The organism is Janthinobacterium sp. EB271-G4-3-2 (assembly GCF_020858035.1).
Taxonomy (GTDB): Bacteria; Pseudomonadota; Gammaproteobacteria; order Burkholderiales; family Burkholderiaceae_D; genus Janthinobacterium; species Janthinobacterium aestuarii.
Window position 1 is genome coordinate 310,540 of the sequence record NZ_JACYMG010000006.1, and the last position, 56,414, is coordinate 366,953.

General features: G+C 61.9%; 56 protein-coding genes, 2 tRNA genes and 1 riboswitch (1 of these 59 running past the window's edge). Of the genes, 19 read left to right on the plus strand and 39 right to left on the minus strand.

The window, feature by feature from the left end:
* Positions 1-2: 2 nt before the first annotated feature.
* From IGS55_RS15405 to IGS55_RS15520, 24 genes are all read right to left on the minus strand, one after another.
* Positions 3-78 (minus strand) — tRNA-Gly (locus tag IGS55_RS15405).
* A 92-nt stretch (positions 79-170) separates the two neighbouring features.
* A tRNA-Gly gene (locus tag IGS55_RS15410) sits at positions 171-246 on the minus strand.
* A gap of 225 nt (positions 247-471) precedes the next feature.
* Complete coding sequence (gene pgsA, locus IGS55_RS15415) at positions 472-1,056, minus strand: CDP-diacylglycerol--glycerol-3-phosphate 3-phosphatidyltransferase (protein ID WP_230516366.1); 585 nt, start codon at positions 1,054-1,056, stop codon at positions 472-474.
* Positions 1,057-1,343: 287 nt separating this feature from the next.
* Entirely contained in the window at positions 1,344-3,236 is a 1,893-nt protein-coding gene (uvrC, locus tag IGS55_RS15420) for an excinuclease ABC subunit UvrC (RefSeq protein WP_230516367.1), read from the minus strand.
* 92 nt (positions 3,237-3,328) lie between these two features.
* Complete coding sequence (gene acpS / locus IGS55_RS15425) at positions 3,329-3,724, minus strand: holo-ACP synthase (protein WP_230516368.1); 396 nt, start codon at positions 3,722-3,724, stop codon at positions 3,329-3,331.
* A gap of 20 nt (positions 3,725-3,744) precedes the next feature.
* Positions 3,745-4,506 carry a pyridoxine 5'-phosphate synthase gene (gene pdxJ / locus IGS55_RS15430; RefSeq protein ID WP_230516369.1) on the minus strand — a complete coding sequence of 254 codons (762 nt, stop codon included), beginning with the start codon at positions 4,504-4,506 and terminating at the stop codon, positions 3,745-3,747.
* Positions 4,507-4,536: 30 nt separating this feature from the next.
* Positions 4,537-5,379 (minus strand): DNA repair protein RecO, encoded by an 843-nt coding sequence (gene recO, locus IGS55_RS15435; RefSeq protein ID WP_046683973.1) that lies wholly within the window; start codon positions 5,377-5,379, stop codon positions 4,537-4,539.
* A gap of 28 nt (positions 5,380-5,407) precedes the next feature.
* Positions 5,408-6,310, minus strand: coding sequence for a GTPase Era (gene era, locus IGS55_RS15440; protein ID WP_034749612.1), 903 nt, complete (start codon positions 6,308-6,310; stop codon positions 5,408-5,410).
* A 1-nt stretch (position 6,311) separates the two neighbouring features.
* Positions 6,312-7,127, minus strand: coding sequence for a ribonuclease III (rnc, locus tag IGS55_RS15445; protein ID WP_034749615.1), 816 nt, complete (start codon positions 7,125-7,127; stop codon positions 6,312-6,314).
* A gap of 74 nt (positions 7,128-7,201) precedes the next feature.
* The gene (gene lepB / locus IGS55_RS15450; protein ID WP_230516370.1) at positions 7,202-8,119 is read right to left on the minus strand and encodes a signal peptidase I; all 918 of its coding nucleotides are present in this window, start codon (positions 8,117-8,119) and stop codon (positions 7,202-7,204) included.
* Between the two features lie 3 nt (positions 8,120-8,122).
* Complete coding sequence (gene lepA / locus IGS55_RS15455) at positions 8,123-9,913, minus strand: translation elongation factor 4 (RefSeq protein ID WP_034749621.1); 1,791 nt, start codon at positions 9,911-9,913, stop codon at positions 8,123-8,125.
* A gap of 303 nt (positions 9,914-10,216) precedes the next feature.
* A complete protein-coding gene (locus tag IGS55_RS15460; protein ID WP_128142576.1) occupies positions 10,217-10,462 on the minus strand; it encodes a glutaredoxin family protein in 246 nt (81 codons plus the stop codon).
* A 54-nt stretch (positions 10,463-10,516) separates the two neighbouring features.
* The gene (locus tag IGS55_RS15465) at positions 10,517-12,013 is read right to left on the minus strand and encodes a DegQ family serine endoprotease (RefSeq protein ID WP_442908166.1); all 1,497 of its coding nucleotides are present in this window, start codon (positions 12,011-12,013) and stop codon (positions 10,517-10,519) included.
* A 233-nt stretch (positions 12,014-12,246) separates the two neighbouring features.
* Entirely contained in the window at positions 12,247-12,582 is a 336-nt protein-coding gene (locus IGS55_RS15470; RefSeq protein ID WP_230516371.1) for a sigma-E factor negative regulatory protein, read from the minus strand.
* A gap of 71 nt (positions 12,583-12,653) precedes the next feature.
* The gene (gene rpoE / locus IGS55_RS15475; protein WP_230516372.1) at positions 12,654-13,277 is read right to left on the minus strand and encodes an RNA polymerase sigma factor RpoE; all 624 of its coding nucleotides are present in this window, start codon (positions 13,275-13,277) and stop codon (positions 12,654-12,656) included.
* A gap of 66 nt (positions 13,278-13,343) precedes the next feature.
* Complete coding sequence (locus IGS55_RS15480; RefSeq protein ID WP_230516373.1) at positions 13,344-13,571, minus strand: hypothetical protein; 228 nt, start codon at positions 13,569-13,571, stop codon at positions 13,344-13,346.
* A gap of 435 nt (positions 13,572-14,006) precedes the next feature.
* A complete protein-coding gene (gene fabF, locus IGS55_RS15485) occupies positions 14,007-15,257 on the minus strand; it encodes a beta-ketoacyl-ACP synthase II (RefSeq protein ID WP_092714685.1) in 1,251 nt (416 codons plus the stop codon).
* A 29-nt stretch (positions 15,258-15,286) separates the two neighbouring features.
* Positions 15,287-15,526: an acyl carrier protein gene (gene acpP, locus IGS55_RS15490; RefSeq protein ID WP_008449912.1), complete on the minus strand. Its 240-nt coding sequence runs from the start codon at positions 15,524-15,526 to the stop codon at positions 15,287-15,289.
* Between the two features lie 178 nt (positions 15,527-15,704).
* The gene (gene fabG / locus IGS55_RS15495; RefSeq protein ID WP_230516374.1) at positions 15,705-16,448 is read right to left on the minus strand and encodes a 3-oxoacyl-ACP reductase FabG; all 744 of its coding nucleotides are present in this window, start codon (positions 16,446-16,448) and stop codon (positions 15,705-15,707) included.
* 49 nt (positions 16,449-16,497) lie between these two features.
* Positions 16,498-17,439: an ACP S-malonyltransferase gene (gene fabD / locus IGS55_RS15500; protein ID WP_230516375.1), complete on the minus strand. Its 942-nt coding sequence runs from the start codon at positions 17,437-17,439 to the stop codon at positions 16,498-16,500.
* Positions 17,440-17,471: 32 nt separating this feature from the next.
* The gene (locus tag IGS55_RS15505) at positions 17,472-18,470 is read right to left on the minus strand and encodes a beta-ketoacyl-ACP synthase III (protein WP_152251125.1); all 999 of its coding nucleotides are present in this window, start codon (positions 18,468-18,470) and stop codon (positions 17,472-17,474) included.
* A gap of 15 nt (positions 18,471-18,485) precedes the next feature.
* The gene (gene plsX / locus IGS55_RS15510) at positions 18,486-19,553 is read right to left on the minus strand and encodes a phosphate acyltransferase PlsX (protein ID WP_230516376.1); all 1,068 of its coding nucleotides are present in this window, start codon (positions 19,551-19,553) and stop codon (positions 18,486-18,488) included.
* A 210-nt stretch (positions 19,554-19,763) separates the two neighbouring features.
* On the minus strand, positions 19,764-19,946 hold the full coding sequence (gene rpmF / locus IGS55_RS15515; RefSeq protein ID WP_034749653.1) for a 50S ribosomal protein L32: 183 nt from the start codon (positions 19,944-19,946) through the stop codon (positions 19,764-19,766).
* Between the two features lie 312 nt (positions 19,947-20,258).
* Entirely contained in the window at positions 20,259-20,756 is a 498-nt protein-coding gene (locus tag IGS55_RS15520; protein ID WP_128143316.1) for a YceD family protein, read from the minus strand.
* Between the two features lie 222 nt (positions 20,757-20,978).
* On the opposite strand from IGS55_RS15520, the gene IGS55_RS15525 reads away from it, so the two are divergent.
* Both IGS55_RS15525 and IGS55_RS15530 read left to right on the plus strand, forming a co-directional pair.
* The gene (locus IGS55_RS15525) at positions 20,979-21,587 is read left to right on the plus strand and encodes a Maf-like protein (RefSeq protein ID WP_230516418.1); all 609 of its coding nucleotides are present in this window, start codon (positions 20,979-20,981) and stop codon (positions 21,585-21,587) included.
* A 55-nt stretch (positions 21,588-21,642) separates the two neighbouring features.
* The gene (locus IGS55_RS15530; RefSeq protein WP_230516377.1) at positions 21,643-22,392 is read left to right on the plus strand and encodes an SAM-dependent methyltransferase; all 750 of its coding nucleotides are present in this window, start codon (positions 21,643-21,645) and stop codon (positions 22,390-22,392) included.
* A 71-nt stretch (positions 22,393-22,463) separates the two neighbouring features.
* Here the strand turns inward: IGS55_RS15530 and IGS55_RS15535 are convergent, their stop codons facing one another.
* Complete coding sequence (locus IGS55_RS15535; RefSeq protein ID WP_034749665.1) at positions 22,464-23,381, minus strand: 23S rRNA (adenine(2030)-N(6))-methyltransferase RlmJ; 918 nt, start codon at positions 23,379-23,381, stop codon at positions 22,464-22,466.
* Between the two features lie 275 nt (positions 23,382-23,656).
* Here IGS55_RS15535 and IGS55_RS15540 point away from each other — a divergent pair, with 275 nt between their 5' ends.
* Positions 23,657-24,088: a thioredoxin family protein gene (locus IGS55_RS15540; RefSeq protein ID WP_139089829.1), complete on the plus strand. Its 432-nt coding sequence runs from the start codon at positions 23,657-23,659 to the stop codon at positions 24,086-24,088.
* A 3-nt stretch (positions 24,089-24,091) separates the two neighbouring features.
* On the opposite strand, the gene IGS55_RS15545 is transcribed toward IGS55_RS15540, so the two are convergent.
* Positions 24,092-26,365, minus strand: a complete 2,274-nt coding sequence (locus IGS55_RS15545) for a xanthine dehydrogenase family protein molybdopterin-binding subunit (RefSeq protein WP_230516378.1) — start codon at positions 26,363-26,365, stop codon at positions 24,092-24,094.
* Between the two features lie 10 nt (positions 26,366-26,375).
* On the minus strand, positions 26,376-29,501 hold the full coding sequence (locus IGS55_RS15550; protein ID WP_230516379.1) for an EAL domain-containing protein: 3,126 nt from the start codon (positions 29,499-29,501) through the stop codon (positions 26,376-26,378).
* Positions 29,502-29,763: 262 nt separating this feature from the next.
* Between IGS55_RS15550 and IGS55_RS15555 the strand changes: the two genes are divergently transcribed.
* Positions 29,764-30,270: a DUF1993 domain-containing protein gene (locus IGS55_RS15555; protein WP_230516380.1), complete on the plus strand. Its 507-nt coding sequence runs from the start codon at positions 29,764-29,766 to the stop codon at positions 30,268-30,270.
* 105 nt (positions 30,271-30,375) lie between these two features.
* On the opposite strand, the gene IGS55_RS15560 is transcribed toward IGS55_RS15555, so the two are convergent.
* Both IGS55_RS15560 and IGS55_RS15565 read right to left on the minus strand, forming a co-directional pair.
* Positions 30,376-30,570: a DUF1289 domain-containing protein gene (locus tag IGS55_RS15560; RefSeq protein ID WP_034749680.1), complete on the minus strand. Its 195-nt coding sequence runs from the start codon at positions 30,568-30,570 to the stop codon at positions 30,376-30,378.
* Positions 30,570-31,142, minus strand: a complete 573-nt coding sequence (locus IGS55_RS15565) for a DUF1415 domain-containing protein (protein ID WP_230516381.1) — start codon at positions 31,140-31,142, stop codon at positions 30,570-30,572. The genes IGS55_RS15560 and IGS55_RS15565 overlap by 1 nt, the downstream gene beginning before the upstream one ends.
* 327 nt (positions 31,143-31,469) lie before the next feature.
* Here IGS55_RS15565 and IGS55_RS15570 point away from each other — a divergent pair, with 327 nt between their 5' ends.
* The 7 genes from IGS55_RS15570 to IGS55_RS15600 all read left to right on the plus strand — a co-directional run bounded on the left by IGS55_RS15570 (position 31,470) and on the right by IGS55_RS15600 (position 38,126).
* Positions 31,470-32,879 (plus strand): transglycosylase SLT domain-containing protein, encoded by a 1,410-nt coding sequence (locus IGS55_RS15570; protein WP_230516382.1) that lies wholly within the window; start codon positions 31,470-31,472, stop codon positions 32,877-32,879.
* 102 nt (positions 32,880-32,981) lie between these two features.
* Positions 32,982-33,770 (plus strand): enoyl-ACP reductase FabI, encoded by a 789-nt coding sequence (fabI, locus tag IGS55_RS15575; RefSeq protein ID WP_230516383.1) that lies wholly within the window; start codon positions 32,982-32,984, stop codon positions 33,768-33,770.
* A gap of 72 nt (positions 33,771-33,842) precedes the next feature.
* A complete protein-coding gene (locus tag IGS55_RS15580) occupies positions 33,843-34,121 on the plus strand; it encodes a hypothetical protein (protein ID WP_230516384.1) in 279 nt (92 codons plus the stop codon).
* 5 nt (positions 34,122-34,126) lie between these two features.
* Positions 34,127-34,648: a helix-turn-helix transcriptional regulator gene (locus IGS55_RS15585; protein ID WP_230516385.1), complete on the plus strand. Its 522-nt coding sequence runs from the start codon at positions 34,127-34,129 to the stop codon at positions 34,646-34,648.
* 379 nt (positions 34,649-35,027) lie between these two features.
* Positions 35,028-36,434 carry a DEAD/DEAH box helicase gene (locus IGS55_RS15590; protein WP_035820280.1) on the plus strand — a complete coding sequence of 469 codons (1,407 nt, stop codon included), beginning with the start codon at positions 35,028-35,030 and terminating at the stop codon, positions 36,432-36,434.
* Positions 36,435-36,719: 285 nt separating this feature from the next.
* Positions 36,720-37,604, plus strand: coding sequence for a hypothetical protein (locus IGS55_RS15595; protein WP_230516386.1), 885 nt, complete (start codon positions 36,720-36,722; stop codon positions 37,602-37,604).
* A gap of 6 nt (positions 37,605-37,610) precedes the next feature.
* Positions 37,611-38,126: a hypothetical protein gene (locus IGS55_RS15600; RefSeq protein ID WP_230516387.1), complete on the plus strand. Its 516-nt coding sequence runs from the start codon at positions 37,611-37,613 to the stop codon at positions 38,124-38,126.
* 30 nt (positions 38,127-38,156) lie between these two features.
* Here the strand turns inward: IGS55_RS15600 and IGS55_RS15605 are convergent, their stop codons facing one another.
* The 4 genes from IGS55_RS15605 to IGS55_RS15620 all read right to left on the minus strand — a co-directional run bounded on the left by IGS55_RS15605 (position 38,157) and on the right by IGS55_RS15620 (position 39,748).
* Positions 38,157-38,615, minus strand: coding sequence for an acyl-CoA thioesterase (locus IGS55_RS15605; RefSeq protein WP_034750191.1), 459 nt, complete (start codon positions 38,613-38,615; stop codon positions 38,157-38,159).
* An 83-nt stretch (positions 38,616-38,698) separates the two neighbouring features.
* Positions 38,699-39,067, minus strand: a complete 369-nt coding sequence (locus IGS55_RS15610; protein WP_034749696.1) for a hypothetical protein — start codon at positions 39,065-39,067, stop codon at positions 38,699-38,701.
* Positions 39,068-39,196: 129 nt separating this feature from the next.
* Positions 39,197-39,334, minus strand: a complete 138-nt coding sequence (locus IGS55_RS15615; protein WP_162995739.1) for a hypothetical protein — start codon at positions 39,332-39,334, stop codon at positions 39,197-39,199.
* Between the two features lie 240 nt (positions 39,335-39,574).
* Positions 39,575-39,748, minus strand: a complete 174-nt coding sequence (locus IGS55_RS15620; RefSeq protein ID WP_200873002.1) for a hypothetical protein — start codon at positions 39,746-39,748, stop codon at positions 39,575-39,577.
* Positions 39,749-39,885: 137 nt separating this feature from the next.
* Here IGS55_RS15620 and IGS55_RS15625 point away from each other — a divergent pair, with 137 nt between their 5' ends.
* From IGS55_RS15625 to IGS55_RS15635, 3 genes are all read left to right on the plus strand, one after another.
* Positions 39,886-41,118, plus strand: a complete 1,233-nt coding sequence (locus IGS55_RS15625; RefSeq protein ID WP_230516388.1) for a glycosyltransferase — start codon at positions 39,886-39,888, stop codon at positions 41,116-41,118.
* A gap of 189 nt (positions 41,119-41,307) precedes the next feature.
* The gene (locus tag IGS55_RS15630) at positions 41,308-42,288 is read left to right on the plus strand and encodes an EDSAP-1 family PEP-CTERM protein (RefSeq protein ID WP_230516389.1); all 981 of its coding nucleotides are present in this window, start codon (positions 41,308-41,310) and stop codon (positions 42,286-42,288) included.
* 109 nt (positions 42,289-42,397) lie between these two features.
* Positions 42,398-43,390: an EDSAP-1 family PEP-CTERM protein gene (locus IGS55_RS15635; RefSeq protein WP_230516390.1), complete on the plus strand. Its 993-nt coding sequence runs from the start codon at positions 42,398-42,400 to the stop codon at positions 43,388-43,390.
* 34 nt (positions 43,391-43,424) lie between these two features.
* On the opposite strand, the gene IGS55_RS15640 is transcribed toward IGS55_RS15635, so the two are convergent.
* From IGS55_RS15640 to IGS55_RS15660, 5 genes are all read right to left on the minus strand, one after another.
* Positions 43,425-44,525, minus strand: a complete 1,101-nt coding sequence (locus IGS55_RS15640; protein WP_230516391.1) for a nitroreductase family protein — start codon at positions 44,523-44,525, stop codon at positions 43,425-43,427.
* On the minus strand, positions 44,526-45,395 hold the full coding sequence (locus IGS55_RS15645) for a ThiF family adenylyltransferase (RefSeq protein ID WP_230516392.1): 870 nt from the start codon (positions 45,393-45,395) through the stop codon (positions 44,526-44,528).
* Between the two features lie 82 nt (positions 45,396-45,477).
* Complete coding sequence (locus tag IGS55_RS15650; protein ID WP_230516393.1) at positions 45,478-47,052, minus strand: methyl-accepting chemotaxis protein; 1,575 nt, start codon at positions 47,050-47,052, stop codon at positions 45,478-45,480.
* Between the two features lie 123 nt (positions 47,053-47,175).
* Positions 47,176-47,373, minus strand: coding sequence for a hypothetical protein (locus IGS55_RS15655; protein ID WP_010399555.1), 198 nt, complete (start codon positions 47,371-47,373; stop codon positions 47,176-47,178).
* Between the two features lie 95 nt (positions 47,374-47,468).
* Positions 47,469-50,312: a M16 family metallopeptidase gene (locus tag IGS55_RS15660; RefSeq protein ID WP_230516394.1), complete on the minus strand. Its 2,844-nt coding sequence runs from the start codon at positions 50,310-50,312 to the stop codon at positions 47,469-47,471.
* Positions 50,313-50,497: 185 nt separating this feature from the next.
* A riboswitch (FMN riboswitch) is annotated at positions 50,498-50,767 on the plus strand.
* Between the two features lie 95 nt (positions 50,768-50,862).
* Here IGS55_RS15660 and ribB point away from each other — a divergent pair.
* Positions 50,863-51,510, plus strand: coding sequence for a 3,4-dihydroxy-2-butanone-4-phosphate synthase (gene ribB / locus IGS55_RS15665; protein WP_046683947.1), 648 nt, complete (start codon positions 50,863-50,865; stop codon positions 51,508-51,510).
* 4 nt (positions 51,511-51,514) lie between these two features.
* Here the strand turns inward: ribB and IGS55_RS15670 are convergent, their stop codons facing one another.
* On the minus strand, positions 51,515-52,867 hold the full coding sequence (locus IGS55_RS15670) for an MFS transporter (RefSeq protein WP_230516395.1): 1,353 nt from the start codon (positions 52,865-52,867) through the stop codon (positions 51,515-51,517).
* A 116-nt stretch (positions 52,868-52,983) separates the two neighbouring features.
* Here IGS55_RS15670 and IGS55_RS15675 point away from each other — a divergent pair, with 116 nt between their 5' ends.
* The 4 genes from IGS55_RS15675 to IGS55_RS15690 form a co-directional block, all read left to right on the plus strand.
* Entirely contained in the window at positions 52,984-53,850 is an 867-nt protein-coding gene (locus tag IGS55_RS15675; protein ID WP_230516396.1) for a LysR family transcriptional regulator, read from the plus strand.
* A gap of 61 nt (positions 53,851-53,911) precedes the next feature.
* The gene (locus IGS55_RS15680; protein ID WP_128142558.1) at positions 53,912-54,730 is read left to right on the plus strand and encodes an MlaE family ABC transporter permease; all 819 of its coding nucleotides are present in this window, start codon (positions 53,912-53,914) and stop codon (positions 54,728-54,730) included.
* Positions 54,731-54,782: 52 nt separating this feature from the next.
* Positions 54,783-55,793, plus strand: a complete 1,011-nt coding sequence (locus tag IGS55_RS15685) for an MlaD family protein (protein ID WP_034749726.1) — start codon at positions 54,783-54,785, stop codon at positions 55,791-55,793.
* Positions 55,790-56,414: the 5' portion of a hypothetical protein gene (locus tag IGS55_RS15690; protein WP_230516397.1), read on the plus strand. The gene runs 47 nt beyond the window's last position; the window shows 625 of its 672 coding nt (coding positions 1-625); the start codon lies at positions 55,790-55,792; the stop codon falls past the right edge of the window. The genes IGS55_RS15685 and IGS55_RS15690 overlap by 4 nt, the downstream gene beginning before the upstream one ends.

Genomic DNA, 56,414 nt, shown 5'->3' on the forward strand with positions numbered 1-56,414 from the left:
TCTGGAGCGGGAGAAGAGTCTCGAACTCTCGACCTCAACCTTGGCAAGGTTGCGCTCTACCAACTGAGCTACTCCCGCAGTGGACAACATTGTATCAGAAGCTCTACTACATCGCCAGTACTACTTTTTACCGCATTTGCTGTTTTTACCTATGACACGATCCAGAAAACTGGAGCGGGAGAAGAGTCTCGAACTCTCGACCTCAACCTTGGCAAGGTTGCGCTCTACCAACTGAGCTACTCCCGCGTCATCAACAACAGGCCAGCATTATAGAGGGATTACAGGGGCTGTCAACGGGCAATATCTGGTCTTTTGCAAAATATTCCGAAGAAAGCCGTCGATACCGGCTTGAGGTCCTCCGAATAACGTAGCGAGCAAGCTCAATATCGTGTTGAGTAGCGCAGCTGTACGAAGGTACAGCGAGCAACGGAGACGCGAGAGTGAGCTGCGCAGTAGCTAGGCGGAGTGGCCTCAGTGCAAGTTGCCCGCTTTTTCCTTGATGAGCGGCCATGCCAGGCGCAAGTAATAGAACATCGACCACACTGTCAGCACGCAGGCGATCCACAGCAGCTTCTCGCCCCACACGTGGGTATCGATCGCGCCAAAGATCACTTCGTGGTACAGCAGCAAGGGAATGGCCGTCATTTGCGCGGCCGTCTTGATCTTGCCGATCGAGCTGACGGCCACCGATTTCGATGCGCCGATCTGCGCCATCCATTCGCGCAGCGCGGAAATCGTGATTTCGCGGCCGATGATGATGAAGGCCAGCACGGCATTGACACGGTCCAGCTGCACCAGCACCAGCAAGGCGCCCGCCACCATCAGCTTGTCGGCCACGGGGTCGAGGAAGGCGCCGAAGGCCGAGGTCTGGTTCCAGCGCCGCGCGAGGAAACCATCGAACCAGTCGGTCACGGCCGCAACGATGAAGACCAGGGTGGCAACCAGGTTCTGGTCGCCATGCAGCAGCATCGACGGCGGCAAATAAAACACGCCGACGACGAGCGGTATCAGGGCCACGCGCAGCCAGGTCAAAAAGATGGGAATATTAAAAGGCATAAGAGAGCAATCGGCCGACGGGTAAATTGAACATGAAGAAAGCGTGAAGAAAGGCCACCTGAGTAACCCCCAATAAATTATGGTGATTTCTGACTTCCATAACCGGCGCCCTGTGGCGTTGCCCGCTGCTGGCAGTGCTCGCACTGCGTCGCAGCGGGCGCCTTGCATAGCATCCGGTTCTGTTCGTCATAAATTCACAATAATTTCCTGAGGATTACTTAGTCTACATGGCCCCGGGGTATTAGCCTAGTCCGCTTGCCGCGGCGCCGGACCTGGCCAATGATCCATCAATGTAATTGCTTGTAGATCTCTTCCGCCAGTTGCGTGGAAATCCCCTCCACCGACATCAGATCCTCGACACTGGCGTCGACGACGCCGCGCAAGCCGCCAAAGCGCGACAGCAGTTTCTGGCGGCGCTTGGCGCCGATGCCTTCGATCTCTTCCAGGCGCGACGTCTGGCGCGTCTTGGCCCGCTTGGCGCGCATGCCGGTAATGGCAAAGCGGTGCGCCTCGTCGCGGATTTGCGCGATCAGCATCAGGGCCGCCGATTCCTTGCCCAGTTCCTGCGCCGCGCGGCCATCGACGAACAGCAGGGTTTCCAGGCCCACCTTGCGCCCTTCTCCCTTGGCCACGCCGACAATCAAGCTGATATCGAGTCCCAGCTCGGCAAACACCTGGCGCGCCATCTCGATCTGTCCCTTGCCGCCGTCAATCAAGACCACGTCCGGCATCACGCCGTCGCCATTCGCCACCTTTTCGTAACGGCGCATGAGGACCTGGCGCATGGCCGCGTAATCGTCGCCGGGCGTGATGTCGTTGATGTTGTAGCGCCGGTATTCGCCATTCTGCATGGCGTGGTGGTGGAACACGACGCACGAGGCCTGCGTCGCCTCGCCCTGTGTGTGGCTGATGTCGAAACACTCGACGCGCAGGCTGTCGAGATCTTCCGTTTCCAGGCGCAGCGCTTCGGCCAGCGCGCGCGTGCGCGATTGCTGCGAACCCTGCTCGGACAACAGGCGCGCCAGCGAAATCTCGGCGCCCTTCTGTGCCATCTCCAGCCACTGGCGGCGTTGCCCCTGCGGCTGGAAGATCAGATTGATGCGGTGGCCGCACTGCTCCATCAGCGCCACCATCAGGGCCGGCTGGTCGAATTCGATATTCAGGATCAGGGTGCCGGGGATGAATTTTTCCGTGTAGTGCTGGGCCAGGAAGGCGGCCAGCACTTCCACCTCGATAGGTTCTTCGGCAATCGCCGCCGCATCGCTGAGCTGGCTGGGGAAATACGCGCGGTCGCCCAGGTGGCGTCCGCCGCGCACCATGGCCAGGTTGACGCAGGCGCGCCCGCCCTGCACCAGCACGGCGAGGATGTCGACATCGGCGTCGCCCGTCGTTTCCATGCTTTGCTGGTGCAGCACGCGCGACAGCGAAGCGATCTGGTTGCGCACCACCACGGCCTGCTCGAATTTCAATTCGGCGGCAAACGCATGCATCTTCGTTTCCAGGTCGGCCAGCACTTCGCTCTGGCGCCCGCGCAGGAAGCGCGCCGCGTTTTCCACGTCGTTCTTGTAATCTTCCTTGCTGATCAGGTCCACGCACGGCGCGCTGCAGCGGCCGATCTGGTGCAGCAGGCAGGGCCGCGTGCGGTTCGCGTAGACGCTGTCCTCGCAGGTGCGAATCAGGAATACCTTTTGCAGGATCTGCATCGATTCCTTGACGGCCCAGGAACTGGGGAACGGCCCGAAATACTGGTTTTTCTTGTCCACCGCGCCCCGGTAATACACCATGCGCGGCGCATCGCCATTCGTGATTTTCAAATACGGATACGATTTATCATCGCGGAACAGGATGTTGTAGCGCGGCTGCAGCGCCTTGATCAGATTGTTTTCCAGGATCAGGGCTTCCGCCTCGCTGTGCGTGACGGTCGTTTCCAGGCGCGCGATGCGCTCGACCATCATGGCGATGCGGGGGCTGGCCAGGTTCTTCTGGAAATAACTGGAGACACGCTTTTTCAGGTCGCGCGCCTTGCCGACGTACAGCACCTTGTCGGCGGCGTCGAAATAGCGGTACACGCCGGGCAGGTTCGGCAGCTTGGCGACGGTGGCCAGCACCTGCGCGCGCGGGTCGGGCGGCGTCTCCGCCACGGTGGATTGCAGGGTCGGTTCTGGGCTTGCTTCGGTCATTGCTGGCTCTTAAAGGGGTCAGACCCGCCGGGGGAATACGTCGCAGTGGGACGCATTCCGATCGAAAAGACTGACCCCGGCAGTCGTCTGCATTACGGCGCTTGCTCCACAATCACAAACGCCACGGCATACTCTTCTTCATCGCTGATCGTCACTTGCGCGCTCAGGCGGTTTTTCTCCATGAAGTCCGCCAGCACGCCGCTGCAGACGATCATCGGCTTGCCGCTCGGGTGGTTCAGCATCTGCGCGGCGGGCCAGGTCATCGGCATGCGCAAGCCCAGGCCGATGGCCTTGGAAAACGCCTCCTTGGCCGCGAAGCGGGTGGCGAGGAAGCGCACGCCGCGCACGGCACTCCTGGCGCTGCGGACGCGGAACTTTTCCAATTCCTGCGGTCCCAGTATCTTTTTCGCGAAACGCTCGCCGTGGCGCGCCAGGGCCGCCTCGATGCGGGGGATCTTGCAGATATCGGTGCCGATGCCGTAAATCATGCTGCCTCCTTTGTGCGCGCTTATGCTTTGCCGGCGAGGCGCGTTGCCACCATGATGGCCTTCATTTCGCGCACGGCGTTTTCCCAGCCGACAAACACGGCATGCGCGACGATGGCGTGGCCGATGTTCAGTTCCGCAATATCGGGAATGGCGGCGATCGCCTGCACGTTGGTGTAATGCAAGCCGTGGCCCGCGTTGACTTTCAAGCCGCGGCCCACGCCGAACAGCACGCCCGCCTTGATGCGCTCCAGCTCGGCCAATTGCTCGGCGCCCTCGGTATCGGCGTAGCGGCCCGTGTGCAACTCGATCACGGGTGCGCCCAATTCAGCTGCGGCGGCGATCTGCTGCTCGTCCGCATCGATGAACAGGCTCACGCGGATGCCCTCGCCTTGCAATTGTTGCACCGCCGCCCGCACTTCCTTGAAATAGCGCACCACGTCCAGGCCCCCTTCCGTCGTCACTTCCGTGCGCTTTTCCGGTACCAGGCAGACATCCGCCGGGCGGATGCGGCAGGCGAAATCGATCATTTCCTGCGTCACGGCCGCTTCCAGGTTCATGCGCGTGAGCAATTGCGGCGCGATGGCGATGACGTCCGCATCCTTGATGTGGCGGCGGTCTTCGCGCAAATGCAGGGTGATGGCGTCGGCACCCGCCTGCTCGGCCAGCAGGGCCGCGCGGATCGGGTCCGGATAGGCGGTGCCGCGCGCATTGCGCAGGGTGGCCACGTGGTCGATATTGACGCCCAGGTCGATGACGGGGCCGGAAGGCTGCAAAAAGCTCATATGATGGTGTCCGTAAAGTGCTGAAATCTATTACAGCTGCATTAAATCGATCAGTATCTGGCGCGTATTCAAGGTGGCGCCACCCAGTTGATGGGCCAGCAAAAAACGCATCAGCAGCTTGCTTTGCGCCTGCGTGGCCACGTCAAGATAATCTTCGCGCTCCATGTCGAGCAGGGTCTTGCCCGTGATCTTCGGCCAGGCGTCGGCGGCGCGCGCCGGGCGCGGTCCCCGTTCCGGATCGACCACGTACACCTGCCCCGCATCGACGGCCTGGCGCGTGCCCGTGCAGCGCGTCAGGTCGGCCGCCACGCCCGTTTCCTTGAGCAGGGCGCGCTCGAACTTGCGCAGCACGATGGGCGGCGGCTCATTGTGCGCCAGTTGATTCAAGGTGGCAACGTAGTGGTCGAACAGGACGGGATGCGGGTCGTCGCGCGCCAGCAGTTTCACGAGCAATTCGTTCAGATAAAAGCCGCACAGCAAGGCGGTCTTTTCCAGCGGCAACATGCCACCCACCCACTCGGCGCCCGTGAGGATGCGCAGTTCGGACTTGCCCGTCCAGCCCGCCTGCAGCGGCTGGAACGTCTGCAGCACGCCGCGCAACTGCGAATGGGGCCGCTTGGCGCCCTTGGCGACGAGCGCGATGCGGCCATATTCGCGCGTAAACACGTCGACGATGAGGCTGGTTTCTTTATGCGGATAGCTGTGCAGCACGAACGCTGGCTGGCCCGTGACCTTGCCGTCGCGCGCGGGCGGACGGCTGCGCCGGGGCGCGGCGGATGCGGGAGTTGCTGCCGGCGGCGCAATGGCCGCCGGCGCGGGGACAACGAGGGAGGCTGGCGCAGGATCGTGCAGCGCTGGCGTGGTGGTGCTCATGCGTGTGGCGTCGCCCCCGGGTTGCGGATTACTCGTAGCCGTAGGCGCGCAAGCCCGCCTCGTTGTCGGCCCAGCCCGACTTGACCTTGACCCAGATTTCCAGGTACACGGGGCCGCCGAACAGCTTTTCCATATCCAGGCGGGCCTGGGTGGAGACTTCCTTCAGGCGCGCGCCCTTGTTGCCGATAATCATGGACTTGTGCGTATCGCGTTCGACCAGGATGGCGGCGAACACACGGCGCAGATCGCCTTCCTGCTCGAATTTCTCGATCAGCACGGTGCTCGTGTACGGCAGTTCGTCGCCGACAAAGCGGAACAGCTTTTCGCGCACGATTTCCGAAGCGAGGAATTTTTCGCTGCGGTCCGTGATGTCGTCCGGGCCAAAGATCGGCTGGTTTTCCGGCAAGAAGCGTTTGATCTCGTTCTGCAAGCCTTCCAGCTGGAAGTGCAGCTTGGCCGAGACGGGCACGATGGCGGCGAAGTCGCGCATGGCGGCGATCTTTTGCGCGAACGGCAGCAGCACGGCCTTGTCTTTCACGCGGTCCGACTTGTTGATGACGAGGATGCACGGCACTTCCTTCGGCAGCAAGTCCATCACTTGCTGGTCGGCCGGGCCAAACGTGCCCGCCTCGATCACGTACAAAATCACGTCCGAGGAAATCAGGGTGTTCGTGACGGTCTTGTTCAGCGTCTTGTTCAGCGCGTTCGAATGGCGCGTCTGGAAGCCGGGCGTGTCGACGTAGATGAATTGCGCGTCCGGCACCGTCTGGATGCCCGTGATGCGGTGGCGCGTCGTTTGCGCCTTGCGCGAAGTGATGCTGACCTTCGCGCCGATCAGCACGTTCATCAGGGTCGATTTGCCCACGTTGGGGCGGCCCACGATGGCGATATAGCCGCAGCGGAAGTTGTCGGGCATTTTGGTGGCTGTCATGCTAGTGTCGATTCTGTTTAGTGTGAGCGGCGATCGCCGGGGCAGCCGGGGCTTGCGCGTCGTCGCTCTGGATGGTGGCAATGCCGGCCAGCTTGAGCTGGGCGGCGCGCGGTTTGGGCTTGCGGCTGGCGGCAGGCGACTTCAACAGCGCCTGCTCGGCCACGTCCAGCGCCAGTTTGGCGGCGGCTTGCTCACCGGCGCGGCGGCTTCCGCCACGGCCGTAGACCTGGATGTTCAATTTCGGCACCAGGCATTCGATCTCGAATTCCTGGCTGTGGGCGGCGCCGTGGGTAGCGACCACGTTGTACTGTGGCAGCGAAATTTTCTTGCTTTGCAAAAACTCCTGCAGCAGGGTCTTGGCATCCTTGCCCAGGGTTTGCGGATCGACCGAGTCGAGGATGGGAATGTAGAACGCGCGGATCACCGTGCTGGCCGCATCGAAACCCGTGTCGAGGAAGATGGCGCCCAGCAAAGCTTCCAGGGTGTCGGCAAGGATCGATGGACGGCGGAAACCGCCCGATTTCAGCTCGCCTTCGCCCAGACGCAAGAATTGCGACAATTCCAGCTTTTGCGCGATTTCATACAGCGACTGCTGCTTGACCAGGTTGGCGCGCAGGCGCGACAGATCACCCTCGTCGATGGACTTGAAACGTTCGTACAGGATGGAAGCGACCACGCAGTTGAGGATGGAGTCGCCGAGGAATTCCAGCCGCTCGTTATGCAAACTGCTGTGGCTACGATGCGTCAAGGCTTGCTGCAACAGGCCAGCATCCTGGAACGTATAGCCTAAACGGGTTTGCAATAGCTGAAGATTCATTGTTGTTTCTGTGTCATCTGAGTAATTCGGCTGGCCGCCGCGCGGGGAATCGGCGCGGCAGCCATAGGGGCGGCCTAGTGTATGCCGCCCACACGTTTCGGATTGCTGAAGTTCATCCACACGAGGAAAGCCTTGCCGACGATGTTCTCGTTCGGCACGAAGCCCCAGTAGCGGCTGTCCGCGCTATTGTCGCGGTTGTCGCCCATCATGAAGTAATTGCCTTGTGGCACTACACACGTAAAACCGTCTTCGTTGTAGTCGCACGCATCCTTGTGCGGGAAATCCTTCACTTCGCGCAAGTTCAACGTAGGAGCGGGCTCGTCGTTGAGGATGCGGTGGCTGACGCCCGTCAGATTTTCTTCCAGCTGCTTGTGGTAGACCGTGCTTTCATCGTCCAGGTAGTCGTCCAGCGGCGTGTACGCCACTTCCTTGCCGTTGACCGTCAAGCGCTTGTTTTCATAGGTGATTTTATCACCGGGCACACCGATCACACGCTTGATATAGTCTTGCGACATATCTTTCGGATACTTGAACACCATCACGTCGCCGCGCTGCGGATCGTTGACTTCAATGATGCGCTTGTTGACGATCGGCAAACGAATACCATAGGTGAACTTGTTCACCAGGATCAGATCGCCCACCAGCAAGGTCGGCACCATCGAGCTCGACGGGATCTTGAATGGCTCGTACAGGAACGAGCGCAAGCAGAACACGAGCGCGATGACGGGGAAGAAGCTGCCCGAATACTCGACCCAGGTCGGCTGGCGCAACAGGGCCGCCTCGATGCTCGCGCGGCTGCCGCCCGCATCGGACTTGATGCCCTCGGCGGCCAGCTTGGACTGGCGCCCATCAAATTCAGCCAGGGCACGGTCGGCCGCCTTGCGGCGCTGCTTGGACAGATAAAACACATCGAGGCACCAGACCAGGCCCGTCAACACCATCAGCACGAACAGGATTAAAGCGAAATTTCCTAAAATCACTTGCAGGTTCATTGATTAACCATCCACTTGTAAAATTGCCAGGAATGCTTCTTGCGGAATCTCCACGGAACCCACTTGCTTCATGCGTTTCTTGCCCGCTTTTTGTTTTTCCAGCAATTTTTTCTTGCGGCTGATGTCGCCGCCATAGCACTTGGCCAACACGTTCTTGCGCAAGGCTTTCACGTTCTCGCGCGAAATGATGTTCGCGCCGATGGTCGCTTGAATCGCCACGTCGAACATCTGGCGCGGGATCAGTTCGCGCATCTTGGCAGCCACCTGGCGGCCACGGTACTGGCTGTTCGAACGGTGAACGATGATGGCCAGCGCATCGACTTTTTCGCTGTTGATCAGCATGTCGACCTTGACCACGTCGGCCGCGCGGTATTCCTTGAACTCGTAATCCATCGAGGCATAGCCGCGCGACGTCGATTTCAGGCGGTCGAAGAAGTCCAGCACGATCTCGGCCATCGGCATTTCATACACGAGCTTGACCTGACGGCCGTGGTAGCTCATATCCATCTGGATACCGCGCTTGCCGATACACAAGGTGATCACGGAGCCCACGTATTCCTGCGGCATGTACAGATTGACGGTGACGATAGGCTCGCGCACTTCCTCGATGCGCGACGGATCGGGCATCTTCGACGGGTTGTCGACGTTGATCATGGTGCCGTCGCGCTGGATCACTTCGTACACCACGGTTGGCGCCGTGGTGATCAGGTCCATGTCGAATTCGCGCTCGAGGCGCTCCTGCACGATTTCCATGTGCAGCAAGCCCAGGAAACCGCAGCGGAAGCCGAAGCCCAGCGCCTGCGACACTTCCGGCTCGTACATCAGGGCCGCGTCGTTCAGTTTCAGCTTTTCCAGCGAGTCGCGCAGCGCGTCGTACTGGTTCGCTTCCACGGGGAACAGGCCGGCGAACACTTGCGGCTGCACTTCCTTGAAACCGGGCAATGGCGCGGCGGCAGGACGGTTGGCCAGGGTGACGGTGTCGCCCACCTTGGCTGCCTTCAATTCCTTGATGCCGGCGATGATGAAGCCCACCTGGCCTGCCGACAATTGCGGCAAGGATTGCGAACGTGGCGAAAACACGCCGATGTCTTCCACCAGCTGCACCGAATCGGTGGCCATCAGGCGAATCTTGTCTTTCGGTTTCAGGGTACCGTTGATGACGCGCACCAGCATGACCACGCCTACATAGGCGTCATACCAGGAGTCGACGATCAGCGCCTGCAGCGGCGCATCGGGGTCGCCCTTCGGTGGCGGTACCTTGACGATCAGTTGCTCGAGGACGTCCAGCACGCCGAAGCCCGTCTTGGCCGAGCAATGCACGGCGTCGCCCGCATCGATGCCGATCACGTCTTCGATCTCGGCAATGGCGCTCGGCGGGTCCGCGTTCGGCAAGTCGATCTTGTTCAGGACGGGCACCACTTCCACGCCCAGGTCCAGCGCCGTGTAGCAGTTGGCCACCGTTTGCGCTTCCACGCCTTGCGACGCGTCCACGACCAGCAGCGCGCCTTCGCACGCCGACAGCGAGCGCGACACTTCATAGCTGAAGTCGACGTGGCCCGGCGTATCGATCAGGTTCAGGTTGTAGATCTGGCCATCGCGCGCCTTGTAGTGCAGGGCCGCCGTTTGCGCCTTGATGGTAATGCCGCGCTCGCGCTCCAGATCCATCGAATCGAGCACCTGCGCCTCCATCTCGCGGTCGGACAAGCCGCCGCACAATTGAATGATGCGGTCAGCCAGGGTCGATTTACCGTGGTCAATATGGGCGATGATGGAGAAATTGCGTATGTTGTTCATTAACTAATATATGTGCGAGTGACGACACTGCTTAACAGGAATCAAGGGGATCATGCCCGGGCCAAACCCGGCGCCCCGCTCATGATAAAAAAAGCGCTCCGAGCAGGACATCTGCATGCCCAGGCGAGCGCTTTTGAAGCGACAGAAGCTGCTGCCTCGGACAGTAGCTTTTTCGACCTCCCCATTTTACCGGATTTCAGAGTAGAAAGCCCGTCTTATGAGGCCGGCACCGGGGCAAGCCGACATTTTCAGCTGTTTTGAGCACCAGAATGGTGCAACGCAGCGTCAATATTGCCAATCAAGCTACACCAGGCAGCGCCGCACGGCCGCCTCATCGAGAAAATAATGGCAGAGCTCAGGCTGCGCCAGGTCGGCAAACAGCACCGGCACCAGCTCGTCGAAACGGGCCAGCAAGCTTGCATCAGGCGACGCGTCGATGTCGATCACGTCCACCGTGAACGGTTTTCCGGGCGGCTGCAGCAGGAGCAAGGCGTCGAGCATGTCCTGGCAAAGGTGGCAATAACTGCGGGAATAAAGGGTGAAGTGCATGGCGGGCAGGATACCGCATCCCGGCCGCAGCCGGAATGCGGGATGATCACATAGTTACTTCGCCGATGGGCGCAGTGACACGAATTGCGCCACGTCGCCACGGCGCACCAGCAAGGCCGACGTCTTCTTCGGATCGAGCTTGGCGACCAGCGCATTGAACTGCCTGGCGTCTTTCACGGCAACGTTATTCAGTTGCAAGATCACATCGCCAGGCCGCAGGCCGGCCAGGGCCGCCACGCCATCGGCCTCGTCGACCTGCACGCCCGCGTCGATCTTCAGTTCCTGCTTCTTCGCGGCCGGCACGTCGCTGACCTTCAGCCCCAGGGCATTGACGGCTTGCGCTTCCGGCTCCTTGGCGCTCTTCTTCGCCGTTTTCTCGCTTTCCAGCTCGACGACGGTGACGGGGATGTCCTGCTGTGTCCCCTTGCGCCACACGGTGAGCGTGGACTTGCCGTTGACGGCAGCGCCGCCCACGAGGCGCGGCAGGTCGGAAGAGCGCTCGATCTGAGCGCCGTTGAATTTCAGGATGATGTCGCCCGGCTTGATGCCCGCCTTGTCGGCCGGACCGCCCGGCTCCACCATCGACACTTGCGCGCCCTTGGCATTCGGCAAGCCCAGCGATTCCGCCACGTCCTTGCTCACTTCGCCGATCTGCACGCCGATGCGGCCGCGCACGACTTTACCCGTCTTTTTCAGCTGCTCGCCCACGCGCATGGCTTCATCGATGGGCACGGCAAACGAAATGCCATTGTAGGCGCCGGACAAGGTAGCGATCTGCGAATTGATGCCAATCACTTCACCGCGCATATTGATCAGCGGACCGCCCGAGTTGCCGGGATTGACGGCAACGTCGCTCTGGATCAAGGGCAAATAGTCGCCCGTGTCGCGTGACTTGGCGGAAATGATACCGGCCGTCACCGAGTTTTCCAGGTTGAACGGCGAGCCGATGGCGATAACCCACTCGCCCACGCGTATCTTGTTCGAGTCGCCGATGGTCAGGCGCGGCAGGTTCCCGCCCTCGATTTTCAGCAGGGCCACGTCGGTGCGCGCATCGGCGCCGATCACCTTGGCCTTGAATTCGCGCTTGTCCGTCAGGGTCACGTAGACTTCATCGGCGCCGTCGACCACGTGGGCATTGCTCAGCACGTAGCCATCGGCCGAGATGATGAAGCCGGAACCGACGCCGCGCTGCACTTCCTGCTCCTGCGGCACGGCGCGGCGGCCGCCCCGCGGCGCCTGCTGGCGCGGCGTCGGCATGGCGCCGCCAAAGAAGCGGCGCAGGAATTCCTGCATTTCCTGCTCATCCTGGCTGCCGACGCCGGCGCCGTTCATTTTCAGGCGCTCGGTGGTGCGGATATTCACGACGGCCGGGCCGACGGCGTCGACCAGGTCCGTGAAATCAGGCAATTTCACGGCCGGCACGGCAGCCTGCGCCTGTGGCGCCAGGCCCAGCATGGAGGGGGCAAAAAAGACGCCAGCCGTACCGAACAATAAGGCGGAAAGCGTCTTCACTGAAAACGACTTGCTGGCAGCACACATGTTTTTTTTCATGAAAAAGATCTTCTCGAATATAGAAACGGATCAAACCGCGGATCAGAATATTGCCTGCGTGCATGATTGGCCGTCACGACGGAATCCAGGGGCCAACACACCCGGCAGCGCGCATGGCAGCAACAATATATCGCAAAAGCAATCTTGCCTGCGCACAGTGTCAATCGTACCGAAGGCCAGTGTCAAGAGGGCGACAGGAACGTTAAGCCTGGCATAAGATGGCGAACAGTCTCTTAGCGCTGCGCCAGCGGCCCCGCCTCCAGCGGCTCGGCAGCGCCCGGCGGCACGATGGCGGCGGACAGCGGCAGCAGCGGCTCGGCATGCGCAGCCAGCCCCTCAGGCGCCGCCTCGGCGGCCAGGCGGCTGGCCAGACGCACATCGAACTGGGCGCTCAATGCATGGCCGCACTGCTCCGAGCGCAGCACGTCACCGATATGGCGATAGGCATCCCAGGCCTGCCGCCCCTCATCCGTGTCGAGGGCCGCAAAAGCCAGTTCGAGTTCGCTCGCCGCCAGCTCGCCATCGGCCAGGGCGGAAATAGTCTCGTGCAATCTTGTATGCGTATCCATGATGGGTCCTGCCATTTCAAAGGGATCGGTGCGGAAACCGGACACAGCCATGCCAACCTCATACTCCCAGATTACCAGCGCTTGTCAATTGGCATGTCCAGCAACGGTTTCAATTTCTCCGCAATCACTTCGCGCGCGCGAAAAATCCGGCTGCGCACGGTGCCGATGGGGCACGCCATGATCTCCGATATTTCTTCATAGCTCAGGCCCTCGATCTCGCGCAGCACGATGGCCGTGCGCAATTCAATGGGCAGTACATCCATGGCCGCATTGACGGTGGCCGCAATCTGCTTGCTGGCCAGCACCGATTCGGGTGTATTGTTGTCGCGCAATTTATTGCCATCATCGAAGGACTCCGCCTGCTCGGCGTCGGTATCGCTGGACGTGGCCGCGCGGCGTCCTTGGGTGACAAGATAATTCTTGGCCGTATTGATGCCGATGCGGTACAGCCAGGTATAAAAGGCGGCATCGCCGCGAAAATGGCGCAGCGCCCGGTATGCCTTGATAAAGGTTTCCTGCACCACATCTTCGGCCTCCGCCGGGTCATGCACAAGGCGCGACACAAGGCGCATCAAGCGGCGCTGGTATTTCGATACCAGCACATCAAATGCCCGTTTGTCGCCAGCCCGCACCCGCTCGACCAGTAACTGATCATACTCGCGCTCTGTCCTCACGCCCAATGTCCCTGTAGTCATGCAGCGTGGGCGCCTGTATGGATATAGAGTTGGCCCGCTGCAAGAAGTTCAGTGTTCGCCCCATTTTTATTCTTCCCCATTCCGCGCCGCGATGGCCCGGCACGCCACGGCCAGCGGGCGGAAGGCGGCGCAGCTGCCGCCGCGCTGCACCAGCACCTGCGTGCGCCGCCCCACGGCATCGGCCAGGCACAGCACCAGCAGCGACGGCCAGAGGGTCGAGCCCGGCAAAAGGCGCAGCCCTGGCGGCACCAACGACCCCGCATCGGCCGGCCCCATCACCGCGCTGGCACCCATCCCTGGCCCTCCGCCATGCTCCAGATATACCGCCAGCCGCAACTGGCCAACCGGCGAAATATCAAGCGTGTGCGGCTTTCTGCGCCTGCGCAGCAAAGCCAGTAAAAACACGCCGCCAGCCGCACTCAGCAGTGCACCGCTCCAGCCCAGCGCATAAGCGCCCACCATCTGGCCGGGGCCAGGGCCGGGCACGGCCGCAACGCGCCACGCACCGCTCAAGGGCCAGGCAGCCAGCAAGGCACACAGTCCCAACGCCGCTTGCAACAGACGCAAACAGACAGGCGTGCGAATAACAGCCGCTACCGCGATTGACATACTTCATGGGGAAAAAAGGCGCGCCGGCAACATGCCGGGCAAATTCAGGCACCAACGAACGTTGGCGCCGAATCAGCGCTCACTACAGTTTGACCGTAGCGAGCGCTTGAAAGTTCCTGCTTATTTCGCTTTACCGAAAATCAGCGTGCCATTCGTTCCGCCGAAGCCGAACGAATTCTTCACTGCATAATCGATCTTCATATCCCGCGCCGTGTTGGCACAGAAATCGAGATCGCAAGCCGGATCCTGGTTGAAGATGTTGATGGTCGGTGGCGACACCTGATGGTGCAATGCCAGGACCGTAAACACCGCTTCCAGACCGCCCGCGCCACCCAGCAAATGGCCCGTCATCGACTTGGTCGAGTTGACAACCAGATTCTTGGCGTGCTCGCCGAAGGTGCGTTTGATGCCCATCACTTCCGCCACGTCGCCTTGCGGGGTCGACGTGCCGTGCGCGTTCAGGTACTGAATCTGATCCGCGTTCAAGCCAGCGTTGTCGAGGGCCGCGATCACCGATTTGCTGCCGCCGCTACCATCTTCCAGCGGCGAGGTCATGTGATAAGCATCTGCGCTCATCCCGAAACCATGCACTTCGGCATAGATCTTGGCACCACGGGCCACCGCGTGCTCGTACTCTTCCAGCACCATGACGCCAGCGCCCTCGCCCAGCACGAAGCCGTCGCGGTCGGTATCCCACGGACGCGATGCCGTTGCCGGATCGTCGTTGCGGGTCGACAAGGCACGCGCCGAAGCGAAACCGCCCAGGCCCAGTGGCGACACGGTCGATTCAGCACCGCCGGCGATCATGACGTCGGCATCGCCGTACTCGATCATGCGCGCTGCGGCACCGATGCTGTGCAAACCGGTGGTACACGCTGTAACGATCGCCAGGTTCGGGCCCTTCAGACCATATTTGATCGAAAGGTTGCCAGAGATCATGTTAATGATCGAGGCAGGCACGAAAAATGGCGAGATACGACGCGGACCGCGCTTTTCGTACTCGGACTTGGTTTCCTCGATCAGCGGCAAGCCGCCGATACCGGAACCGATGATCACGCCGATGCGCTCGGCGTTTTCTTCGGTCACTTCCAGGCCGGAGTCCTGCATCGCCTGGATGCCCGCAGCCATGCCGTAATGGATAAAGGTATCCATGTGGCGGGCTTCCTTACCGGAGATGTACTCTTCGATATTGAAGCCTTTGACTTCACCAGCAAAATGCGTGGTGAATGGCTGTGCATCAAACTTGGTAATCGTGGCAATGCCGGATTTACCTTCAATGATTGCGCCCCACGCCTCGGCAATAGTATTGCCGACAGGTGAAACGCAGCCCAGGCCGGTGACAACAACACGACGGTTTTTAGAACGGCTCAAGCGATTCTCCTGAAGTCGGTCAGACAGGCTTAGGCCTTGACGTGTGCAGTGGCGTAGTCGATCGCCTGTTGCACGGTGGTGATTTTTTCAGCTTGTTCGTCAGGGATTTCCATTTCGAATTCGTCTTCCAGGGCCATGACCAGTTCCACGGTGTCCAGGGAATCGGCGCCGAGATCGTCGACGAAGGAGGATTCGATTTTGATGTCTGCTTCTGCAACGCCCAGTTGCTCAGCGACGATTTTCTTAACGCGTTGTTCGATATCCGACATGTTATGGCTCCAAAGTGTGTGTTACGGAAAGTGCGCGCATTTTATCAGGTTTGCGCGTCCGAATACTAATTTCGGTGTCTGCTGCTAATTCGACCGAAGCTGCTGCTAAAAGATGCGATTATAGACAAAAACGGCCGTTGAATCATGCCACAAACGCCCGCCCCGCCTAGCTTTCACATCAATTCATGTACATTCCACCGTTCACGTGCAGGGTCGTACCCGTGATATAGGCTGCTTGCGGCGAGGCCAAAAAGACTACCGCCGCTGCCACGTCTTCCGGTTTGCCCAGGCGGGACAGGGGAATTTGCGTCAACAGGGCCGCGTGCTGCTCTTCGCTCAGCGCCTTGGTCATGTCGGTATCGATGAAGCCCGGCGCGATGCAGTTCACGGTAATGTTGCGGCTGCCGATTTCGCGCGCCAGGGCGCGGCTCATGCCTTCCACGCCGGCCTTGGCCGCCGCGTAATTCATTTGCCCCGGATTGCCCGACGACGCCACCACCGACGTGATATTAATGATACGCCCAGTTTTGGCTTTCATCATGCCACGCAGTACGGCGCGCGACAGGCGGCCAACGGCCGACAGGTTGGTGGAAATGACGCTGTCCCACTCTTCATCCTTCATGCGCATGGCCAGCTGGTCTTGCGTGATGCCCGCATTGTTGACGAGGATCGACAGGCTGCCGTAGGTTTTCTGCACTTCATCGACGACGGCCGCGCAGCGCGCCGCATCGGTCACGTTCAGGACCAGGCCCTTGCCCGTCACGCCTTCGGCGGCCAGGTAATCGGTGATCGCTTGCGCGCCGCTTTCCGAGGTGGCGGTGCCGACGACAGTGGCACCCTGTTTGCCCAGTTCGGTGGCGATGGCGCGGCCGATGCCGCGCGAAGCGCCCGTGACCAGCACGACTTGATTTGCTAAATTCATGAGTATCCTTAAGTGCAAGCGCGGCAGGCAAGCTGCCGCGATCTGATGTTTATTTGAGCTGCGTCAAAATACGTTCCAGCGATGCCTGGTCGACGATGGCATCACCCACGAGCACGGGATCGATGCGCTTGGCCAGGCCCATCAGGACCTTGCCCGGACCGCATTCGATCACTTGCGTGATGCCGTCCGCCGCCACTTTTTGCATGGTTTCCACCCAGCGCACGGGGCTGGCTGCCTGGCGCACGAGCGCATCCTTGATGCCGGCAACGTCGTTGACGATGGCCACGTCGACGTTGTTGATCAGCGCGATCCGCGGCGCCGAGAACGTCAAGCCGGCCATGTATTCGCGCAAACGGTCCGATGCCGGTTTCAGCAGCGACGAGTGGAAAGGCGCGGAGACGGGCAGCTTCATGGCGCGCTTGGCGCCCTTGGCCTTGGCCAGTTCGCAGGCGCGCTCGACGGCAGCCGTATGGCCGGCGATGACCACTTGCGCTGGCGCATTGAAATTGACGGGCTCGACCACGAGGGCCGGGTTTTCCGCCGCCGCTTCCGCACAGGCGGCGCGCACGTCGTCGTCCGACAGGCCCAGCACGACAGCCATCGTGCCCTGCCCGACGGGCACGGCTTCCTGCATGGCTTGCGCGCGGAAACGCACGAGCGGCACGGCATCCTTGAACGAAATGACGCCAGCGGCGACCAGCGCCGAGTATTCACCGAGACTGTGACCGGCCACGACCGTCGGCACGGGGCCGCCAGCCGCCAGCCAGGCGCGGTAGAAGGCCACGGCCGCCGTCAGCATCACCGGTTGCGTGTTGGTGGTCAGGTCCAGCTCTTCCTTCGGACCTTCGGCGATCAGCTTGCCCAAGTCGAATTGCAGGGCATCCGACGCTTCGGCGACGGTTTGCGCAACCACGGGGTTGCCGGCGAAACCGTCGAGCATCGCAATCGCTTGCGAGCCTTGGCCTGGGAAAACAAATGCAAATTGTGTCATGTCGACTCCGTTTTTTTAATAGTGTTGCGGGATTACATGCGCGCCAGCACGGCGCCCCAGGTAAAGCCGCCGCCCACGCCTTCCATCATGACGTTGTCGCCCTTCTTGACCCGGCCGTCGCGCACGGCGATGTCGAGCGCCAGCGGGATCGAAGCGGCCGAAGTGTTGCCATGCTGGTCGACGGTGACCACCATCTTTGCCAAAGGCAAGCCGAGTTTCTTGGCCGTGCTGTTCATGATGCGGATGTTCGCCTGGTGCGGGATCAGCCAGTCGATCTGGTCCGACGTCATGTTGGCGTGTTCCAGGGCTTCATGCGCGACTTTTTCCAGTACGGACACGGCCAGCTTGAAGACGGCCGGGCCATCCATGTACAGGAAAGCGCTGCCGTCGAGCGCGCCGCCAGCCAGGCTGCCCGGCACGCTGAGGATGTTCGAGTGGCGGCCGTCCGCATGCAGCTTGGTGGCCAGGATGCCCGGCTCTTTTGACGCCGTCATGACGATGGCGCCGGCGCCGTCGCCGAACAGCACGCAGGTGCCGCGGTCGTCGAAATTGAGGATGCGCGAAAACACTTCGGCGCCGATCACCAGCACGTTCTTGTGCATGCCCGACTGGATGAAGCTGTCGGCCGTGGCCACCGCATACACGAAACCGCTGCAGACGGCTTGCACGTCGACGGCGGCGCAGTTGTTCGTGATGCCCAGCTTGTTTTGCACGATGCAGGCGGTGCTGGGGAAGCTGCCGAAGAAATCGGGAGTCGAGCTGGCGACGATGATCAGGTCGAGGTCGTTACCGTTCAGGCCAGCCATTTCCAGGGCCTTCTTGGCCGCTTCCACGCCCAGGTCCGAGGAATTTTGCGTTGGCGCCGCGTAATGGCGCGCCGAGATGCCGCTGCGCGAGACGATCCATTCATCCGACGTCTCGATGCCCTTGGCGGCGAGCTGTTCAGTCAAGTCCTGGTTGGTGACGCGCTTCTCCGGCAAGTAGCTGCCGGTGCCGATAATTTTGCTGTAAGTTTTGCTAAAAACAGTCATGCAAGTACCCGTCCGCTAAATGGTAGAGCTTGTTGATGTAGGTTCATCCGGAACTGGCGTGCGCGGCATCAGCTCGGCGATCATGCTGGCCAAGTGCGCTTGCACGTCATTTTTTGCCGCATCAAAAGCGCGGCGCAAGGCCCATTCGAACGAATAGGCATCGGCGCTGCCATGGCTCTTGAAGACGAGGCCACGCAAGCCCAGCAGGCTGGCGCCGTTGTAACGCGAAGGATTCAAGCGGTTGCCGATGGCTTTCAGGGCGCCGCGGGCGATCAGCGCGCCCAGCATGGTAATCGGATTGCGCTTGAATTCGGAAGTGAGCACGTCTTTCATGAAGCGTGCCAGGCCTTCGATGGCTTTCAGGGTGACGTTGCCGACAAAGCCGTCGCAGACGACGATATCGGTCGTGCCCTTGAAAATGTCGTTGCCTTCCACGTTGCCGTAGAAGTTCAGCGCGCCACGCTGGTGATCCGCCTGCAGCAGCTTCGAGGTGAGTTTCACCACTTCATTACCCTTGATATCTTCCGTGCCCACGTTCAGCAAGCCGATCGTCGGGCGCTCAATGCCTTCCATGGCGGAAACGAGCACGGAACCCATGATGGCGAACTGGTGCAAGTGATGCGGTTCGCAATCGACGTTCGCGCCCAGGTCCAGCATGTAGGTCGGGCCGTTCTTTTGATTCGGCAAGATGCTGCAAATGGCCGGGCGGTCGACGCCGGACATGGTTTTCAATACATAGCGCGACACGGCCATCAGGGCTGCCGTATTACCGGCGGAAACGGAGGCTTGCGCCACGCCGTTCTTGACCTGTTCGATGGCCACGCGCATGGAGGAATCCTTCTTGCGGCGCAGGGCCACTTCCAGGGGATCGTCCATGGTAACTTGTTCGGAGGCATGCAATACCGACAGGCGCGGATGCGTATCGGCTTTATGTTTCTTCAGTTCGGCACGGATCACGTCTTCCAATCCAACAAGGATCAGTTCGGCTTCAGGCTCATGTTTTACGAAGGAAATTGCTGCGGGGATAGTGACTGAGGGACCGTGATCTCCGCCCATGCAGTCGATAGAAATTTTGATTGTCATTTGTGTTGATTCAATACCGCTGCGGGCGTGCGGCAAGATGTGAATCGGACTGGAGCATATGCAGGGTGCAGCATGTCATGCACAGGCCTGGACAGCGTGATTCAAAATGACGGGTGTGCAAGATGAATTGCAGCCGATAAAAAAGAAGAAGCGGCGCCACGCCGAATAACCACGCAACACCGCTTTCATCTTACCCAACAAAAACGTCGATTACTCGTCGTTTTTGGTCTTCAACACTTTACGGCCACGATAGAAGCCGTTAGGGCTGATATGGTGACGCATGTGTGTTTCGCCGGTAACTGGCTCGACGCTCAATTGCGGCGCGACCAGGAAGTCGTGCGAACGGTGCATGCCGCGCTTGGAAGGGGTTTTCTTGTTCTGTTGAACTGCCATGATGACTCCTAATACATAAGTTCTAAAATTTTAGCACAATCGATTGGCAAATACATGCGAATCGAGTATCCCAGCGGCAAAGACTACCCGAAAATAGCCCGGACCGACATCGTTTATTACAACTACATTTCACTACACTTGCCATACTCGATTACAACACGCGTTTGACACGTCTTTTACAGGAAGCATCAAAAACCTACTGCGCTTCCCGCTATCGCCTTTGCGTTGCTCAGCGCACCTTCGTACGCTTGCGCTACTCAAGACGATATCAGGCCGCTCGCTACGGTTTTTTAAAGCTTCCTTTTTACTACTTTATTCTGGCTTCAAGTCTTTCAGTGCCGCAAACGGCGACTTCTTTTCAGTCTTGAGAGCATCGAGCTGCGCCGTATCGGGGCAGACGTCGTGTTTGGGTACCTGCGGCAGGGCCAGCAAGGCTTCATCTTCGATCAGGGCCGCGGCATCCATGTTGCGGCTGCCGACGATCACGTCGATCGATTCATCGTTGATGATTTCTTCGATCTCGTCCGCGTGCTCGTCATCCTTGCCCAGCATCAGAGTGGTCGTCGAATCAATTGCGTAAGCATACGGAGTCAGGCAGCGCTGGCAAACCAGCTGAACGGTGCCGTTGACCGACAAGGTCAGTTGTGGGTAGCCCAGCTTGCTGGTGCCGCCGACGATTTTCCAGGCGATTTCGCCGGAACCATCTGCACAATCCTTGGTCAACCGGGTCATTTCAGCGACAGGAGTTACACCCTCGCGGCTCCCGCTGATACGACAAAAATCAAAGGCGTCGATCACAAAAGCATTCATTGGTAGAAAATTTCCCCGGAAAACCTGCGATAATAACAGGGTTTTTAGCACGGAGTCAAAGGCTAAGCATCTTTTTTGACGCAATTATTGCCATTAACATGACACTTCATCAACACCGTCATGCCGCATGGAGCCTCAGTTATGGGCTCTGCGCCCTGGAATTTGCGTGAAATTCCACTGACATCGACCAGCGCGGCCATGCCGGCCGCCATCCACTACCGAATGATACCAACTTCCGCCCCATCGCGCTTGATTCTTGCATCGAGCTCGACCTACCGCAAGGAATTGCTGGAACGCCTGCGCCTGCCTTTTGAGGTGGCCGTGCCCGATCTCGACGAAAGCCCCCTGCCAGGCGAAAGCCCCAGCACCACGGCCCTGCGCCTGGCCCAGGCCAAGGCGCAGGCCGTGCTCGACCGCTATCCTGGCAGCCTCGTCATCGGCTCCGACCAGGTCGCCACCCTGGACGGCGCGCAGATCGGCAAGCCCGGCAGCCATGACTACGCCCTGTTGCAGCTGCAAACCATGCGCGGGCGCCAGACCGTGTTCCACACGGCACTGTGCCTGCTCGATGGCCGCCAGAGTCCGCCTGTAGCGCAGGTGGAAGACGTCCAGACCCTCGTCACCGTGCGCGACTTGCCCGATGCCGAGCTGGACGCCTACCTGCGCATCGAGCAGCCATACGATTGCGCCGGCAGCGCCAAGAACGAAGGCCTGGGCATCGCCCTGCTCGAACGTATCGACAGCACCGACCCGACCGCCCTGACCGGCTTGCCGCTGATCGCCCTCACCGGCATGCTGCGCAAGGCGGGCGTGGCGTTTTTCACCCCTTAACCACCCTGGGGTCAGACCCGACGGGTCTGACCCCGGCCAATACAAAGCTAACAATATGACCGGCACCCTGTACCTGATTCCCAACCACCTCGGCCTGTCCGACGGCGCAAGCGACCCGCTGGCCCGCATCATTCCAGAGCAGGTGCGGCAGATCACCTCGCAACTCGATTATTTCGTTGCGGAAAATGCCAAGACGGCGCGCGCCTTCTTGAAATTGATCGGCAACCAGCACCCGCTGGCCAAGCCGCTGCAGGAAATCACGATTTCCGAACTGAACGTGAATACCCCCGCGCAAGCGCTGGCCGGCTTGCTGGCGCCGCTGCTGGCGGGACGCGATGCGGGCCTCGTGTCGGAAGCGGGCGTGCCCGCCGTGGCCGACCCCGGCGCCGACCTCGTGCGCCTGGCGCATCAGCACGGCATTCAAGTGCGCCCGCTGGTGGGCCCGTCGTCGATCCTGCTGGCCGTGATGGCCAGCGGCCTGAACGGCCAGAGCTTCGCCTTCAACGGCTATCTGCCTACGGATGCCGCCCTGCGCGCCAAGCGCATCAAGGAACTGGAAAGCCGCTCGCGCAATGAAAAGCAAACCCAGCTGTTCATCGAAACGCCGTACCGCAACGCCGCCATGCTGGAAGCCCTCGTGGCGCAATGCGCGCCATCGACCTTGATCTGCGTCGCCACCGACCTGAGCCTGGACACGGAAAGCGTGCAGACGTGGAATGGCGGCCAGTGGAAAAAACAATTAGCCGCCGGCAAGGCGCCTGACTTCCACAAGAAACCGACCGTGTTCCTGTTGCTGGGACAGTAACCCTTTCCCCCATAAAAAAACGCCACGGTCGACTGCACCGTGGCGTTTGCATTACTTCACTACGACAGGCATTACACGCGACGCGTTCCCGTATTTTTCTGTCCGCCCTTGCCCGTTTCCAATACAAACTTCGCGCCATCGTCGCGACCCAGCACCTTGACCAGGTACGGCATGACTTCGCGCAACATCGGCTCCAGGGTGTACGGCGGGTTCAAAATGAACATGCCGCTGCTGTGCAAGCCGAAGCCGTCCGGCGACGGGGTGTTCACCGTCAGGGTCACGTGCAGCCAATCCGAGCTGGGCAGCTGCTTGAGCTTGTCGGCGAACTGGCGCGATTCCATGCGTTGCAGTACCGGGTACCAGACGGCATACATGCCGGACGGGAAGCGCACGAGGGCGTCAGCCAGGGTGTCCTTGACCTTGCGGTAATCCATCTTGTCTTCATACGGCGGGTCGATCAGCACCAGCGCGCGGCGCGATGGCGGCGGCAGCAGGGCTTTCAGGCTCTGGAAGCCGTCGGCCTTGGTGATGAGCACGCGCTTGCCGCGCACGGTCGGACGCTCGCCCTGGGCCAGCGCATGCGCCTCGACCTTGCGGAAGTTGTCGGCCAGAATCTTTGCATCGGCTGGATGCAGCTCGAACAGGCGCAGACGGTCTTGCTCGCGGCTGACCTTGTCGGCGCAGTACGGCGAACCCGGGTAGTAGCGCATCTTGCCGCTCGGATTCATTTCCTTGATCAGCTTCATGTACTCGGCCAGCGAGGCCGGCAGGTCCGTGCGGTCCCACAGTGGCGCGATGCCCGTTTCGTACTCGGCGTTTTTCGAGGCATAACCGCCGTCGAGCGCATACACGCCTGCGCCGGAGTGGGTATCGATATAACTATAGGCGGTATCTTTTTGATTCAGATATTGCAACAACTGAATCTGCACATAATGCTTCAACACATCGGCGTGATTACCCGCGTGAAAGGCGTGGCGGTAACTCAACATAAGCTGGCTAATTCCATAATAAAAATAAATAAAGGCGGGAGCGCTGACACCGGGCAGGGCATGAAAACAGACTGGAGGGGTCAGGCTGCGGGGCCAGGAAACAGCATGGACCAGCGTAATCAGCGCGCAATTACCAGCATTATCCACCAGAAAGGTGGATTGCATCAAAAAACACGGCTAAACAAGCCCATGTATTCCCGGGACTGGCATCGCCGGGCGCGGTAGAATACGCGCATCGGGCGCCCGCGCCCATCCGCCTATTAATAGAAACGACCATGCACAGCCTGACCCTCACGACCGATAACCGCGCCGACGTCGCGGCAACCCTGGCCGGCCCGCGCTGGACGGTGGCTTGCCTGTGTGCGCTGTGGTGCGGCACTTGCGGCAGCTACCGCGCCACGTTCGAGGAACTGGCCGCGCGCCACCCGGACACCGTCTTCGTCTGGATCGACATCGAAGACCAGGCCGACGTGGTGGGCGACCTCGACATCGACAACTTCCCCACCCTGCTGATCCAGCGCGAGGACAATGTCGCCTTCTTCGGCACCGTACTGCCCGACGGCGGCCTGGCGCACCGCATGGTGCAGGCGCAGCAGGCGCTCAGCGCCGAGGAACTGGCCGCGCTGGCCGGCAGCACGCAGGAACGGCGCGACTGGCAGCGCGACTGCAATCTGCGCCACATGCTGGCCGCCACCCTGGCACAGTAAACGTCAAGCCAGGCGCAGCGGCAGGCTGCGCAGCCGTTTCCCCGTCAGACTGAACACGGCATTGGCCACGGCCGGCGCAATCGGCGGCGTACCCGGCTCACCCACGCCTTCCGGATGCTCGGCGCTGGCGATGATGACGGTTTCCACCTCGGGCGTCTGCCCCATGCGCAGCACGGGGTAGTCGTGGAAGTTGCCCTGCTCGACTCTCCCCTCCTTGAAGGTGATCTCGCCGCCCAGCGCCGCCGACAGGCCGAACAGCACGGCCGACTCCATCTGCTGGGCGATGATGTTCGGATTGACGGCAATGCCGCAATCGATGGCGCACACGACGCGCTGCACGCGGATTTCGCCGTTTTCCACCGATACCTGCGCCACTTGCGCGACGATGCTGCCGAACGACTGGTGCAAGGCCACGCCATGCGCATGGCCGGGCGGAGGGCTGCCCGCCCTGGCGACGGCCGCATCGAGCACGGCCAAATGGCGCGGGTGCCGCACCAGCATGGCGCGGCGGAAGGCGACGCCGTCCTGACCTGCCGCATGCGCCAGCTCGTCGATAAAGCTTTCCTTGAAGAACGCGTTGTGCGAATGCCCGACCGAGCGCCAGTAGCCGACCGGCACGGCACTGTCGGCGATCACGTGGGCGATGCGCTGGTTGGCGATTTCATACGGCATGTCGAATTCGCCTTCGGCCGTCGTCTTGTCCGGCCCAGCGCCGGGCAAGCCGAAATTGCGCTGCAGGTATTGATGCGTGATGGAGCCGCTGACGGATTTATTGTCCCACGAAGCGATGCGGCCATGCTCGTCGAGGCGGGCGGCAAAGCGGGCCAGCGCGGCGGGACGGTACATATCGTGCTTTGTGTCCTGTTCGCGCGTCCACACCAGCTGCACGGGCGCGCCATCGCACTGCAGCGCGATGGCCACGGCTTGCGCGACCATATCCACTTCCAGGCGGCGGCCGAAACCGCCACCGAGCAGCAGCACCTCGATACTGACGTCTTTCGCGTCGACGCCGGCCACTTTCGCCGCCACGTCGACGGCGATGCCGGGCGCCTGCGTCGAGGCCCACAGCATCACCTTGCCATTTTTCACCTGCGCGGTGCAGTTGACGGGCTCCATGGCGGCATGCGCGAGGAACGGTGCGCGGTACTCGGCGCCGACCTGCCGCATGCCCTGCACGGCTTTGCTTTCCACCTCGCCGCTGGCGTGATAGGCATAACCGGCTTCGGTGTCCAACAGGCGGGCAAACTCCGCGTAGACGTCGGCGCTGGACAAGTTCGCTTGCGGGCCAGCCTTCCACTGCGTCGGCAAGGCGGCCGCCGCCTGCTTCGCGCGCCACCAGGTGTCGGCCACCACGGCCGCGCACGAGACGCTGCGCTGCGCCAGCCGCGGCGTCAGGTCCAGCACTTTTTTCACGCCCGGCATGGCGAGTATGGGCGCCGCGTCGAACGCGGACAGGGTATCGCCCAGGCGCGGCGGCAGATGCAGGGCCGCATACAGCATGCCGGGCGGACGGGCATCGATGCCGAAACGCGCGCTGCCATTGACTTTCGATGGCGTATCGCGGCGCGGCGCCGGCTGGCCGATCAGTTTAAAATCCTTGGGCAGTTTCAGCACGGGCGTGCCGGGGGCTATGCTGGCGGCGCGCTGCGCCAGGCTGGCGTAGCTGGCGCGCCGGCCATCCGGGTGCAGCACTTCACCGTCCTGCGTGCGGCACTGCGCGGCCGGTACCTGCCACAACGCGGCGGCGGCGCCCACCAGCATGGCACGCGCCGATGCCCCCGCCTCGCGCATGGGACCCCAGCCATCCTTCACGCTCGACGAACCGCCCGTGACGATCACGCCCAGTTCGCGCGCCGCCTTGGCCACCGTCCACTGCGCCAGCGCCTTCAAGCGTCCCTGGTCGTCCGGATGGAAAGGCAGGCTGTCCTTGAGCATGGCGACATTGCCGAAGATTTTATCGTTCGGCGCCTGGATCAGTTTGACGCTGGCCAGCGGCACGTCGAGTTCCTCGGCCACCAGCATCGGCAAGGCCGTGTGCACGCCCTGCCCCATTTCGCTGCGCGGCATGGCCAGCAGCACCGTGCCATCGGTTTGAATCGCCAGCCAGCCGTTGAGGGCCACGGCGCCATCCTGAAGCGGCAGCGGCGCGCTGCCATGCAGGCGCTGGCGCGGCGGCAGCACGCCCCAGCCCAGCACCAGGGCGCCCACGCCGGCCACGCCGAGGCCAAGGCCGCCGAGCAGGAAACGGCGGCGCGACGGGGAGGAGTGTGCGGCCATGGGCTGTCCTTTATAGTAGTGAGTGATCGATCCAGCGCTCCAGCATATCCTGTGCCAGCACCGGACGGCTATAAAAATAACCTTGCGCCAGCTTGCAGCCATGGCGCAGCAGGAAAGCGGCCTGCTCTTCCGTCTCCACGCCTTCGGCAATCACGGACAAATGCATGCTCTTGCCCAGCTGGATGATGGCAATCGCAATCGCCTCGTCGTTGACGTCCGTCGAAATATCCTTGATGAAGGAGCGGTCGATCTTCAAGGTTTGCACGGGCAGCTGTTTCAGATATGCGAGCGAGGAATAGCCGGTGCCGAAATCGTCGATGGCCAGGCCCACGCCGATGGCGTGCAAGTCGTTGATGAAACCGAGGGCGTCCCCCGTGTTCATGATGACAGACTCCGTCACTTCGAGCTGCAGGCGCTGCGGCTCGAGGCCCGTTTCCTTCAATATGGCGGCCACCATGCCGGCGATGCTGCCCCGCTCGAACTGTTTTACGGACAGGTTGACGGCCATCTTCGGCACGTGCAAGCCCTGCGCCTGCCAGCGCATCATCTGGCGGCACGCTTCGTCGAGCACCCATTTGCCCAGCTGGTTGATGAAACCGCTGTCTTCGGCCAGCGGGATGAAGCGGGCCGGCGGCACCAGGCCCAGTTCCGGATGGTTCCAGCGCACCAGCGCCTCGACGCCGACCAGGCGGCCCGTGTCGATTTCCACCTGCGGCTGGTAATTGAGGAACATCTCGTTCTTTTCGATCGAGCGGCGCAAAAAGGTTTCCAGGCGCAGCCGCTCGACGCCCTCGCCCGTCATCGACGGCGCATAGAAGCGGTAGCCATTGCGCCCGCGCGCCTTGGCCTGGTACATGGCCACGTCGGCATTGCGGATCAGCATGTTCAAGTCCAGCGCATCGTCCGGATACAGGCTGATGCCCACGCTGCAGGTGACGAACAGTTCGTGGCCGGCCACCGTGAACGGCTGGTCGAACATGGTCATCAGTTTTTCCGCCACCTGCGTGGCGCCATACTCGCCGTCGATGCGTTCGAGCAGGACGATGAATTCGTCGCCGCCCAGGCGCGCCAGGGTATCGCCTTCGCGCAGGCGGGCCGCCAGCTGGCCGGCCACCTTTTGCAGCAATTCGTCACCCACATGGTGGCCCAGGGTGTCGTTGACGTTCTTGAAGCGGTCCAGGTCGATGAACAGCACGGCCAGCTGCTCCTGGTCGCGCGCGGCGCGCAGCAGCGCGTGCTGCAGACGGTCGTGGAACAGCAGGCGGTTCGGCAGCGCCGTCAGCGGATCGTGGTGGGCCATGTGGTCGAGCTTTTCCTGCGACTGCTTGATCAGGGTGATGTCGCTGAACACGCCCACGTAATGGGTGGTGACGGCGCGCGTGTCGCGCACGGCGCTGATGGTCAGCCATTCCAGGTACACCTCGCCGTTCTTGCGCCGGTTCCAGATCTCGCCGCGCCAGAAGCCCGAGACGGCCAGTTCATCCCACAGGGCCTGGTAAAACGCGGCGTCGTGGCGCTCGGAACGCGTCAGCGACGCATGCTGCCCCAGCGCCTCGGCTTCGGCGTAACCGGTGATCTGCGTGAAGGCGGGATTGACGGTGACGATGATGCCAGCCGCGTCGACCACCATCACGCCATCGGCGATATGTTCGAGCACGGTGGCCGACAAACGCAATTTCTCCTCGGCTTCCTTGCGCGCCGTGATATCGGCATACACCCAGATGCTGCCTTCGTTGGGGCGCAGCGGATCGAGCGCGCAGCCGCTGACCAGCGCCCAGAACAGGCTGCCGTCGCGGCGCTTGTACTGGCGCTCCTCGCTGAAATCGCCGCCCGCGGCCAGGGCCGGATACTGGCGCTCGCCCGCCTCTTCGAAGTCATATGAACTGGTAAACACGATGGCGGTGGAACTGCCCGTCATTTCGGCATGGCCGTAGCCGAACAGTTCCTCGCAGCGGCGGTTGACGGAAATGATGCGGCGGTGGCGCACGAACATCACGCCGAACATGACATTGTCGAGGATGGCGCTCTGCTCCGTCAGCAGCGCTTCGATGCGCATCTCGTGGTGCTTGCGCTGGCTGATGTCGGCGATGATGCCGTCGATCCAGATGACGCCCTGCTCGCCCACCTGCGGCTGGCCATTCTCGGCCACCCAGCGCTCGATGCCGAAAGCGTCGACGATGCGGTATTCCAGCGCATACGGCCGTTCGTCGAGCACGGCCTGGCCGACGGCGCGGCGGTGCTCGCGGCGGTCTTCCGGGCAGATCAGGTCGGCCCAGGCATGCGTGGTGCCGCGCATGAACTGGCGCGCCGAATAGCCGGAAATGTCTTCGATGGCATCGCTGACGAAATCGATGGGCCCGTCGGGCCGGTAGCGGAAGACGGCGCCCGGCACCTGCGTGACGATGGTGCGGAAACGCTCTTCGCGCTGGCCCACATCCTCGAACAGCTGGCCGATGGCCGCGCGCATTTGCTCGAGCTGGGCCGTCAGGCGACCCAGTTCGTCATTGCTGTGCGACGCCAGCGGCGTGTCGAAATCGCCGTGCGACAGGCGGTCGGAAAAGCGCGTCAGGCGGCGCAGGGGCTTCAACAGGCGGCGGTTCAGGAACAGCACGATCAGCGCCATCGACACGGCCAGCTGCGCGCCCAGCACGAAAATATAAGACATCTGCTTTTCGCGCAGTTCCTGCTGGCTGCGCGCGTCGTCCATCTCGACGATGACGTGGCCGATGCGTTCGCCGCGCACGAGGATGTCGCGCCCGGCGCGGTACAGATTGCCCACGGGCCGCTGCGGCGCCTGCAGGCTGATGAATTCCGTGTCGCCCTGCCCCAGCACCTTCACCAGCAGCACGGAACGGTCGCGCATCACCGACTCGACCAGCGAGTGGGCCGATTCCGCATTCATGTTCCACAGCGACTCCTGCATGCCCAGCGCCAGGATGTCGACATTGCGCTGCAAGGCCTCGTTCAGGCTGGTGCGCGCCGACTGGCGCTCATGCACGCCGACGAGCACATAGCTGCCGAAGATGGCGGGAACGACAAGGCCGCCAAATACCACCAGCAGCAGGGCGCCATAGATCGACGAGCCGTACAGCACGCGCAGGCTGGCGCGCAGGCGCTGGTAAGGTGAGTTAAACATGCGGCAACAGGGCAACAGGGATCAGGCGGGCGATCATTGAACTTTACAGGGGAAGTCGGGTGGTCAGGCGGGAAGAAACTTTTTTCAGGAGCAATTATGCATGGAAAAAGCGGGATAAGTCACCAATAAACACGCGCCAGCGGCAACCTCATGTCATATAAACTGGGTTGAAAAACCACACGCAAGCTGGCGCGCCCGGCCGGCGCCAGCAGAAAAACGCTTAGCTTGCTATCATCGCGCCACTTTACCTAGAGGAACCACCATGACCTTCTCCATCCACTCCGCTTCGATCCCCGTCTTCAAACAGATCCTGGGCAGCCTGGCCGCCATCCTGGACAAGGCGGAAACGCACGCGCAAGACAAGAAAATCGACCCGAACGCCCTGCTGCAGTTCCGCTTGTTCCCGGACATGCTGCCGTTCGTGCGCCAGATCCAGATCGCCACCGACTTCGCCAAGGGCTGCGGCGCGCGCCTGGCCGGCGTGGCCGTGCCACCGTATGAAGACAGCGAACAGAGCTTTGCTGAGCTGAAAGCGCGCATCGTGAAAACCATCGCTTTCCTGGATAGCCTGCCGCAAGCGGACATCGACGGCAGCGAAACGCGCGCCATCACCACGGGCAGCGGCGAAAAGACCAAGCACTTCACGGGCCAGACCTATCTGTTCCACTATGCGCTGCCGCACTTCTTCTTCCACGCGACGACGGCGTACGACATCCTGCGCCATAACGGCATTGAAGTCGGCAAGAAAGATTTTATTGGTAGTTATTGATCGTTAGCGTCAACAGTACCGGGGTCAGACCCTCAATGCCGCTCCCACAAAAGTCATCGCTGACATGTGAGGGGGTCTGACCCCAGCAGTTGCAGTTGAGTTAAATCAGGTATTCCTGCGCGGATACCCCTGCGCCAGTATCCTCACCCACACCACTTCCTTCTCTTCATCCGTCATCGACACCCAGTGGGCCACTTCCACCACGGTGCGGCCGCAGCCGCGGCAGATTTCATCGAAAGTCGTCGAGCACACGGCCACGCAGGGCGTGTCTGGACGCGGCGGCAATTCCTTGTCAGCCATCAGGATACCTTCGGCAAGCCGAGCTTTTCCCAGCCTTCGGCGCCCAGCGCTTCCAGGGTGGCGATATTCTTGTCGAAGATTTCCGACGCTTCCGGGAAGGCCTCGACGGCGCGCTCGATGCTGTCTTCGCGCAGCAGGTGCAGGGTCGGGTACGGCGAGCGGTTCGTGTAGTTGCTGATGTCGTCCTCGAACGTCTCGGCAAACTGGTAGTTCGGGTGGAAACTGGCCACTTGCAGTTCGCCGGCCAGGTGCATGTCTTCCACGGCCGCATCGGCCACATCGAGAAACTCGTTGTAGTCGAGGAAATCGTTCAGGGTGTACGGGTGGATCAGCAGGGTCGTGTCGATCTGCTCGGGATCCGTGTCGGCCAGGGTTTGCAGCTCGTCCATCAGCATCGCCAGCAAATCCTCGGGATTGCTCGATTCGCACACCACATAGCGGATCTGCTTCTTGACGTGCACGGCCTTGGCGAACGGGCACAGGTTCAGGCCGATCACGGCCTTTTCCAGCCAGGAAACGGTATTGGCGATGATGACGGCGTTGTCGTCGTCGTGGCGCGGCGGGGTGTTCATATACTTGACTCTCTATTAATAAAGCGGCCGGCGGCTGAATGGCCGGCCAAAGCCAAATTGTACGCACTTTTGCGCAGCCTCATACCGGGCGCCGCCCAGGCTTGCGCCATGACCGTGGCCATGTATGCTATAACAGCGGCCAAATCGCACATCCGGCAAATTAAATTTGCAATAATTGCATTATTAGCGACTGGAAACATCGCTATTGACGCCTATGTGCTGTCATCATGCTGACATAATTCTTGACTCCGGCATGTGGATATACGTACACTCGCAGCTTAATCATGGGTCTGTCCGATGTTTCTCCGACGACAACAATGGAACACTATGCACGAAAACTCCTTTAAATCTACCGTCCTGGCGGCGTTGGCCCTGGCGCTTGCGCCCGCCCTCAGCCAGGCGTACGAAGCCGGTGTTGAGAGCGATAACGCGCCAGTCGCCGCCGCCACGCCCGCCCTGATCCCGATGACCGCCCAGGTCACGGCGAAACTCCCCACCCTCGACAACCGCCTGCAAAAGACCGACCGTCTGCTGAAAAATCTCAGCGACAATTCCGATCCGCTGCGCGAAGCCGACGTCTGGGGCCGCATCCGCAGCGGCTATGCGATTCCCGACATCAACAACCAGCTGGTGGCGAATCACGTCAACTGGTACGCCACCCGCCCCGACTACATCGCCCGCACGACGGCGCGCGCCTCGCGCTACATTTTCCACGTGGTGCAGGAACTGGAAAAGCGCGGCATGCCGACGGAACTGGCCTTGCTGCCATTCATCGAGTCCGCCTTCAACCCGCAAGCGTTCTCGAGCGCCAATGCGGCCGGCATGTGGCAATTCGTGCCCGCCACGGGGCGCGATTTCAACCTCAAGCAAAACATGTTCAAGGACGAACGCCGCGGCGTGCTGGCCTCGACCGATGCGGCCCTGACCTACCTGCAGCGCCTGTATGACATGTTTGGCGACTGGCAACTGGCCCTGGCCGCCTACAACTGGGGCGAAGGCTCGGTGCAGCGCGCCATCAAGAAAAACCAGGCGATGGGCAAGCCGACCGACTTCGAAAGCCTGGCCGACCTGATGCCGGCCGAAACGCGCAACTACGTGCCGAAACTGCAAGCGGTGAAAAACATCATCGCCAATCCGGCCCAGTTCGGCCTGACCCTGCCCGTGGTCGACAACCAGCCCTACTTCACGGCCATCGACAAGACCAGCGACATCGACATCACCGTCGCCGCCCAGCTGGCCGAACTGTCGATGGATGAATTCAAGGCCTTGAATCCGCAATTTAACCGCCCCGTCATCATCGGCGGCGAAAAGACCAAGATTCTGTTGCCACAGGAAAACGCCGCCAAGTTCACCACCAATCTGGCGCAATGGGGCCATGCCTTGTCGAGCTGGACCACGCACAAGATCACCAATGCGCGCGAACGCATCGAAACCCTGGCGTCGAAATTCGGCACCACGGCCGACGTGCTGCGCCAGGCCAACAACATTCCCCAGCGCACGCGCTTGCGCGCCGGCTCCACCATCCTCGTGCCGAAAACCTCGTCCACGATGAACAGCGACATCACCCAGGAAATCGCCGACAGCGCCACCATGCTGCTGGAAGCGGACCGTCCTGAACGGGTCGCCAAGGCCGTGCGCCGCGTCACCAAGGGCGGCAAGGTGCAAGCGGCGCCAATTTCCCTGGTAAAACCACGCATCCAGCGCGGCGGCAACAGTCGCGCCAAGGCACGTCACTGATCGCCTGATCCGTATTGAGACACCCCACCGGCCGCCACAGCTTTGCTGTCGCGGCCGGTTGCACATCCGCCTTCCCGCCCACCTACCCAGACAGGAGTCGTCATGGCTTTCTTGCAAGGCAAAAAAATCCTCATCACGGGCTTGCTGTCGAACCGTTCCATCGCCTATGGCATCGCCAAGGCTTGCCACCGCGAAGGCGCCATCCTCGCCTTCACGTATGTGGGTGTACGCTTCAAGGAGCGCATCACGGAGTTTGCGGCGGAGTTCGGCAGCGAACTGGTGTTCGACTGCGACGTGTCCAGCGATGAACAGATCAGCGCCGTCTTCAGCGACCTGGCGCACCACTGGGACCAGTTGGACGGCTTGGTGCACGCCATCGGTTTTGCGCCGCGCGAGGCGATCGCCGGCGACTTCCTCGACGGCCTGTCGCGCGACAGCTTCCGCATCGCGCACGACATTTCCGCCTACAGCTTCCCCGCCATGGCCAAGGCCGCCCTGCCCCTGCTGCATCCGGGCGCGTCGGTCCTGACCCTGACCTACCTGGGCGCCGTGCGTGCCGTACCCTACTACAACACCATGGGCCTGGCCAAGGCGTCGCTGGAAGCATCCGTGCGCTACCTGGCCGAATCGCTGGGTCCGCGCGGCATCCGCGCCAACGGCATTTCCGCCGGCCCCATCAAGACCCTGGCCGCTTCCGGCATCAAGGATTTCAGCAAACTCCTGGGTTTTGTGGCGGAGCACGCCCCGCTGCGCCGCAATGTCACCATCGAAGAGGTTGGCAACACGGCCGCCTTTCTGCTGTCCGACCTGGCCTCCGGCATCACGGGCGAAATTACCTATGTCGATGGCGGCTTTTCGCAAGTAATGGCCGTCAATCCCGAAGTAGCGTGATACGGTGATGGCCGATATTTTTCGGTTGTCACTTGACAACTGATCGATATCGACCTACATTGGAGGCATCGCATGGCGCGCTCCTCGCATCCCAAGAAAGAAATCGAAGCGGCGCTGCGCCACGCGGAAAGCCAGGGCTGGCGAGTGGAAGTGGGCGGCAGCCATGCCTGGGGCAAAATGTATTGCCCCTACAATGACGACGGCTGCCGCTGCGGCGAATTCTGCATCGCCTGCATCTGGAGCACGCCAAAAAACCCGGGCAACCACGCGCGGGCGATCCGGCGGGTGGTCGACAATTGCACTTTCAACAAACTGATGCACGACTGCATGCAACGCAAATCCAGGGGCTAACCATCATGGATTACATCTTCACTCTCAAGTACCGCCTGCCCGACCACGAACACGACCTCGACGCGCTGGCCGAGCGCCTGGGCAGCGGCGGTTGCGACGACGCCCTGGTCGGCATCGGGCAAGCGGGACGCCTGGCGCTGGAATTCACGCGCGAGGCCAGCAATGCCAGGGAAGCGCTGCTCAGCGCCCTGGCCGACGTCAAGGCCATCGTGCCCGAGGCCGTGCTGGTCGAGGCCTCGCCCGACTTCGTGGGCCTGACCGACGTGGCGCAGGTACTGGGCCTGTCCCGGCAAAACCTGCACAAGCTGATGAGCAAATACCGCCACAGCTTTCCCGTGCCCGTGCATGAGGGCAGCGCTACTATTTGGCACTTGGACGACGTGCTGGCCTGGCTGCACGCAAAGGGAACGTATCAGCTGGAACGCAGCCTGGTCGAACTGGCGCAGGTCACCCGGCAAATCAATCTGGCCAGGGAAACGCGACAGGCGCCGCCGCTGCCCGCCGACATCGTGGCCATGCTCAACTGAACGGACGAAAACTACGTACTCCTACTGATTTCACATAGGAAACATGCGCAAAACGTGGTAGGACTTTCGTTTCTTCCCATTTAGCCCGTGCAAAACGGCGTCAAATACGGTATAGTGTCGTTGTGCGCTGCAATATGTTCCCTTGAAGCGATGGCAACACCGCAGTCATGCACTACAAACTTAGCAGCTTCGCAAGCCTTAGCGCATCCACAGGATGCCGCTTATAAAGCCCTCCCGCCTTGTGTGTCGCACCTGACACCGTCCCGGCGCAAAGCTTTTGTGCCGAAATTTCTTTCTAGTTGAGTCATTTCGTTTTGGTTGGCGTTGCTATTTTGCGTTCTGCTTTTTGCAAGAACGCTGATTTTTACGAAAGAAAAGAATGACATTTGAATCCTTAGGCCTGCATCCGTCCATCATCGCCGCTCTGACCGAATCGGGCTACACCGCGCCAACCGCGGTACAGTCGCAAGCGATTCCAGCCGCGATCGAAGGCCGTGACCTGCTGGTCTCGTCGCAAACCGGTTCGGGCAAGACCGCAGCTTTCATGCTGCCGTCGCTGCACAAACTGGCCAGCGCCGAACAAAGCGCCGCCGGCAAAACGCCAAACCAGGAAATGCAAGCATCGCGCGCCCGCGGCGAGCGTCCACGTTTCAAAGCTGCCCAGCCAAAAATGCTGGTGCTGACGCCAACGCGCGAACTGGCCCTGCAAGTGACCACCAACACCGACAAGTACAGCACCGGCATCCGCCGCATCAAGGCTGTGTCGATTCTGGGCGGCATGCCTTACCCTAAACAGATGCAATTGCTGGCCAAGAATCCTGAGATTCTGGTCGCCACCCCTGGCCGTCTGATCGACCACATGGACTCGGGCAAGATCGACTTCTCGCAACTGGAAATCCTGGTGCTGGACGAAGCCGACCGCATGCTGGACATGGGTTTCATCGACGACATCGAAAAAATCGTGGAAGCGACGCCGGAAGGCCGTCAAACCATGCTGTTCTCGGCAACGCTGGACGGCGTCGTTGGCAACATGGCCCGCCGCATCACGAAGAACCCGCTGGTCATCCAAGTGGCAAGCTCGAGCAACAAGCATGAAAACATCACCCAGCGCGTCCACTTCGTCGACGATCTGTCGCACAAGAATCGCCTGCTGGACCACCTGCTGCGCGACGAATCGCTGGACCAGGCTGTTGTGTTCACCGCCACCAAGCGTGACGCCGACACCATCGCCGACCGTCTGAACATCGCCGGGTTCTCGGCTGCCGCCTTGCACGGCGACATGCATCAAGGCGCGCGTAACCGCACCCTGGACGGCATGCGCCGCGGCCAGGTCAAAGTGCTGGTTGCCACCGACGTTGCCGCCCGCGGTATCGACGTGCCAACGATCACCCACGTGTTCAACTACGATCTGCCGAAGTTCCCTGAAGACTACGTCCACCGCATCGGCCGTACCGGCCGCGCTGGCCGCAATGGCCTGGCCATCTCGCTGGTGAACCACGCTGAAGGCATGAACGTCAAGCGCATCGAACGCTTCACCAAGCAGTTGATCCCGGTCAATGTCATCGAAGGTTTCGAACCGAAGAAAACGGCTTCGGCACCACGTTCGAGCGCCCGCCCAGGCGGCTGGAAACCAGGCGACAACCGTGGCGGCGCGAAGCCAGGACAACGCACGTTCAGCAAGCCGGGCGCACCACGCAAGGACGGCGCCCCTAGCACTGGCGGCGGCTACAAGGGCTCCAACCCGCGCAGCACCGACGGCGCACGCCGCAGCTACGGCGACCGTTAATCACGATTAGCCGCTGCAAATTGCAGTACGATAAAAAGCCACCAGAGTGATCTGGTGGCTTTTTTTTGCCCGTCGATTTGCCAGCCGCACCGGCTGACTGCCTTCTCGGGAAAGATTTCCTATCATAAAAAATGAAAGTACTTTCAGATAAAAAACATAAAGACGTCGAATAATCACATACGTTACTCAAGATCAAACTTCACCGACATTTTCAGAATATAGTCACATCAGGGAATGCAGATAACGATAAATTCAATAATGCAGCCAAGACTGGAAATTTCCGCCATGAATTCCAATCCTGTACCGGAAAGCAACACCACCGATCCGGAGGATAAATCCTCGATCGAGTCGAAAATACATGCAATGGATCTTCGGATGAATCGCCTCGAAAATCCGGAACACGGAAGATTTGAAATAATTCAAAAAAGAACAAGCTTCCTGGCCTTACTCATTGGCATACTTTTAAGTGCAATTTCTCTTTTTGACATATTCTGGAGCCAGCCACGCAATGAACTTTTCAGGGATATGGAAGAATTCAACAAATCCGTGAATGCCGTGTCAAATCTGCGCCAGAACATGATCCAGATTCAATATCAATCAAACAATCCCCAAATGCTGATGGCGATGAATTCCATGGTATCTCCACAGGTACTGGCAAACATACAATATGCCACGGCATTGCTACCGCGCCTCGGCGACCATGCGGGAATTCCCCAACTATTGGTATTGATATCGGAAGCGTTGAATATTTATGACTGGAAAAGTGCCACGACCCTGGTTGAACGGGCCGTCGCCATCAAGGATGCGGTGCCCTCGATGCAGTCGGAAGCAAGACGATACAAGGCGCGATTGATGTTTTCGACCGGAAAAATACACGAAGGACGGGCTGCTTTTCAGGATTCCCTGAATGTACTGCGCGGCGAATCTGCGTTCGGCATTAATGGCGCGAGAGCCTACATTATCGCGGATTGGGCGATTTCCGAATTTGCCATGGGAGACTGCAATTCCGGGAACGAACGGATCGGACAATTCATTCAGCTCTTGCAAGACCCGGAAATTCTACCGCTCCCCCGTTTGGGATTGATTTCCACACTAAAAAATCAGCTTGAGCAGATCCAGTCAAGAAAGAAAAGGTGCGCCTTCCCCAAAGAACTGGAAGATGCAAGCTAACCGCTGATGTCAAAATCACTGCGCCAAAATTATCCGCGCCATACAATTGAAGCATCGCCACTGAAAATGAAAACTTTAACAGTATCTCTGTCGCTTATTGTGTTGGCCGCAATCCTCGGCCCGCCAGTCGCCGCGCAAGTCATCCTTCAACCCATGGGGGTTGCCCCCATCATTGCCGGGCAAACCCTGACATGCGGCGGCGCGGTTTCTTATGTGGCCGCCATCCCGGATATTGCAATGGCACGGCCAGGCGTATTATTATTCCGCCCTGATTTTTTCTACCTTCCGCCTTTTATACAATGGTATGTCTATACGCATGAATGTGCGCATCAATATGTAGGCAGCAACGAAAGGGCCGCAGATTGTTGGGCAATACAACTGGGAAGAGATCAGGGATTTTTGCCGCCGCAAGCCATTCATCAAATATGCGCCTTCACATTCCCCAACCCGGGCGACTGGACGCATTTGCCAGGCCCCATACGTTGCGCAGAAATGCAAATGTGCTACGCACGTGGCCAATAAGCGGCTGCGGCCATCGATATCGCTACACAACTATTTCTTCGACACTTTCTGGCGCGACAGCTTGCGCAGCTTGGCCTGCTCGAAGCGCGCGTGCTGTTCCGGTGTCTCGAGCACCAGCGGCGGCACGGCCACCGGCTTGCGGTTGGCGTCGACGGCCACCATCGTGAAGTAGCAGCTGTTGGCATGGCGCACCAGGCGCTGCTGGATGTTTTCCGTTACCACGCGAATACCCACTTCCATCGACGTCGTACCCGTGTAATTGATCGAGGCGAGGAACGTCACCAGCTCGCCCACGTGAATAGGCTGCAGGAACATCACCTGGTCCACCGACAAGGTCACCACATAGCTGCCCGAATAGCGGCTGGCGCAGGCGTAGGCGACGCTGTCGAGGTATTTCAGGATGGTGCCGCCGTGCACGTTGCCGGAAAAGTTGGCCATATCGGGCGTCATCAGGACCGTCATCGTCAGTTCGTGGGCCGACCAGTTCATCGCGCTGTCCAAAGTGTTCTCCAAGGGGGAAATTAAAAGTGAGGGAAGATGTGAAAACCGGCCCCAGGGGCCGGTTGTGAGCCTTACAGGCCCAGGGTGTCGATGTCGGCCAGCGATTCGCGGCCCTTGTCGGAAATGTCGTGGCCTTCGCCTTCGGCGCGCGCCACGATGTGGGCTTTCTTGCCCAGAAAATACGCCACGTCCGTATCGAGCTTGGTCAGCGGATCGGTGGCGACAGCGCGCAAACCCATGATGCAGCGGCGCAGGAACAGCAGTTGTTGTGCTTTCTCGGTGATGGACAGACGGCCGTCGCGTGCATAGCTGAGCAGCTTCAGACCCGACAGGCGCTTGGCATTGCGGGCAACGCAAGCACTGGGGCGCTCGGTCTTGATGCCGCGTGCAACTTGCTCCAGCGCGTCATATTCATCGGTTGTTAATTTCTCGTTCTTCATTACTTTTCCATAAAAGGCCAGGTGTTCGGCCCCCATGGTACGCGCCCCGCTGCGCATCGGCAACAGGCAACGTGAATCTACTGCCGACCGCCATGCGGCCAGGCGGCGGAAACACGGGCGCAACGACCGTTATTTGTAGCTGCGCAGCAGCAGCCATGCCAGGCCGCAACCAGCCACGGCGCCCGCCAGGGCCAGCGCCACGAGGTGTTTGCTGGTGATCACGGGCCGCCGGCCCAGATAGATTTTGTTATGCAAGGAATTGCCCACGATGGTCTCCTGTACAAGAATTTTTATGATGTCTCATTATAAGAACAGAATCGTGACGGCCGCATGACACTCAGCAGTTGGAGCTTGATTTGTATCCACAAGGCAACATTTTTGCGCATTTTTGTTGTTTAAATGGCGTGCCTCTGGCGAGGCCCGCGCCTTCCATTTCCGCTTGGAAATAAACATCGCGCGCGCCTGCCCACCGCTACCCATGGCGCGGCGCCACGGTCCGAGAACCGCTCAATGCATTTTCACGGGCGGTGGCGGCGGCGTTGGTTCCTCGACCGGCACGGGGTCGATGTGCGGCGGCGGTTCCGGCGGCGGCTTGAGGGGATCGCCTTCCGGCGGTGGCGGCATATCGGGTTCGGGCGTGCTGTGCGCACGCAGCGGGGCAAGATGAAATTGTGGCTGCATGGTGGCCTCCTTTACCCCACTGTAGCCGATGCAGCCAAATCCTGGCGCCCGCCATTGGCCGGCGGCGGGGAACTAAACGGCGTGGCGCCACTCCAACTTTGCAGGCATCCTCTCCAGCACGAGTGCAAGCGATCTCCATGGCGCGCAAGAAAATCCTCTTTATGGCCGAGGCAGTGACCCTGGCCCATGTTGGCCGCCCCCTGAGTCTGGCCCAAGGCCTGGACGAGGCAAAATACGAGGTGCATTTTGCCTGCGCCGATGGGTATGACTTTTGTTTCAAGCAAGCCCCCTTCCGCCGCTGGCGTATCGACAGTATTTCATCGCTGCAATTTCTGCAGGCGCTGGCGCACGGCAAGCCCGTGTATACGGAAAGCACCTTGCACGCGTATGTCGAAGACGACTTGCGCCTGCTCAATGCCGTCCAGCCCGACCTTGTAATCGGCGACTTCCGCCTGTCGCTGTCGGTCAGCGCGCGCCTGCAGCGCATCCCCTACATTACCGTCAGCAACGCCTACTGGAGTCCCTGGGTGCGCCAGCACTACACGGTGCCCAACCTGCCCCTGACGGGCGTGCTACCCATCTGGCTGGCCGATCCCCTGTTCCGCCTGATCCGCCCGCTGGCCTTCGCTTCGCACGCCGTGCCCCTGAACCGCGTGCGCCGCCGCCATGGCTTGCCATCGCTGGGCAGCGACCTGCGACGCATCTATACGGATGCCGACCGCACCTTGTACGCGGATATTCCGCAACTGTTCCCGCCGCACGGCATGCCGTCCACGCACGACTACCTGGGCCCCGTCATCTGGGCGCCGCCGCTCGACTTGCCGGACTGGTGGCAGCGCCCGGAACTGAGCAGCGGACGGCCCATCATCTATGTCACCCTGGGCAGTTCCGGCCAAGGGCAATTGCTGCCGCGCGTGCTGCGCGCGCTGGCGCCCCTGCCCGTCACCGTACTGGCGGCCACGGCCGGCACGATCCGCGTCGATGCCGTGCCGCCGAATGCCTATGTCGCGCCCTTTCTGCCGGGCGACGCTGCCGCCCGGCGCGCCAGCCTGGTGATCTGCAACGGCGGCAGCCCCACCAGCCAGCAAGCGCTGACGGCAGGCGTGCCCGTCATCGGCATCGCCGGCAACCTCGACCAATTTCTCAACATGCACGGCATCGTGGGCACCGGCGCCGGCCTGCTGCTGCGCGCCGACCGCTTCCAGGAAACCGCTTTGCGCCATGCCGCCACGCGCATGCTCGACGATGGCCGGGCCAGGCTGGCGGCGCGCCAGCTGGCCACGGCCATGCGCGACTATGTGCCAAGGCAACGCTTGCTGCCCCATATCCACGCCCTGCTGGGCTCGTTGCCGCAGGATGGCCAGCCTTGAAAAGCTGGCGTCGGTTTTTCTTACAGCGCATCCGGCAAAGCTTGCACCGCGTCAATAAAAGCACGCCAAGTCGTTGATTTCAAAAGAACCTCATGCGTTGGCATGGAAGTCGCTAGGTACTGGCCATGAGCACCTGCCGACAGGTCTCAGGCAAGACTTCCAGACTCACTCAACCATGAGGTGAATGACATGAAACTTTCTAAACTGAAACTGCTCCCGGCCGCAGCGGCATTGGCCATGCTGTGCGCGGCCGGTAGCGCACAAGCGGGCGCCTACGGCTATTCGTACAACAACATCTTCGGCCTGGTGATCGCCGTGCCGACGGGCCAGATCACGGTGGCCAACAGCACCACCATCTCGCGCAGCACGGCCACCCTGAATGGCGTGAGCGTCATCAATGGCGGCGCCGGCTCGCTCGACGCGCCGCGCGCCAACGTCGGCCCCGTCATCAAGGGCGAAAACGACTTCACGCAACAAGGTCCCATCGGCACCTTTTCGCGCGGCGATGCGCAGATCGTCAGCACGCAGTTCCCGTCGTTCCCGCCCGGCTCCACCTCCACCCAGGCCGTCAACGTGGCCGAAGCCCACCTTGACGGACCTGCCGGCACGGCCGATGCGTCCGGGCGCAACGGCTCGACGACGGGCTTCTCGGTCGATTTCATCGTCGGCTCGCCCACGGCAACCTTGAGCTTCGACTTCCTGGCATCGCCCTTCATGCAGGTCTTCCTGCAAAGCACGGTCGGGCAGCTGTCCACGGCCACGGCCAACCTGGTCGTCACCTTCACCATCACGGACGCGGCCGGCGCGACGGTATTCAACTGGACGCCAGACGGCGTGATCGGCTCGGGCATCTTCGGCGGCACGGAAAACGCCGACGGCGCCAACCTGAACACCAGCCTGGCGACCAATTTCCTCACGCGCGGCAACCTGTTCACCTACGACCCTTCCGGCTGCGGCACGCCCACGGGCACCGGCGTGGGTACGGCGTGCGGCAGCAACTTCAGCTCCGTCAGCAATGCTTTAACGGCCGGCAACTACACCTTGACCTTGAATGCGGTGGAAAGCGTGGACCTGGTGAAACAGGCGGTGCCGGAACCTGGCACTCTGGCACTGCTGGGCCTGGGCCTGGCTGGCCTGGGCTACGCCCGCCGCCGCAAAGTTACCGTCTGAACCAGGCAACAGGGGGGATTCACAGGCGAGGGAGTCTCCTCGCCTTTTTTTATGCGGCAAGCCTGTCGGTTTTCCTTACAACGCGGCCGACCGGCAGATGAGGATTTTCATGACTATATTTTCTTGTACCCGCTTGCCAACGGCCCTGCTGGCCTTGCTGTTACTGGCCGGCAGCGGCACTGCCAGCGCCGCCGCCTATGGCTATTCCTACACCAGCGTCTTTGGCCTGGTCATCAGCAACCCCACCGGTTCCACCACCTTGATCAGCAATATCGACGTGTCGCGCACCACCGCCACGCTCAATGGCAGCAGCGTCATCCACGGCGGCAGCAACGAGATCGACGCGCCGCAAGCGACACGCGGCGCCGTCACCAAGGGACAAAACGATTTTACGCAGCAAGGCATGGGCAACGCCGCGTATGCGCGCGGCGAGGCGCAAATCATCACTTCGCAAATTCCCCCGTTCCCGCCGGGCTCGACCAGCACGCATACCGTGAATGCGGCAGAAACCTTCCTCACGGGCGGCGGCAGCGCCGACGCCTCGGGACGCAACGGTTCCAGCACGGCCCTGGCCATCAATTTCGTCGTCGGCCAACCGGGCGCAACCCTGGCCTTCAGCTTCCAGGCCCTGCCCTTCATGCAGCTGTACCTCGATGCGCTGGCCGGCACGGGCTCGGCGGCCACGACGAATATGGCGATGACGTTCAGCATCATCGATGACAATGGCCAGATCGTCTTCAACTGGGCGCCCGACGGCAACCTGGGCTCCGGCATCCTGGGCGGCACCGAACTGGCCGACGCCGCCAACCTCAATACGGGCTACGCGCAAACGCCGCTGACCAGCGGCAGCGTGTTCACCTACGACCCCAGCGGCTGCGGCGCGCCCACGGGCACGGGCACCGGCAAGACGTGCGGCGGGCAATACGGCGCCGTCACGGACAATCTGGTGGCGGGCAACTACACCCTCGTGTTGAACATGCTGAACAGTTCCGAACTGGCCTACGTGCCAGGCGTCACGCCAGTCGCGCTGCCCGGCACCTTGCCGCTGCTGGCGGCGGGCCTGGCGGCGCTGGCTTGCCTGGCGCCACGGCGCCGGCGCTGATGCCGACGCCGTGGCGCGCACGGCGTCACGCGCGCTACTGCCCCGTTGTGGGCGCCACCAGCAAGTCTTGCAGCGGACGGCGCAAGGAGCGCGCACTGGCCGCCGGCCCCGCGCCGATGCGCCCGAGGAACACGGCCCGCTCGACCGCCGCCGCCCCCAGCGCGGCCTGGCATTGCACGGCCAGTTCCTGCGCCATTTCCTGCATGCCATCGGTGCGCGAAAAGGTGCGCCGCTCGCGCACATAGCGGGCAAAGATCAGCGGCGTCAGTTCCGGCTGCAATTGCAGTCCCAGTTGCGTGGCCGTGAGCCAGAAGCGCTGCATGGCGCGGCCGGCCGCCACGTAATCGTCGATATGGCGCGGCGGCGCATCGGCCAGCAGCACGAAATGCGCGGCACAATACAGGCCCGGCAGCAAGTCCATCTGCAGCCGCGGGGCAATGGTGCCGCCCAGCCAGGTATTGAAAAAATCCACGCGGCGCCAGCTGTGCATGACCCAGCGCATCAGGCGCGCCGTCATCGCGTCGACGCCGAGCGCCTGCTCCGGGATGCGGTCGCTGCTGAAGCGCGCCCCCCATTCGATCACGTCGCGGTGCACCTTGTGCGCTTCGGGCATGGTCAGGCGCAGCTTCGCATTGTCGAACATCAGCCGCGCGCAGGCCAGGCGCGCGCGCCCGCCTTCGAACCACTGCACGCCGTAGCCGGGCGGCAAGCTGGCCGCCAGCGCCGCCTTTTCGCTGGCGCGCAGGCTGCGCGTGCTGAGCCGCCGCCGCTGCACGCTGCGCTGCGGCAGGAACGCCGCCAGCGGATCGGCTTGCATGCCAGGGCTGTCGATCAGGTGCACATCGAAGGTGGGCAGGGTATCGGGCATGGACAAACGCCGGCGCGCTTCCATGCGCAAGCCATGGCTGCTGGCCGCCAGCGCCATGCTTTCGAGCAAGGCGCCCAGCGATAGCTGGCTGGGATGGCCGTCGAGGTCGTACACGCAGTGGCTGCGCGTATCGAAGCCATGCACGACCACGTGCCGCGGGTCCACGACTTCAAAGCGCCACGGCTGCGTGTTGTCGCCGCTGGGCGCCCAGCGCGCCTGGTCGAGGATGCTTTCCAGCACGGGATCGTTCAACAGTGCTTGCGCCATTTATGCCCCCTGCGCGGCGCGTCGCCGCTTGATGATGGCCATCGTCAGGCGCTGCAGCGGATGACGGTTGCCGCCGGGACGCCAGGTATGCACGAGCTTGTTGCGATAGGCGTCGAAATGCACGCCGTGTGGCGCCGCCATCACCTTGCCGCGTTTCAACAAAATTTTCAAGGCTTCCGTGGCGGCCGCGCCCGCGCACAGCTGGCAGCCCATGATGGTCGACGGCCCGCGCCGCTCCTTCAGGTTGATGGCGGACGGGTCGACCAGGTAAGGACCGTGCAAGCCGGCCGGCGCCAGCCCGACGAGAAAGCGCAATGCCTTCTCTTCTTCGGGCAAGTCGCCCCAGCCAAAATACTCTTCGAACGTCATGCCGCCCGGCATGAAGCTGAGCACGGCCGTGCCCATGCCCAGCGGCGCGGCCGTGATGGCGGGAATGCCCAGGCGGGCGCAGGTGGCGAAAGTGGCCTGGCGCGCGGGAAAGGCGAAGAAATCCAGGCCGTCCACGTACAGGTCGACACCGGCAAAGAACTCGGCCAGGTTGCTGTCGTGTATGCCGTCGGGGAACTGCTTGATGTCGAGTTCGGGATTGATGTCGCGCGCCATCTGCGCCAGCACGGCCACCTTGGGCTGGCCCAGGGTGGACACCATGGCGCCGGCCTGGCGATTGAAGTTGGCGATATCGAAGGTGTCGAAATCGGCGATATGGAAAGCGCCGATACCCAGCCGCGCCAGGGTCAGCAAGTGCACGCCGCCGACGCCGCCCATGCCGGCGATGGCCACGCGCTTGCCGCGCAAGCTGTCTTGCTCCGCCTGCGTGACCCAGCCCAGGTTGCGGGCAAATGCCGCGTGATAGGAAAAACCATCTGTCATGCTTACCTCTACTATGCGTCCGCTAAGGACCAAGAAGAGTTCGACAGATGGTCAGGCGATAAGTTCCCGTTATGACGAAAACTTAGCGGGCCAGCCGGCGCTGGGCCGCCTGCGCCGGGCGTGGCGCCCCTGCCACTGCGCCCACCTTGAACACGCTGACGATCTGCGCCAAGCCCGCCGCCTGCTCGTTCATCGCCTGCGCCGCCGCCGATGCCTGCTCGACGAGGGCCGAGTTTTGCTGCGTCATGTTGTCCATCTCGACGATGGCCTGGTTGATCTGCTCGATGCCGGCGCTTTGTTCGGCGCTGGCGGAGGAAATCTCGGCCACGATATCGGTCACGTGCCGCACGCTGGAGACGACTTTTTCCATCGTCTCGCCGGCCAGCGCCACCAGTTTTTCACCGGCGCCAACCTGCTCGGCGGAACTGTCGATCAATTGCTTGATCTCCTTGGCGGCCGCGGCCGAACGCTGCGCCAGGTTGCGCACCTCGCTGGCCACGACGGCGAAGCCACGGCCCTGCTCGCCCGCGCGTGCCGCTTCCACGGCCGCGTTCAGGGCCAGGATATTCGTCTGGAAGGCGATGCCGTCGATGACGGCGATGATGTCGCCGATCTTTTTCGACGAGGCATTGATGGCGCCCATGGTGTCGACCACTTGGCTCACCACGCCGCCCGCCTGGCTCGCCACTTGCGAGGCGGAAATGGCCAGCTGGTTGGCCTGGCGCGCATTGTCCGCATTCTGGCGCACGGTCGAGGTCATTTCTTCCATGGTCGACGCCGTTTCTTCCAGCGATCCCGCCTGCTGCTCCGTGCGCGCCGACAGGTCGTGGTTGCCCGAGGCGATCTCGCCCGACGCCGTGGAAATCGATTCCGCATCGGTGCGCACCTGGCTCACCAGATGGGCCAGGTTGTCGCGCATGGCCTTGATCGCCATCAGCAAACTCGACGTGTCGCCGGGGCGCGTATCGATATGCGTGGTCAGGTCGCCCTGGGCGATTTGCGCCACGATGGCCGCTGCATAGTCGGGTTCGCCGCCGAGCTGGGCCAGGATGCGGCGCAGCATCAGGGCGGCCAAGGCGCCCACCACCAGCATCAGCGCGCCGCCGATGGCCAGCAGCACACCCGCCTGAGCCCAGAACTTGTGGTTGATGTCATCGATATACGTGCCCGTGCCGATCAGCCAGTCCCACGGCGCAAATTTCACCACGGCATACATCTTTGCCACCGGGTCCTTCACGCCTGGGCGCGTGCCGTCCGCCTGCACCAGGCCGATGCGGCTGGCGGCCAAGGCCACGCGGTAGCGGTCGCCCGACTGCTTCATGTTCTTTTGCGGCACGCCGATGCGCGACGCGTTTGGATGCACGTACAGCAAGTCCGTGCTGAAATCGCGCACGAAATAATACATATCGTCCTTGGCGAAGCTGCCGATGGCCAGCTTGGCCTGCTGCTGGGCCTGCTCACGCGTGAGCTTGCCCGACTGTTCCAGCGCATATGCCTTTTCCACGGACGCGTTGGCCAGTTCCACCAGCACCGTCAATTGCTCGACCCTTTCCGCCATCATGGTCTGGCGCAAGGAATACAGGGAAAATGAAGCGATGAGGACGATGCCCAGCAAGGTGCTGAAACACAGGAGGAGAATGCGCGAACGGAGTGTCATGGGTGCCTGGAAATAAATAGAAGAATTAATTGCCCAATGGAAATCTTTTCAGAAAAGCAAAACGGGCGGCGCTACCGGGCTGTGCCCGGCAGGCACCGCCCGCTGTAAGTCGTGTTGAGAAGGTCAGGCCAAGGCTTCCTTGGCCGCCTCTTCCGGCGTCAAGCCGTCGTAGAACTGGTCGGTAAACCACTCGACCTGTTCTTCGATGTGGTCCTGCGCCTGCGCCACGGTGGCGCCGCCAGCCACGAGGAAGCCTTCGACCTCGATACACCAGTTGATCAACTCCAGGGTTTCCGGATCGAGCTCTTCTTTCTTAGCCATCGTATTTCCTTGCTTGTTAAATTGCGATATCACATCAATAAGCGGCAGTTTAACAGCTTCGCCATGCTGCCGCCCATGCAGATCAAACACGACGGTTACTTGACGGCAACATTTTTGCGTTCCGGATACATTACCACCTGCACATAATTGTGCATGTCCAGATAGCGCTGCGCCGCCAGCTTGACGGCTTGCGGCGTGATGGCGCGCACGCGCTGTTCGTAGCGCAGGATGTGCGCGGGGTCGCGTCCCTGCGTCACGGAACCCATCAGCTGACTCATCCAGTAGCGGTTTTCGCGCAGCGACTTTTGCTGGCGCGTGATCCAGTTCAGCTTGACCTTTTCCAGGTCGGCCGCCGATGGCCCGTCCGTCTTCATCTTGTTGATTTCGGCAAACGCGGCGGCGATCACCTTGTCCACGTTTTCGGGTCCCGTCGGCAAGTTCAAGGCCACCGAATAATGGCCATACGGGTGCTGGCCCATCGAGGTTTCGAAGCCGCCGCCATAGATCATGCTCATCTTTTCCCGCAGCACTTCGATGACTTTCAGGTTCAGCACTTCGCCCAGCGCCTGCAAGGTCAGCTTTTGCTCGTCCGAATACGCCACCTCGCCATTGAAGGTGATGGAAATCGTGCTCTTGGGCTCGCTGCCCATGTAAATCTCCTTCTTGACGACCCCGGTCACCGGGCGCATGCCCACGTCGCGGTAGGCATGCGGCACGTCGCCCACGGGCAAGGTGCCCAGGTAGCTGGCGATCAGCGGCTTGATCTTGTCGAGCTCGAAGCTGCCCGCGAAGATGAAGGTCATGCCGCGTGCGCTGGAAAAGCGCTGGCGGAAGATGTCCAGCGAACGGTCCAGGCCCACCTTGTCGAAGTCGGCCGCGCGCGGCACGCCATCGACGCGCGGGTTGTCGCCAAACATGGCGTGCTGGATGGCGTCGTAAAACACGGCTTCCGGCTGCGCCATGCTGTTTTTCGCCAGGTCCTGCTGCTTGCCGATGAAGGACTGGTACAGGCCAGCATCCTTGCGCACGTCATTGAAATACAAATACACCAGTTGCAGCATGGCTTCCACGTCGGCGCTGCTGGCCGAGCCGCCAAAACCTTCGCTCAGCTCGCCCAGCGACGCGCCCACGTTGACCGTCTTGCCGGCCAACACTTTTTGCAAGTCCAGCGGCGCCAGGTCCTTCAAGCCCATGCTGCCGACCACGGCGCTGGCGTAGCGGGCGTTGTAGATGTCGGCGTCGCCAAACAGCGACTGGCCGCCGAAGCGCGTCGAGCCCATCAGCACCTGGTCATTCTTGAAGTCCGTCGGTTTCAACAGCACGCGCACGCCATTGCCCAGGGTCAGTTCCGTCACGCCAATGGCGCTGTTCAACTTTTCCGAGACGATGCCGCCGCCGGCCGGCGGGCCATCCATCAGCTTGCTGGCCAGGACTTTTTCCGTGCGCGGCTCCACCTTTTGCTGCTCGGCCTTCGCCACGGCGTCGAGCAATTGCCGCTGCGTCGGCACAGTCGAGGCCGCACCGCCCGCCTTCGGCTCGGCGCCCATGAAGACCACCAGTTTCTTTTGCTGGTCGGGAATCACCTTGGCCACCGTTTCGTTGATTTCCTGCAAGGTTACCTGCGGCAAGAGTTCCTGCGCGTACAGCAATTCATTGGCGATGCCGGGGACGGCCTCCTGCTCCAGGAAGTTGCGCGAATACTCGGCCACGAAACCGGCCGAATCGGACTTGTCGCGTTCGCTGTAGGCGCGCTCGTAATTGCGCAGCATGTCCTTGCGCGCGCGGTCCAGCTCATCCTGGCTGAAGCCGAAGCGGCGCGCCCGCTCATCTTCCTGCACCAGCGCATCGACAGCCGGCTGCACGCCGCCCTTGCCCAGCAAGGCATACGCGCTGAACGATTCATAGCCGCGCACCAGCTTGCCCATGCTGCTGCCGCCCTGGATGAACGGGGGATTGGCTTGCTGCGTCAATTCCTGCATGCGCGCGCTGAGCATTTGGCCATACAGGTTCTCGATCATCTGGCGGCGGTAGTCGGCGATGGTGACGGGCTCCTGCGCTGCGCGGATCGGGTAGCGGATGAAGACACTGTCGTCCGGCGCTTCCTTGTCCGTGATCACCAGCGCTTCCGTCTGCGAGCGCTGCGGCACTTCCGCATACAGGCGCGGACGCGGTTTCGCGGGATTTTTCAGCTTGCCGAAATGCTGCCGGATCAGCTTTTCAGCCTGGCTCGGCTCCACATCACCGACCACCATCACGGCCATCAGGTCGGGACGGTACCAATCCTTGTAGAAACGCTTGATGGCTTCCGGCTTGAAGGTTTTCAGCACGGATTCCTTGCCGATCGGCATGCGTTCCGCATAGCGCGAACCGTTCAGCAGCTTCGGATACAGAACCTTGTTCATGCGGTCGCTGGCGCCCTTGCCCAGGCGCGCCTCTTCCAGCACGATGCCGCGCTCGCTATTGATGTCGGCCGGGTTGAATTTCAAACCATGCGCCCAGTCTTCCAGCACGAGAAAACCCTTTTCCAGGTTTTCCTTCCTGTTCGTCGGAATCGGCAGCACGTACACGGTTTCATCGAAACTCGTGTAGGCGTTCAAGTCGGCGCCGAACTTCACGCCGATCGATTGCAGATATGAAATCAGTTCATTGCGCTTGAAATGCGTGGAACCGTTGAAAGCCATGTGTTCCGTGAAATGGGCCAGGCCTTGCTGGTCGTCGTCTTCCAGGATGGAACCGGCTTTCACCACCAGGCGCAATTCCACTTTCTGCGCGGGACGGGCATTTTTCTTGATGTAATAGGTCAAGCCATTCGGCAGTTTTCCGACGGTAACTTCTGGTGCCAGCGGCAGGGGATCGCTCAAACGGATTTCCGCCTGGGCCATGCAGGCGCACGCCAGCAAGACGGCGCCCGAGATCAGGCGTAATTTACTCAGCTTCATGTATTCTCAACGGTAAGATTCAGTAAGCGTACCTTACACTGAAATCCTGTTTCCGCCATTAAAAACAGCTTAGGAAAAACTGCTTTCCCCAGGCAACTTTGCCGAATAACAAACTCAGCAGTGCCCTGCCCCTTTTTTTCAATTGTGCTAAAGTATTGCCGCCGGTCATGTGGACCGGCACAACAATACGTCTTCGGGGCGGGGTGCGATTCCCCACCGGCGGTAAGACCGGCAACGGTCAAGCCCGCGAGCGCTTTCCGACAAGGATTGGCATTAGTAACCGTCGCGAGCAAGCTCAATATCGGCTTGAGTAGCGCAACTGTACGAAGGTACAGTGAGCAACGCAAAGTCGAGAGTGGGCTGCGCAGCAGGTTAATAAGCCAATCCGAGGAAAGGTCAGCAGATCTGGTGTAACTCCAGAGCCGACGGTATAGTCCGGATGAAAGAAGATGTGCAGTAAACGCGATGTCCGCTCGACCTGTCGATGCGGCCGGCTGCGTCTATTCGCTTGCCCTGCAGCGTTTTTCGCCTATGCGAGGAGCGTTTCACCATGTTAGTCAACAGCTATACCCTGCTTTCCAACGACCTCGAAGGTCGTATCCAATCCGCCCTGGCCGCCATGCGCGCCGGCATTCCCGTCATCCTGCTCGACGATTTCGACCGTGAAAACGAAGCCGACCTGATCCTGTCTGCCGAAAAACTCACGCACGAAACCATGGCCCTCCTGATCCGCGAATGCAGCGGCATCGTCTGCCTGTGCCTGCCGACGGACGTCGTCAGCGCGCTGGAATTGCCGCCCATGTCGTCCGACAACGGCAGCCGCTACGGCACGCCGTTTACCGTCTCCATCGAGGCGCGCGACGGCGTCACGACGGGCGTGTCGGCCGCCGACCGCGTGACCACCATCCGCGCCGCCATCGCGCCGAACGCCAAGCCCGCCGACCTGGTGCGCCCCGGCCACGTGTTCCCCCTGCGCGCCGCGCCCGGTGGCGTGCTCGAGCGCCGCGGCCACACGGAAGGCTCCGTCGACCTGTCGCGCATGGCCGGCCTGAACCCGGCCGCCGTGCTGTGCGAGCTGATGAACCCGGACGGCACCATGATGCGCGGCGACGATATCGAACGTTTCGCCGAACTGCACGGCATGCCGATACTGACCATCGAAGAACTGGTGGAGTGGCGCAGCACGCGCGAGCAATAAACTGTCAGACGGCGACGGCCTTCGGCAAATGTACGTGTTTGTACACGAGGCCCGCCGCCAGCCCATACGCGACGGCAATCGTCGCGTAGGCCAGCGGCAAGCGCAGCGACCAGTCCTGCACCATGTGCAGGATGCTGCCGATCAGGGCCACGCCCACCAGCGCGCCGATTTGCCGGTTCGCATTCAGGGCCGCTGCCGCGCTGTTCGCATGCTGCTTGCCGGCCACCCGCATCACGGTGGCCGTCATGGCGGGAATGGCGATGCCGATGGCCACGTTCATGACGGCCGTGCCCAGCGCCAGCAGCGCAAACGGCGTACCCGGACGCAAGCCCATCAGCAACAGCGCCATGACGGCGCCCACCAGCAAGCCGGCCAGCATGGGCAAGCGCGTGCCATGGCGGGCCGCAATACTTCCCGCCATGAAATTGCCTACCGTATAGGCCGCCATCATGGGCAGCAGGCGCAAGCCCGACTGCAAGGCGTCGGCGCCGCCCGACTGCTGCAAATACAGGCTCAATAAGAACAGCTGGCCGAAGACGCAGAAATTGATCAAAAACCCCGCGCCATTGGCCGCGCCAAAGCTGCTGCTGTGGAACAGTGCGCGCGGCAACAGCGGATGGCTGCCGCTGCGCTCGCGCCGCAGCAATTGCCCGGCCGACAGCGCCGTCAATGCCACCGCCGCCAGCACGCCGGGCGACAGCCAGCCCAGCACGGGCCCTTCGATCAGCACGAAACTGAGGCCCGCCAGCGCCGCCACGCCCAGCGCATGGCTGAACAGCGACAGATCGCGCGGCTGACGCGCCGGCGCGGCCAGCAGCAATTGCGCCATGACGATGGCCAGCACGCCCAGCGGCACGTTGACCCAGAACACGCTGCGCCAGCCGAACTGGTGCACGAGGATGCCGCCGATCAATGGACCGGACGCACCGGCCACGCCCACCAGCGCCGACCAGGCGCCCAGCATGCGCGTGCGCTCGCGCTCGTCATCAAAGCTGTGCGTGAGCAGGCTGAGCGAACTGGGCATGAACAGGGCCGCGCCCGCGCCTTGCAGCAACCGCGCGGCCGTCAAAAAATGCCCGTCGGGCGCGGCGCCGCACAGGATCGAGCCGAGCAGGAAGATGCCGAGGCCGCCCTGGTACACGGCTTTCGGCCCGTAGCGATCGGCCAGCGCACCGCCGGCCAGCAGCAGCGCGGCAAACGTCAGGGTGTAGCCGTCGACCACCCAGACCAGGCCCGTCAGCGGTATGGCCAGGTCCAGCGCGATATCGGACAGGGCCACGTTGACGGCCGTGACGTCGATCATCGCCATGACGAAGCCGAAGGCCAGGGTCAGCAGGAGCGGTATGCGGGCATTCATGATATTTCCTTGCAGGGACAGCGGGGCAGCCATTATGCGAGCGTTGCATGATGCAGTAAACAGGCATAAAATCAGCACCTTGATGCAAAAATGCATCACCAATCACAAGGAAACGGATGGACTGGGATAACGCGCGCATCTTTCTCGCCATCGGCCGGGCCGGCACCCTGCGCGGCGCGGCCGCCCTGCTGCGCATCGACCAGGCCACGTGCGGGCGCCGCCTGGCCGCGCTGGAAAGTTCGCTGGGCGCCACCCTGTTCCTGCGCACGCCGTCGGGCTACGTGCCCACGCCGGCCGGCGAGCTGGCGCTCACGGCCGCCGAAGCCATGGAGCGGGCGGCCGACAAGCTGCAGCGCGAGATGCAGGGCGTCGACAACCGTTTATGCGGCCTGGTGCGCGTGGCCACCACGGACACCATGGCCAGCCATTTCGTCATCCGCGCCATGCAGCAGCTGCACGCGGCCCACCCGGACATCCGCATCGTGCTCAACGTGGCGCCGGCGCTGGCCAGCCTGACGCGGCGCGAAGCGGACCTGGCCGTGCGCGGCGTGCGCCCCACCGACCCGGATCTGATCTCGCGCCACCTCGTCAAGCGCAGCCTGGGCCTGTATGCGTCGAAAAGCTACCTGGCCGAACGGGGCGAGCCCGTGCGCGGCACGGCGCTGGCCGGCCACGACATCGTCATCTACCACCAGTCCGTGACGCCGCGCCATGGCGAGAAAATCGCCGGCGAATCCGTCGCCAACGCCCGGGTCGCCATGGAAGTGAACTCGGCGGCGATGCTGCAGGAAGCCACGCGGGCGGGCCTGGGCGTGGCCGAGCTAGCCACCCACCTGGGCGACATCGACCCGCAGCTCGTGCGCATCTGGCCCGAGCGGGCGGAAGCGTACGACGTGTGGCTGGTCATGCATGCCGACCTGAACCGTTCTGCCCGCGTGCGGGCGGCGGCCGACGCCATCATCGCCAGCGTGGCCGGTCAATAACGGGGCTGCCGTGCACGGCTGCACAATCGCTTGTATCGAACGCATCCAATGTTAAGATGCCATGATGACCCTATCCGTCTCCCTCATCATCAGCCTGCGCCGCCTGCACCGGGCCACCATGGCCTGGCTGGTCAGCTGGTGGCGCATGCTGCATTTCGCCATTCTCGTGTTTTCGCTGGCCCTGTCGCCATCGAGCTATAACCGCGACAACCGCCCCATCCTCGCGCACCGGCTCGTGACGAACACGGCGCCCAATCTCGTGTGGTTCAGCGTGGCCTGCGCGCTCGTCAGCCTGGTGCTGATACGCATCGTCGTCGTCAGCGCGCAAAGCTACGGCCTGTCGCGCTATGCGCTGGAAATGGTGGTGCGCGTGCTGGTGCTGGAACTGATCCCCCTGACGGCCGCCCTGTTCGTCGCGCTGCGCCTGACCCTGCCCGACGGCATTGCGTTTGCGCAAATGCGCTCGTCCGGCATGCTTGAGAAAATGCAGCGCCAGGGCGTCGACCTGCTGCGCCGCGAATACTTTCCGCGCGTCATGTCCGGCATCTTCGCCGTGTGGATGCTGGCCATCGTCAGCTGCGTCACCTCGCTGATCCTCGCCTACATCACCATCTACGGTTTTACGCCGTGGGCGCTGCAGGGCTACACGCGCGTCGTGGGGCAAATATTCAATCCGGCCGTGGCCCTGATCCTGATGCTCAAGGTGATCTTCTTCAGCTTTGCCGTGGCCCTGATCCCGCTGGCCTCGTCGTACTATCCGGAAGAACCGCACGGCCGGCGCAACCGCCTGTGGGCCGCGCACGGCCTGTCCGAAATGCTGCGCCTGTTTTCCGTCATCCTGCTGGTCGAAGTGGCTTCGCTGATGGGCAATTACTACTGATGCCCGCCACCGCCCAGCTAACCTTGAACCACCCATACCAGAGCCAGAAGCCATGAGCCAACCTCAAAATCCCGACCAGACCGACGTCACGGCGCCCGACGCTGTGCTGCCCGCCCCGCCGCCCGTGCGCCACGCCGAACTGAAGGCGGCCATCCTGCTCGTCTTCATGTTCGTGCTGGTGGTCGGCTCCGTCGTCTACCTGATGTATGCGCGCGGCGCCTTCGAGGCCACGCAAACCCTGGTGCTGACGGCCGACGATTCCGACGGCGTCGGGGTCGGCGCCGACCTGACCTTTTCCGGCTTTCCCATCGGCCGCGTGCAGCGCATCGAGCTGGCGCCGGACGGCCGCGCGCGCGTCATCATCGACGTGCCGCGCAAAGACGCGCACTGGCTGCGCACCAGCTCCATCTTCACCCTGGAACGGGGCATTGTGGGCGGCGCCAAGCTGCGCGCCTACAGCGGCATCCTGACGGACCCGCCGCTGCCCGACGACGCCACGCGCGACTTGCTGGTGGGCGACATGGCGGCGGAAATCCCCCGCCTGCTGGCCGCCGCCAAGGACTTGCTGAACAACCTGGGCAACCTGACGGGTACCGATTCCGCACTCGACGGCACCATGCGCAACGTGCAGGCCGTCACCGGCAAGCTCAGCGGTCCGGGCGGCGCCATGGGCTTGCTGACGGGCGACGACAAGCAGTCGCGCCTGCTGATCGAACGGGCCAACGCCCTGCTGATCACGGCGGACCAGCTGGCGCGCCGCACGGATGGCCTGGTGGCCAATGCCGACACGCGCGTCTTTGGCGACAAGGGCGTGATGACGGATGCGCAGGCGACCATCGTGCAGCTGAACGCCCTGCTGGCCGACACGCGCAACAGCCTGAAAAAAGTCGATGCCGTGCTGGTCGAAGCGCAAGCCGTGGGCGCCAACGCCAAAGCGGCCACCGCCGACCTGGGCCCGCTGCGCGCCGACGTGGAAAGCAATCTGCGCAAGGTCGAGCAGCTGGTCAATGAAATCAACCGCAAATGGCCGTTCAAGCGCAATCCGGAGATCAAACTGCCATGAGAAAACTCAACGCCACCTTGTCCGCACTGACCCTGAGCGCGCTCGCCGCCTGCTCCAGCGGCCCGCCCGTGCCGGACTGGAAAATGAATGCGCAAAGTTCCGTCGAGCGGTTTCAAGCGGCTTATTTGAGCGGCAACGCCCTGGTCGAGCAGACGGAATTCCGGCGCGCCCGCAGCCAGGTGGCGGGCACGGGCAAGCTCGAACTCGTGGCGCGCATCGAGCTGCTGCGCTGCGCCGCGCGCGTGGCCAGCCTGGCCTTCGAGGACTGCGCCGGCTTTGAAGCCCTGCAAGCCGACGCGACGGACGCCGACCGCGCCTATGCGGCCTGGCTGGCCGGCAAGGCGCAGGCGGCCGACGTCGCCCTGCTGCCGGAAGCGCAGCGGGCGGCCGCCAGCGCCAGCTCGGATACGGCAGCCGCCAGCGCCGTGACCGCCATCAAGGATCCGCTGTCGCGGCTGGTGGCCGCCGGCGTGCTGCTGCGCTCGGGCCGCGCCACGCCGGAACTGCTCGATACGGCCGTCGCCACCGCCTCGGACCAGGGCTGGCGCCGTCCGCTGCTGGCCTGGCTGGGCGTGCAGCGCCTGCGCGCCGAACAGGCGGGCGATGCGCAAGCGGCGCAGC

Coding starts and splice junctions, on each gene's coding strand:
- pgsA (WP_230516366.1), bottom strand. CDS start 1,056: ATGCCTTTTAATATTCCCATCTTTTTGACCTGGCTGCGCGTGGCCCTG.
- uvrC (WP_230516367.1), bottom strand. CDS start 3,236: ATGACCGAAGCAAGCCCAGAACCGACCCTGCAATCCACCGTGGCGGAG.
- acpS (WP_230516368.1), bottom strand. CDS start 3,724: ATGATTTACGGCATCGGCACCGATATCTGCAAGATCCCCCGCATCGAG.
- pdxJ (WP_230516369.1), bottom strand. CDS start 4,506: ATGAGCTTTTTGCAGCCTTCCGGCCCCGTCATCGACCTGGGCGTCAAT.
- recO (WP_046683973.1), bottom strand. CDS start 5,379: ATGAGCACCACCACGCCAGCGCTGCACGATCCTGCGCCAGCCTCCCTC.
- era (WP_034749612.1), bottom strand. CDS start 6,310: ATGACAGCCACCAAAATGCCCGACAACTTCCGCTGCGGCTATATCGCC.
- rnc (WP_034749615.1), bottom strand. CDS start 7,127: ATGAATCTTCAGCTATTGCAAACCCGTTTAGGCTATACGTTCCAGGAT.
- lepB (WP_230516370.1), bottom strand. CDS start 8,119: ATGAACCTGCAAGTGATTTTAGGAAATTTCGCTTTAATCCTGTTCGTG.
- lepA (WP_034749621.1), bottom strand. CDS start 9,913: ATGAACAACATACGCAATTTCTCCATCATCGCCCATATTGACCACGGT.
- IGS55_RS15460 (WP_128142576.1), bottom strand. CDS start 10,462: ATGCACTTCACCCTTTATTCCCGCAGTTATTGCCACCTTTGCCAGGAC.
- IGS55_RS15465 (WP_442908166.1), bottom strand. CDS start 12,013: ATGAAAAAAAACATGTGTGCTGCCAGCAAGTCGTTTTCAGTGAAGACG.
- IGS55_RS15470 (WP_230516371.1), bottom strand. CDS start 12,582: ATGGATACGCATACAAGATTGCACGAGACTATTTCCGCCCTGGCCGAT.
- rpoE (WP_230516372.1), bottom strand. CDS start 13,277: ATGACTACAGGGACATTGGGCGTGAGGACAGAGCGCGAGTATGATCAG.
- IGS55_RS15480 (WP_230516373.1), bottom strand. CDS start 13,571: ATGGGTGCCAGCGCGGTGATGGGGCCGGCCGATGCGGGGTCGTTGGTG.
- acpP (WP_008449912.1), bottom strand. CDS start 15,526: ATGTCGGATATCGAACAACGCGTTAAGAAAATCGTCGCTGAGCAACTG.
- fabG (WP_230516374.1), bottom strand. CDS start 16,448: ATGAATTTAGCAAATCAAGTCGTGCTGGTCACGGGCGCTTCGCGCGGC.
- fabD (WP_230516375.1), bottom strand. CDS start 17,439: ATGACACAATTTGCATTTGTTTTCCCAGGCCAAGGCTCGCAAGCGATT.
- IGS55_RS15505 (WP_152251125.1), bottom strand. CDS start 18,470: ATGACTGTTTTTAGCAAAACTTACAGCAAAATTATCGGCACCGGCAGC.
- plsX (WP_230516376.1), bottom strand. CDS start 19,553: ATGACAATCAAAATTTCTATCGACTGCATGGGCGGAGATCACGGTCCC.
- rpmF (WP_034749653.1), bottom strand. CDS start 19,946: ATGGCAGTTCAACAGAACAAGAAAACCCCTTCCAAGCGCGGCATGCAC.
- IGS55_RS15520 (WP_128143316.1), bottom strand. CDS start 20,756: ATGAATGCTTTTGTGATCGACGCCTTTGATTTTTGTCGTATCAGCGGG.
- IGS55_RS15525 (WP_230516418.1), top strand. CDS start 20,979: ATGATACCAACTTCCGCCCCATCGCGCTTGATTCTTGCATCGAGCTCG.
- IGS55_RS15530 (WP_230516377.1), top strand. CDS start 21,643: ATGACCGGCACCCTGTACCTGATTCCCAACCACCTCGGCCTGTCCGAC.
- IGS55_RS15535 (WP_034749665.1), bottom strand. CDS start 23,381: ATGTTGAGTTACCGCCACGCCTTTCACGCGGGTAATCACGCCGATGTG.
- IGS55_RS15540 (WP_139089829.1), top strand. CDS start 23,657: ATGCACAGCCTGACCCTCACGACCGATAACCGCGCCGACGTCGCGGCA.
- IGS55_RS15545 (WP_230516378.1), bottom strand. CDS start 26,365: ATGGCCGCACACTCCTCCCCGTCGCGCCGCCGTTTCCTGCTCGGCGGC.
- IGS55_RS15550 (WP_230516379.1), bottom strand. CDS start 29,501: ATGTTTAACTCACCTTACCAGCGCCTGCGCGCCAGCCTGCGCGTGCTG.
- IGS55_RS15555 (WP_230516380.1), top strand. CDS start 29,764: ATGACCTTCTCCATCCACTCCGCTTCGATCCCCGTCTTCAAACAGATC.
- IGS55_RS15560 (WP_034749680.1), bottom strand. CDS start 30,570: ATGGCTGACAAGGAATTGCCGCCGCGTCCAGACACGCCCTGCGTGGCC.
- IGS55_RS15565 (WP_230516381.1), bottom strand. CDS start 31,142: ATGAACACCCCGCCGCGCCACGACGACGACAACGCCGTCATCATCGCC.
- IGS55_RS15570 (WP_230516382.1), top strand. CDS start 31,470: ATGCACGAAAACTCCTTTAAATCTACCGTCCTGGCGGCGTTGGCCCTG.
- fabI (WP_230516383.1), top strand. CDS start 32,982: ATGGCTTTCTTGCAAGGCAAAAAAATCCTCATCACGGGCTTGCTGTCG.
- IGS55_RS15580 (WP_230516384.1), top strand. CDS start 33,843: ATGGCGCGCTCCTCGCATCCCAAGAAAGAAATCGAAGCGGCGCTGCGC.
- IGS55_RS15585 (WP_230516385.1), top strand. CDS start 34,127: ATGGATTACATCTTCACTCTCAAGTACCGCCTGCCCGACCACGAACAC.
- IGS55_RS15590 (WP_035820280.1), top strand. CDS start 35,028: ATGACATTTGAATCCTTAGGCCTGCATCCGTCCATCATCGCCGCTCTG.
- IGS55_RS15595 (WP_230516386.1), top strand. CDS start 36,720: ATGAATTCCAATCCTGTACCGGAAAGCAACACCACCGATCCGGAGGAT.
- IGS55_RS15600 (WP_230516387.1), top strand. CDS start 37,611: ATGTCAAAATCACTGCGCCAAAATTATCCGCGCCATACAATTGAAGCA.
- IGS55_RS15605 (WP_034750191.1), bottom strand. CDS start 38,615: ATGAACTGGTCGGCCCACGAACTGACGATGACGGTCCTGATGACGCCC.
- IGS55_RS15610 (WP_034749696.1), bottom strand. CDS start 39,067: ATGAAGAACGAGAAATTAACAACCGATGAATATGACGCGCTGGAGCAA.
- IGS55_RS15620 (WP_200873002.1), bottom strand. CDS start 39,748: ATGCAGCCACAATTTCATCTTGCCCCGCTGCGTGCGCACAGCACGCCC.
- IGS55_RS15625 (WP_230516388.1), top strand. CDS start 39,886: ATGGCGCGCAAGAAAATCCTCTTTATGGCCGAGGCAGTGACCCTGGCC.
- IGS55_RS15630 (WP_230516389.1), top strand. CDS start 41,308: ATGAAACTTTCTAAACTGAAACTGCTCCCGGCCGCAGCGGCATTGGCC.
- IGS55_RS15635 (WP_230516390.1), top strand. CDS start 42,398: ATGACTATATTTTCTTGTACCCGCTTGCCAACGGCCCTGCTGGCCTTG.
- IGS55_RS15640 (WP_230516391.1), bottom strand. CDS start 44,525: ATGGCGCAAGCACTGTTGAACGATCCCGTGCTGGAAAGCATCCTCGAC.
- IGS55_RS15645 (WP_230516392.1), bottom strand. CDS start 45,395: ATGACAGATGGTTTTTCCTATCACGCGGCATTTGCCCGCAACCTGGGC.
- IGS55_RS15650 (WP_230516393.1), bottom strand. CDS start 47,052: ATGACACTCCGTTCGCGCATTCTCCTCCTGTGTTTCAGCACCTTGCTG.
- IGS55_RS15655 (WP_010399555.1), bottom strand. CDS start 47,373: ATGGCTAAGAAAGAAGAGCTCGATCCGGAAACCCTGGAGTTGATCAAC.
- IGS55_RS15660 (WP_230516394.1), bottom strand. CDS start 50,312: ATGAAGCTGAGTAAATTACGCCTGATCTCGGGCGCCGTCTTGCTGGCG.
- ribB (WP_046683947.1), top strand. CDS start 50,863: ATGTTAGTCAACAGCTATACCCTGCTTTCCAACGACCTCGAAGGTCGT.
- IGS55_RS15670 (WP_230516395.1), bottom strand. CDS start 52,867: ATGAATGCCCGCATACCGCTCCTGCTGACCCTGGCCTTCGGCTTCGTC.
- IGS55_RS15675 (WP_230516396.1), top strand. CDS start 52,984: ATGGACTGGGATAACGCGCGCATCTTTCTCGCCATCGGCCGGGCCGGC.
- IGS55_RS15680 (WP_128142558.1), top strand. CDS start 53,912: ATGATGACCCTATCCGTCTCCCTCATCATCAGCCTGCGCCGCCTGCAC.
- IGS55_RS15685 (WP_034749726.1), top strand. CDS start 54,783: ATGAGCCAACCTCAAAATCCCGACCAGACCGACGTCACGGCGCCCGAC.